General features: G+C 59.6%; 58 protein-coding genes. 36 read left to right on the forward strand and 22 right to left on the reverse strand.

The genetic code is table 11. The annotated features are described in order from the left end of the window. The 3 genes from AC2FEE_RS14900 to AC2FEE_RS14910 form a co-directional block, all read right to left on the reverse strand. A partial coding sequence (locus AC2FEE_RS14900) for a hypothetical protein (RefSeq protein WP_496866116.1) occupies positions 1-249 on the reverse strand: 249 nt, incomplete at its 3' end. A 40-nt stretch (positions 250-289) separates the two neighbouring features. Further along, complete coding sequence (tyrS, locus tag AC2FEE_RS14905; RefSeq protein ID WP_496866117.1) at positions 290-1,543, reverse strand: tyrosine--tRNA ligase; 1,254 nt, start codon at positions 1,541-1,543, stop codon at positions 290-292. Between the two features lie 92 nt (positions 1,544-1,635). Further along, the gene (locus tag AC2FEE_RS14910; protein ID WP_496866118.1) at positions 1,636-2,901 is read right to left on the reverse strand and encodes an MFS transporter; all 1,266 of its coding nucleotides are present in this window, start codon (positions 2,899-2,901) and stop codon (positions 1,636-1,638) included. Positions 2,902-3,160: 259 nt separating this feature from the next. Here AC2FEE_RS14910 and AC2FEE_RS14915 point away from each other — a divergent pair, with 259 nt between their 5' ends. Then, on the forward strand, positions 3,161-4,216 hold the full coding sequence (locus tag AC2FEE_RS14915) for an anhydro-N-acetylmuramic acid kinase (protein WP_496866229.1): 1,056 nt from the start codon (positions 3,161-3,163) through the stop codon (positions 4,214-4,216). A gap of 9 nt (positions 4,217-4,225) precedes the next feature. Further along, positions 4,226-4,648, forward strand: a complete 423-nt coding sequence (locus AC2FEE_RS14920) for a GIY-YIG nuclease family protein (RefSeq protein WP_496866119.1) — start codon at positions 4,226-4,228, stop codon at positions 4,646-4,648. A gap of 65 nt (positions 4,649-4,713) precedes the next feature. On the opposite strand, the gene AC2FEE_RS14925 is transcribed toward AC2FEE_RS14920, so the two are convergent. Both AC2FEE_RS14925 and AC2FEE_RS14930 read right to left on the reverse strand, forming a co-directional pair. Continuing rightward, the gene (locus tag AC2FEE_RS14925) at positions 4,714-5,601 is read right to left on the reverse strand and encodes a fatty acid desaturase (protein ID WP_496866120.1); all 888 of its coding nucleotides are present in this window, start codon (positions 5,599-5,601) and stop codon (positions 4,714-4,716) included. A gap of 3 nt (positions 5,602-5,604) precedes the next feature. After that, positions 5,605-6,024, reverse strand: a complete 420-nt coding sequence (locus AC2FEE_RS14930; protein WP_496866121.1) for a cupin domain-containing protein — start codon at positions 6,022-6,024, stop codon at positions 5,605-5,607. Positions 6,025-6,111: 87 nt separating this feature from the next. Between AC2FEE_RS14930 and AC2FEE_RS14935 the strand changes: the two genes are divergently transcribed. From AC2FEE_RS14935 to AC2FEE_RS14975, 9 genes are all read left to right on the forward strand, one after another. After that, entirely contained in the window at positions 6,112-7,530 is a 1,419-nt protein-coding gene (locus AC2FEE_RS14935) for a protein adenylyltransferase SelO (protein WP_496866230.1), read from the forward strand. A 79-nt stretch (positions 7,531-7,609) separates the two neighbouring features. Further along, the gene (locus tag AC2FEE_RS14940) at positions 7,610-8,449 is read left to right on the forward strand and encodes an isocitrate lyase/PEP mutase family protein (protein ID WP_496866122.1); all 840 of its coding nucleotides are present in this window, start codon (positions 7,610-7,612) and stop codon (positions 8,447-8,449) included. Between the two features lie 192 nt (positions 8,450-8,641). After that, positions 8,642-9,004: a cupin domain-containing protein gene (locus AC2FEE_RS14945; protein ID WP_496866123.1), complete on the forward strand. Its 363-nt coding sequence runs from the start codon at positions 8,642-8,644 to the stop codon at positions 9,002-9,004. A gap of 48 nt (positions 9,005-9,052) precedes the next feature. After that, on the forward strand, positions 9,053-9,775 hold the full coding sequence (locus tag AC2FEE_RS14950; protein WP_496866124.1) for an endonuclease/exonuclease/phosphatase family protein: 723 nt from the start codon (positions 9,053-9,055) through the stop codon (positions 9,773-9,775). A 55-nt stretch (positions 9,776-9,830) separates the two neighbouring features. Next, positions 9,831-10,244 carry a Fur family transcriptional regulator gene (locus tag AC2FEE_RS14955; protein ID WP_496866125.1) on the forward strand — a complete coding sequence of 138 codons (414 nt, stop codon included), beginning with the start codon at positions 9,831-9,833 and terminating at the stop codon, positions 10,242-10,244. Between the two features lie 137 nt (positions 10,245-10,381). Beyond that, on the forward strand, positions 10,382-11,263 hold the full coding sequence (locus tag AC2FEE_RS14960; protein WP_496866126.1) for a DMT family transporter: 882 nt from the start codon (positions 10,382-10,384) through the stop codon (positions 11,261-11,263). Positions 11,264-11,408: 145 nt separating this feature from the next. Beyond that, a complete protein-coding gene (eno, locus tag AC2FEE_RS14965) occupies positions 11,409-12,686 on the forward strand; it encodes a phosphopyruvate hydratase (protein ID WP_496866127.1) in 1,278 nt (425 codons plus the stop codon). Positions 12,687-12,745: 59 nt separating this feature from the next. Continuing rightward, positions 12,746-13,423, forward strand: a complete 678-nt coding sequence (locus AC2FEE_RS14970) for a haloacid dehalogenase type II (protein ID WP_496866128.1) — start codon at positions 12,746-12,748, stop codon at positions 13,421-13,423. 177 nt (positions 13,424-13,600) lie between these two features. After that, entirely contained in the window at positions 13,601-13,768 is a 168-nt protein-coding gene (locus tag AC2FEE_RS14975) for a hypothetical protein (RefSeq protein WP_480589448.1), read from the forward strand. Positions 13,769-13,817: 49 nt separating this feature from the next. Here the strand turns inward: AC2FEE_RS14975 and AC2FEE_RS14980 are convergent, their stop codons facing one another. The 3 genes from AC2FEE_RS14980 to mazG all read right to left on the reverse strand — a co-directional run bounded on the left by AC2FEE_RS14980 (position 13,818) and on the right by mazG (position 16,126). Beyond that, the gene (locus AC2FEE_RS14980) at positions 13,818-14,267 is read right to left on the reverse strand and encodes a GNAT family N-acetyltransferase (RefSeq protein ID WP_496866129.1); all 450 of its coding nucleotides are present in this window, start codon (positions 14,265-14,267) and stop codon (positions 13,818-13,820) included. Beyond that, positions 14,264-15,205 carry a nucleoside hydrolase gene (locus AC2FEE_RS14985; protein WP_496866130.1) on the reverse strand — a complete coding sequence of 314 codons (942 nt, stop codon included), beginning with the start codon at positions 15,203-15,205 and terminating at the stop codon, positions 14,264-14,266. The genes AC2FEE_RS14980 and AC2FEE_RS14985 overlap by 4 nt, the downstream gene beginning before the upstream one ends. 63 nt (positions 15,206-15,268) lie before the next feature. Next, on the reverse strand, positions 15,269-16,126 hold the full coding sequence (gene mazG / locus AC2FEE_RS14990) for a nucleoside triphosphate pyrophosphohydrolase (protein WP_496866131.1): 858 nt from the start codon (positions 16,124-16,126) through the stop codon (positions 15,269-15,271). 66 nt (positions 16,127-16,192) lie between these two features. Here mazG and AC2FEE_RS14995 point away from each other — a divergent pair, with 66 nt between their 5' ends. The 4 genes from AC2FEE_RS14995 to AC2FEE_RS15010 all read left to right on the forward strand — a co-directional run bounded on the left by AC2FEE_RS14995 (position 16,193) and on the right by AC2FEE_RS15010 (position 19,816). Further along, a complete protein-coding gene (locus AC2FEE_RS14995) occupies positions 16,193-17,356 on the forward strand; it encodes a M20 aminoacylase family protein (RefSeq protein ID WP_496866132.1) in 1,164 nt (387 codons plus the stop codon). A gap of 12 nt (positions 17,357-17,368) precedes the next feature. Continuing rightward, the gene (gene speB / locus AC2FEE_RS15000) at positions 17,369-18,334 is read left to right on the forward strand and encodes an agmatinase (RefSeq protein WP_496866133.1); all 966 of its coding nucleotides are present in this window, start codon (positions 17,369-17,371) and stop codon (positions 18,332-18,334) included. 63 nt (positions 18,335-18,397) lie between these two features. Next, positions 18,398-19,345, forward strand: a complete 948-nt coding sequence (speB, locus tag AC2FEE_RS15005) for an agmatinase (RefSeq protein WP_496866134.1) — start codon at positions 18,398-18,400, stop codon at positions 19,343-19,345. A 63-nt stretch (positions 19,346-19,408) separates the two neighbouring features. Further along, positions 19,409-19,816, forward strand: coding sequence for a DUF1499 domain-containing protein (locus AC2FEE_RS15010; protein WP_496866135.1), 408 nt, complete (start codon positions 19,409-19,411; stop codon positions 19,814-19,816). On the opposite strand, the gene AC2FEE_RS15015 is transcribed toward AC2FEE_RS15010, so the two are convergent. Beyond that, the gene (locus tag AC2FEE_RS15015) at positions 19,757-20,044 is read right to left on the reverse strand and encodes a hypothetical protein (RefSeq protein ID WP_496866136.1); all 288 of its coding nucleotides are present in this window, start codon (positions 20,042-20,044) and stop codon (positions 19,757-19,759) included. The two genes, AC2FEE_RS15010 and AC2FEE_RS15015, sit on opposite strands and share 60 nt — an antisense overlap. 63 nt (positions 20,045-20,107) lie before the next feature. Between AC2FEE_RS15015 and prfA the strand changes: the two genes are divergently transcribed. The 3 genes from prfA (at position 20,108) to AC2FEE_RS15030 (ending at position 22,824) form a co-directional block, all read left to right on the forward strand. Next, a complete protein-coding gene (gene prfA, locus AC2FEE_RS15020; protein WP_496866137.1) occupies positions 20,108-21,163 on the forward strand; it encodes a peptide chain release factor 1 in 1,056 nt (351 codons plus the stop codon). Next, positions 21,160-22,002 (forward strand): peptide chain release factor N(5)-glutamine methyltransferase, encoded by an 843-nt coding sequence (prmC, locus tag AC2FEE_RS15025; protein WP_496866138.1) that lies wholly within the window; start codon positions 21,160-21,162, stop codon positions 22,000-22,002. Before prfA ends, prmC begins: the two co-directional genes overlap by 4 nt. Positions 22,003-22,245: 243 nt before the next feature. Beyond that, the gene (locus AC2FEE_RS15030) at positions 22,246-22,824 is read left to right on the forward strand and encodes a DUF4167 domain-containing protein (RefSeq protein WP_496866139.1); all 579 of its coding nucleotides are present in this window, start codon (positions 22,246-22,248) and stop codon (positions 22,822-22,824) included. A 56-nt stretch (positions 22,825-22,880) separates the two neighbouring features. Here AC2FEE_RS15030 and rsmA read toward each other — a convergent pair whose 3' ends face one another. The 5 genes from rsmA to lptG form a co-directional block, all read right to left on the reverse strand. After that, on the reverse strand, positions 22,881-23,723 hold the full coding sequence (rsmA, locus tag AC2FEE_RS15035) for a 16S rRNA (adenine(1518)-N(6)/adenine(1519)-N(6))-dimethyltransferase RsmA (RefSeq protein WP_496866140.1): 843 nt from the start codon (positions 23,721-23,723) through the stop codon (positions 22,881-22,883). Between the two features lie 73 nt (positions 23,724-23,796). After that, the gene (pdxA, locus tag AC2FEE_RS15040) at positions 23,797-24,762 is read right to left on the reverse strand and encodes a 4-hydroxythreonine-4-phosphate dehydrogenase PdxA (RefSeq protein WP_496866141.1); all 966 of its coding nucleotides are present in this window, start codon (positions 24,760-24,762) and stop codon (positions 23,797-23,799) included. Further along, a complete protein-coding gene (locus tag AC2FEE_RS15045) occupies positions 24,759-26,012 on the reverse strand; it encodes a peptidylprolyl isomerase (protein ID WP_496866142.1) in 1,254 nt (417 codons plus the stop codon). Before AC2FEE_RS15045 ends, pdxA begins: the two co-directional genes overlap by 4 nt. Further along, complete coding sequence (locus AC2FEE_RS15050; protein ID WP_496866143.1) at positions 26,003-28,165, reverse strand: LPS-assembly protein LptD; 2,163 nt, start codon at positions 28,163-28,165, stop codon at positions 26,003-26,005. The genes AC2FEE_RS15045 and AC2FEE_RS15050 overlap by 10 nt, the downstream gene beginning before the upstream one ends. After that, positions 28,165-29,265, reverse strand: a complete 1,101-nt coding sequence (gene lptG / locus AC2FEE_RS15055; protein ID WP_496866144.1) for an LPS export ABC transporter permease LptG — start codon at positions 29,263-29,265, stop codon at positions 28,165-28,167. The genes AC2FEE_RS15050 and lptG overlap by 1 nt, the downstream gene beginning before the upstream one ends. 240 nt (positions 29,266-29,505) lie before the next feature. Between lptG and AC2FEE_RS15060 the strand changes: the two genes are divergently transcribed. The 3 genes from AC2FEE_RS15060 to AC2FEE_RS15070 are packed head-to-tail and all read left to right on the forward strand — an operon-like array spanning position 29,506 to position 32,519. Next, positions 29,506-30,972, forward strand: a complete 1,467-nt coding sequence (locus tag AC2FEE_RS15060; protein WP_496866145.1) for a leucyl aminopeptidase — start codon at positions 29,506-29,508, stop codon at positions 30,970-30,972. 4 nt (positions 30,973-30,976) lie between these two features. Continuing rightward, positions 30,977-31,435 carry a DNA polymerase III subunit chi gene (locus AC2FEE_RS15065; protein WP_496866146.1) on the forward strand — a complete coding sequence of 153 codons (459 nt, stop codon included), beginning with the start codon at positions 30,977-30,979 and terminating at the stop codon, positions 31,433-31,435. Positions 31,436-31,472: 37 nt separating this feature from the next. Then, positions 31,473-32,519, forward strand: coding sequence for an aldo/keto reductase (locus tag AC2FEE_RS15070; RefSeq protein ID WP_496866147.1), 1,047 nt, complete (start codon positions 31,473-31,475; stop codon positions 32,517-32,519). Positions 32,520-32,586: 67 nt separating this feature from the next. On the opposite strand, the gene AC2FEE_RS15075 is transcribed toward AC2FEE_RS15070, so the two are convergent. Further along, on the reverse strand, positions 32,587-33,573 hold the full coding sequence (locus AC2FEE_RS15075) for a GlxA family transcriptional regulator (RefSeq protein WP_496866148.1): 987 nt from the start codon (positions 33,571-33,573) through the stop codon (positions 32,587-32,589). A 131-nt stretch (positions 33,574-33,704) separates the two neighbouring features. On the opposite strand from AC2FEE_RS15075, the gene bcoG reads away from it, so the two are divergent. From bcoG to AC2FEE_RS15090, 3 genes are all read left to right on the forward strand, one after another. Beyond that, the gene (gene bcoG / locus AC2FEE_RS15080) at positions 33,705-34,622 is read left to right on the forward strand and encodes a 3-dehydrocarnitine:acetyl-CoA trimethylamine transferase BcoG (RefSeq protein ID WP_496866149.1); all 918 of its coding nucleotides are present in this window, start codon (positions 33,705-33,707) and stop codon (positions 34,620-34,622) included. Positions 34,623-34,739: 117 nt separating this feature from the next. Continuing rightward, positions 34,740-36,203: a carnitine 3-dehydrogenase gene (locus tag AC2FEE_RS15085; RefSeq protein WP_496866150.1), complete on the forward strand. Its 1,464-nt coding sequence runs from the start codon at positions 34,740-34,742 to the stop codon at positions 36,201-36,203. Continuing rightward, the gene (locus AC2FEE_RS15090; protein ID WP_496866151.1) at positions 36,200-36,961 is read left to right on the forward strand and encodes an SDR family oxidoreductase; all 762 of its coding nucleotides are present in this window, start codon (positions 36,200-36,202) and stop codon (positions 36,959-36,961) included. Before AC2FEE_RS15085 ends, AC2FEE_RS15090 begins: the two co-directional genes overlap by 4 nt. A gap of 6 nt (positions 36,962-36,967) precedes the next feature. Here AC2FEE_RS15090 and AC2FEE_RS15095 read toward each other — a convergent pair whose 3' ends face one another. Both AC2FEE_RS15095 and AC2FEE_RS15100 read right to left on the reverse strand, forming a co-directional pair. After that, positions 36,968-37,150 carry a hypothetical protein gene (locus tag AC2FEE_RS15095; RefSeq protein WP_480589400.1) on the reverse strand — a complete coding sequence of 61 codons (183 nt, stop codon included), beginning with the start codon at positions 37,148-37,150 and terminating at the stop codon, positions 36,968-36,970. Between the two features lie 83 nt (positions 37,151-37,233). Continuing rightward, a complete protein-coding gene (locus tag AC2FEE_RS15100; RefSeq protein ID WP_496866152.1) occupies positions 37,234-38,109 on the reverse strand; it encodes a helix-turn-helix domain-containing protein in 876 nt (291 codons plus the stop codon). Positions 38,110-38,216: 107 nt separating this feature from the next. On the opposite strand from AC2FEE_RS15100, the gene AC2FEE_RS15105 reads away from it, so the two are divergent. Genes AC2FEE_RS15105 through AC2FEE_RS15115 form a run of 3 tightly spaced genes read left to right on the forward strand, consistent with a single transcriptional unit; the run spans position 38,217 to position 40,209 of the window. Then, positions 38,217-38,420 (forward strand): DUF2061 domain-containing protein, encoded by a 204-nt coding sequence (locus AC2FEE_RS15105; RefSeq protein WP_496866153.1) that lies wholly within the window; start codon positions 38,217-38,219, stop codon positions 38,418-38,420. After that, positions 38,413-39,285, forward strand: coding sequence for a fatty acid desaturase (locus AC2FEE_RS15110; protein WP_496866154.1), 873 nt, complete (start codon positions 38,413-38,415; stop codon positions 39,283-39,285). The genes AC2FEE_RS15105 and AC2FEE_RS15110 overlap by 8 nt, the downstream gene beginning before the upstream one ends. 21 nt (positions 39,286-39,306) lie before the next feature. After that, the gene (locus AC2FEE_RS15115) at positions 39,307-40,209 is read left to right on the forward strand and encodes an EamA family transporter (RefSeq protein ID WP_496866155.1); all 903 of its coding nucleotides are present in this window, start codon (positions 39,307-39,309) and stop codon (positions 40,207-40,209) included. Between the two features lie 97 nt (positions 40,210-40,306). Here the strand turns inward: AC2FEE_RS15115 and AC2FEE_RS15120 are convergent, their stop codons facing one another. The 3 genes from AC2FEE_RS15120 to AC2FEE_RS15130 all read right to left on the reverse strand — a co-directional run bounded on the left by AC2FEE_RS15120 (position 40,307) and on the right by AC2FEE_RS15130 (position 44,411). Next, positions 40,307-41,665 (reverse strand): DEAD/DEAH box helicase, encoded by a 1,359-nt coding sequence (locus AC2FEE_RS15120; protein WP_496866156.1) that lies wholly within the window; start codon positions 41,663-41,665, stop codon positions 40,307-40,309. Positions 41,666-41,849: 184 nt separating this feature from the next. Then, positions 41,850-42,788 (reverse strand): glycosyltransferase family 2 protein, encoded by a 939-nt coding sequence (locus AC2FEE_RS15125; RefSeq protein WP_496866157.1) that lies wholly within the window; start codon positions 42,786-42,788, stop codon positions 41,850-41,852. An 18-nt stretch (positions 42,789-42,806) separates the two neighbouring features. Further along, on the reverse strand, positions 42,807-44,411 hold the full coding sequence (locus AC2FEE_RS15130; protein WP_496866158.1) for a peptide chain release factor 3: 1,605 nt from the start codon (positions 44,409-44,411) through the stop codon (positions 42,807-42,809). Positions 44,412-44,520: 109 nt separating this feature from the next. On the opposite strand from AC2FEE_RS15130, the gene AC2FEE_RS15135 reads away from it, so the two are divergent. From AC2FEE_RS15135 to AC2FEE_RS15175, 9 genes are all read left to right on the forward strand, one after another. Next, positions 44,521-44,883, forward strand: coding sequence for a SnoaL-like domain-containing protein (locus tag AC2FEE_RS15135; protein ID WP_496866159.1), 363 nt, complete (start codon positions 44,521-44,523; stop codon positions 44,881-44,883). Between the two features lie 65 nt (positions 44,884-44,948). Then, positions 44,949-45,164 (forward strand): hypothetical protein, encoded by a 216-nt coding sequence (locus AC2FEE_RS15140; protein ID WP_496866160.1) that lies wholly within the window; start codon positions 44,949-44,951, stop codon positions 45,162-45,164. Positions 45,165-45,504: 340 nt separating this feature from the next. After that, positions 45,505-46,284 (forward strand): SDR family oxidoreductase, encoded by a 780-nt coding sequence (locus AC2FEE_RS15145; protein WP_496866161.1) that lies wholly within the window; start codon positions 45,505-45,507, stop codon positions 46,282-46,284. A 2-nt stretch (positions 46,285-46,286) separates the two neighbouring features. After that, positions 46,287-47,399 carry a YhaZ family DNA alkylation repair protein gene (locus tag AC2FEE_RS15150; protein WP_496866162.1) on the forward strand — a complete coding sequence of 371 codons (1,113 nt, stop codon included), beginning with the start codon at positions 46,287-46,289 and terminating at the stop codon, positions 47,397-47,399. A gap of 102 nt (positions 47,400-47,501) precedes the next feature. Then, the gene (locus AC2FEE_RS15155) at positions 47,502-48,548 is read left to right on the forward strand and encodes a methyltransferase domain-containing protein (RefSeq protein WP_496866163.1); all 1,047 of its coding nucleotides are present in this window, start codon (positions 47,502-47,504) and stop codon (positions 48,546-48,548) included. A gap of 46 nt (positions 48,549-48,594) precedes the next feature. Further along, entirely contained in the window at positions 48,595-49,716 is a 1,122-nt protein-coding gene (locus AC2FEE_RS15160; protein ID WP_496866164.1) for an ABC transporter ATP-binding protein, read from the forward strand. 121 nt (positions 49,717-49,837) lie between these two features. Beyond that, on the forward strand, positions 49,838-50,620 hold the full coding sequence (surE, locus tag AC2FEE_RS15165; RefSeq protein ID WP_496866165.1) for a 5'/3'-nucleotidase SurE: 783 nt from the start codon (positions 49,838-49,840) through the stop codon (positions 50,618-50,620). Then, the gene (locus AC2FEE_RS15170) at positions 50,617-51,267 is read left to right on the forward strand and encodes a protein-L-isoaspartate(D-aspartate) O-methyltransferase (RefSeq protein WP_496866166.1); all 651 of its coding nucleotides are present in this window, start codon (positions 50,617-50,619) and stop codon (positions 51,265-51,267) included. The genes surE and AC2FEE_RS15170 overlap by 4 nt, the downstream gene beginning before the upstream one ends. Positions 51,268-51,329: 62 nt before the next feature. Beyond that, positions 51,330-52,496 (forward strand): peptidoglycan DD-metalloendopeptidase family protein, encoded by a 1,167-nt coding sequence (locus AC2FEE_RS15175; protein ID WP_496866167.1) that lies wholly within the window; start codon positions 51,330-51,332, stop codon positions 52,494-52,496. Positions 52,497-52,559: 63 nt separating this feature from the next. On the opposite strand, the gene AC2FEE_RS15180 is transcribed toward AC2FEE_RS15175, so the two are convergent. Beyond that, a complete protein-coding gene (locus tag AC2FEE_RS15180; RefSeq protein ID WP_496866168.1) occupies positions 52,560-53,231 on the reverse strand; it encodes a helix-turn-helix transcriptional regulator in 672 nt (223 codons plus the stop codon). A gap of 21 nt (positions 53,232-53,252) precedes the next feature. Then, complete coding sequence (locus AC2FEE_RS15185; RefSeq protein ID WP_496866169.1) at positions 53,253-53,558, reverse strand: hypothetical protein; 306 nt, start codon at positions 53,556-53,558, stop codon at positions 53,253-53,255. Positions 53,559-53,649 lie beyond the last annotated feature (91 nt).

Raw genomic sequence — 53,649 nt, forward strand, 5'->3', positions numbered from 1 at the left:
GGAAAAGGTGGCGGCCATGGCGGCGGCAAAGGCGGCGATGGAAAAGGTGGCGGCCATGGCGGCGGCAAAGGCGGCGATGGAAAAGGTGGCGGCCATGGCGGCGGCAAAGGCGGCGACGGAAAAGGTGGCGGCAAAGGCGGCGGAAAAGGCGGTGACGGCAAAGGTAACGGTGGCGGCAAAGGCGGCGGTAAGCGCTAACCTCGCCCGGGACACCACACCCGCTTTATAAACGGCAATGAAAACGGCCACCCGATTAGGTGGCCGTTAGTTCCTTTAGCGGCGACCTGTATCAGCCCAGTTGCACCAGCGCGTGACGCTTTTTGCCGGCACTCAGCTTGATCGGAGACGACAAGGCGCCCGCGTCAATCATAAGTCCTGCATCGGTCAGCGGGGCGTCATCCAGCTTGGCGCCGTTCTCGGCGATCAGGCGCTTTGCCTCTTTCCCCGACTTCGCCAGACCCGACTTAACGATGATCTGCACGATGGACATGCCGTCGCCCAGCTCAGCAGGGCTGAGGGTCAGGGTGGGAAGATCGCCCCCAACACCGCCTTTTTCGAACACTTCGCGCGCGGTCGCTTCGGCGGTCGCGGCGGCTGTGGCACCGTGGGCCAGAGTGGTCACTTCGTTGGCAAGACGGATTTTGGCCTCGTTGATCTCGGACCCCTGCAGTGCACCCAGGCGATCGCACTCATCCACCGGCATTTCGGTGTAGAGTTTCAGGAACCGCCCGACGTCCGCGTCGGTGGTGTTGCGCCAGAACTGCCAGAACTCATAGGGCGAACGCATGTCGGCGTTCAGCCAGACCGCTCCGTCCTGAGATTTGCCCATCTTCTTGCCGTCGCTGGTGGTCAGGAGCGGCGAAGTCAGACCGTAAATCTCGTGATCCAGCACGCGGCGGGTCAGGTCGATGCCGTTTACGATATTGCCCCACTGATCTGAGCCGCCCATTTGCAGAACACAGCCGTAGCGACGGTTCAGCTCGAGGAAGTCATAGGCCTGTAGGATCATGTAGTTGAACTCGAGGAAGCTCAGCGACTGCTCGCGGTCCAGCCGCGATTTCACGGATTCAAAGCTCAGCATCCGGTTGACCGAGAAATGTCTCCCGATATCGCGCAGAAAATCGAGGTAGTTTAGGTCGTCCAGCCACTCGGCGTTATTCAGCATCAGCGCCTTGTTTTCGGCGTCGCTGTCATAGTCGATATAGGCCGAGAACACCTTTTTAATGCCCGCGATGTTTTCGTCGATCTGTTCGGGGCCCAGCAGGGGGCGCTCATCGGCGCGGAAGGACGGGTCACCCACCTTGGTGGTGCCGCCACCCATCAGAGTGATCGGCTGGTGGCCGGTCTTCTGGAACCAGCGCAGCATCATAATCTGGATCAGGCTGCCCACATGCAACGACTTGGCCGTTGCATCAAAGCCGATATAGGCTGGCTTGCATCCACTGATCAGCGCTTCGTCAAGGCCCTGATAATCGGTGCAGTCGGCAAGAAAGCCGCGCTCGATCATCGTGGCGATGAAATCCGATTTGGGATGGTAGGTCATAGCGTGCCCTTTGGGTTGAAGTTGCGGGGCACTGTATAGGCGGCGCTTTGGGTAAGGAAAAGGCACCTTTTCCAACAATACGCGGGCATGTGTCAGCTTTTGGTCGGAGGCAGGCGAAAGGCGTATAACATCGCGATCAGGTTCAGCACCGCTAGCGCAATGATCGGCGTCACCGGGTCATGTAGATGCGCCACTGCACCAAGGATCGCGGCAAAGACCATCCCGATCAGCCCTGCGCTCACGTCACCGAGGGCTACCAGATACGGACGCTCTTTCTCCGAGGTCATTTCGATGATGTAGAGGTAGCGCCCGTAGATCACCCCGTTCCCGCCCAGTGATAGCAGCAGGATGACCAGCGCATAGATCCAGACATTCTGCGCATAGCCCATGAAGGTGAAGGCCAGCGCCATGATGGCCGAAACCGCCGAGATCAGGCAGCCGAGCCACATCACCGGCTTGACCGAGATTCGTCCGCTGAGCCAGCCCCAGATGATGGAGCCGAGCACCATCCCCAGACTGGCCGCCATGACGAAGTAACTCAGCGAGTGTTTGGTCCCTACATGGAACGTCGCCGCATGGATCGTGTAAAAGGGCATAGCCAGTTCCACCGAGACAAAGATCAGTCGGGCCGTCAGAAACTTGCGATACCACCCATAGGCCATGCCGGTTTTGAACCCGGTCACAAGCTCGGCCAGTGGTTTTGGTTTTGCCTTCGGAGCTGGCGCGTGGGCCTGTTCCTGTTCCAGCAGGCGGACACCGGCAAAGCTGACCCCGGCGGCGAACATCGCAATGACCCCACACCACAGAACGACGATATGGCGCTGCATCGGTTGGTCCGAGGCCAGAAGGTCTCGGGTCACCCAGACAACAAGGATGGCCAGAATCCCCGAGATCGTAGCCTGCGCGAATACCATCCGGTTGCGTTTTTCATTGGGGACGGAAATGCCGTAAATCTGACTGGTGCCCAGGCTGGTGATGCCCTGACACAAACCCATGACCAAAGCGGTCGTGAGGAACAGCAGTACTATCATTAAATTGGGCAGATTGGTCGCGAACAGGGCCACGATGGCCAGAATCCCGGCGGTCAGGATGTTGGGCACGTAAACAGCCAATTTCGCGCGGGTCACCCGATTGATGAATGGAGACATAAAAATCTCGGCGATCAGCCGCGACCCGGTCACGAAAGGCAACAGCAATCCGGCGAAAAACGTCGGTGCGCCCAGGGCCAGATAAAGGAACGGCAGCACCAGATTGGGGTTCACCAACTGTCCGCCAATCGTCGCCAATGATCCGGACCAAAAGATCAACTGGTAATTGCGCCCCTCGGCGGGTTGCTTAGGTGTCTGTGTGTCCGTCATGGCTGTCCGTTTGAGATACAGATAGCCTCAATGGTTACTCAGCCCGTGCTTTCGTGCAACTGTCCCGATGGGTGCGATGTGGTTGCAGGCGCGCAGGTTGCGTCAAAAATACACGCGAAAGGTGCATTCTGGCTTGCCTTGGACTGCCTGAAACGTGCAGGTTTGGCGCGCCGCGTCGAGCAGACGACGCCAATAAACACAAGAGGTGAGCGTGAACCGGGCCATCAGGAATAGCGGGCCGATCAAGGCCCTGGGTGCGATGTCTGGAACGTCGCTGGACGGTGTGGATACGGCAGTGGTCGAAACCGACGGATACCGGATCATCGGTTTTGGCCCCAGCGGCTATCGCGCCTATTCCGATGCCGAGCGCGCCGATCTGCGCGCCGCCCTTGGCCAATGGCACGGCCCAGCGGTGGACCGGGCGGCCGAATTGGTGACCATTGCCCATGCCGAGGCGCTGTCGGAGTTCGAAGACGTCGACTTGATCGGTTTCCACGGCCAGACCCTCGCGCATGAACCAAGCGGACAGGGGACGTTGCAGGTGGGTGATGGCAAAGGTCTGGCGCAAGCGCTGGGCGTGCCAGTGGTCTGGGATTTCCGCAGCGATGACGTGGCGATGGGGGGCGAGGGCGCTCCGCTGGCACCCTTCTTCCACTTTGCTTGTGCCAAGTGGATCGGAGCGGCCGAGCCGCTTTGTTTTCTGAACCTCGGTGGGGTCGGGAACCTGACCTATGTAGACCCCAGCTTTGACGGGCCCGAAAAGCCGGGTGCGCTGCTGGCGTTCGATACTGGCCCCGCAAATGCGCCTGTGGACGACCTGATGCAGGCCCGGCTTGGCCTGCCGATGGACCGCGACGGCGCAGTCGCGCGGGGCGGGACGGTTGAAACCGGGGCGCTGGAGCTGTTTCTGGCCGAGCCGTTCTTTACCCGGATGCCGCCAAAGTCGCTGGACCGCAACGATTTTGCCGAGATGATCGGACTGGTGCAGGAGCTTTCTGACGCCGATGCAGTGGCCACCCTGACGGGCATGTGTGCAGCCGGCGTGGTGCAGGGGATGGAGCACTGTCCGAAATCGCCCTCACGCGTGCTGGTGACCGGAGGCGGACGCCACAACCCGGTGCTGATGGAGATGCTGCGGGTGTCGCTCGAGTGTCCGGTTGAACCGGTTGAGGCCGTGGGTCTGGACGGCGACATGCTCGAGGCGCAGGCATTTGCCTATCTGGCCGTGCGCGTGGCGCGTGGTCTGCCAACCTCGTGCCCGGGTACGACTGGGGTCAAGGCGCTGGTTGGGGGCGGAGTGTTGAGTGCGGTTTGAGGTTGAGAGATGAATTTCGACAGTGAACAGAGCATTGTCGCAGACCTGAACCTCAGACCGCAGGACCGTTTCTCGAACCCAAAAGGTTATGCCATTGGGGCAGAGTATGATGTGCCCTATTGCTCGTTCATGATCAATGCACCGAAAACCTCGGGGATATACTGGATCTTGGCTAATGACGTGGTTGTTTACATCGGCAGGGCGAAGAACCTGCACAACCGCCTCAGCACTCAATACGGTACGGTTTCCCCACGGCATCCGTTTAAGGGCGGGCAACTGCAAAAGTGCCGAACCAACGCCAAGATCAATTCCATCTTGTCCGAAGGTGGTCATGTTTCTTTCAGATGGCGGACTTGCAAGGACTATGTTGAACAGGAGCATGCGTTGTTGAAGTCACCTGAAGCCAGACCGGCCTGGAACCTGCGAGCGTAACAATGGGCACGGTCGTTGCATGATACTGTCTTTTGGGGAGTGAAAGGGCATCCAAAGTTGAAAAATCATCTGAGAGACCGTGCATACTCACCTGCAAATTTCGAATACCCATTCGAGGTCGATTTCAAATGAGACAGAGTCCATTTGTGTAAGGTAGGCAGCTGATGGAAAGGCACATTCGGAAAAGCGTGGTGTTCCGCGTGATACGGCATGTTCCAGGCCAGAAATCGGACGATACGGTTGGTGAAAGTCGTGCGCGAGTTTTCCAGCATGTTGGCAACCGGGGGGCATAACCCATGCTCGGCCAACAGGTAGAGGCGCAGAAAAGGTTGCCCGATCAGGACCGGACAGAGCCACAACCAGAACAAAAGCGGCGTGTAGAACAGGCTGAGAAATGCGAAGGTGTAGAGAGCTAACAACAACCGAGCCTCGGCCCGCATAGCACGGTGTTGGGAGGCGGGCAGGTAGGGCGCATCGATCTGGCCAAAGGCGTTTTGCAGCAGAGTCTGTGCCATTCCGGTCCAATAGGGCCAACCACTGAGATAGACCAATAGCTCGGGCCAGTTGTTTGGCCGCGGTTTGCCCGCAAGCTCGGGGTCTTTTTCGGGGTGGTTGGTCCATTTGTGATGCGCCAGGTGGAAATATCGAAACCATTTGAAAGGCAGGGCTATAGGGATCGAGACCAGATGCCCGATGATGTCGTTCAGCCATCCGTTGCGAAACGGTGTCTTGTGGGTGCATTCATGGCTGAGCGTAAAGAGGAAGACCAACAGCACCCCTTGGAGCACCAAGAACGCAGACCAATACGGAATCTTGAGCGCGATACAGGTGGTCGTAACCGCCAGCACAGCGACGTAAAGCGCAAGATGCCGTAGCCCGGCTGTGTTCGAGCGACGCTGCAAGTTGTCTTTCGCCTCGGGCGGGATCGACGATATGAGTTCGCGGTGATCCATGCCTTAGCCGCGAGGAATATCAAAGTCCGGCGCGGCCAGAACAAACCCGTCGAACTCGAACCCGGGTGAGACGGTGCAACTGACCAGAGTGTAATCTCCGGTGGTCTGCGCTGATTGCCAGTGGTTCTTGGGCACGATGACCTGCGGTGCACCCTTGGTCAGGTCCGGGGTCAGCAGATGGTCGGTCGCGGGGCCCTCATCCGTGGGGCTGAGCGACAGGGTCAGTGGGGCACCGGCATGGTACAGCCAGATCTCAGTCGCATCTACGCGGTGCCAGTGGCTGCGCTCACCTTTTGGCAGCAGGAAATAGATGCATGTGCCAGTGGCGCGGCCTTCGTTATCCGCGCGCCACGTTTCGCGGAACCAGCCCCCCTCGGGGTGGCGGGACAGGTTCAGGTGATCGATGATTTCTTGCGCGGTCATTGGGGCCTCATTGTCATTTGCGGTGATTATGCACGCGCAGGTGCGATCCGCTATGGTATTCGTGTGGTTCAGCAATATGTTTGCGACATGACCCTGACGATCCCGTTTGACAACAGTTACGCCCGCCTTCCCAACAGCTTCTATGCGCGGCAAGCGCCAATACCGGTGCGCGCGCCGCGTCTGGTGGCGTTCAACGAGGAATTGGCGCGCATTCTGCGTGTCACCCCTGGTGACGTGCACGAGTTGGCCGAGACATTCGCTGGAAACACGCTACCCGAGGGGGCTGAGCCGATTGCGCAGCTTTACTCGGGACATCAGTTTGGCAGCTATAACCCTCAGCTTGGCGACGGGCGCGCGGTTCTGCTGGGTGAGACGGTCGGAACGGATGGCATCCGGCGGGACATCCAGCTGAAGGGTTCTGGCCCTACACCGTTCAGCCGCAGAGGGGATGGCCGGGCCTGGTTGGGGCCAGTGCTGCGCGAATACGTGGTGTCCGAGGCGATGCACGCGCTGGGCATTCCGACCACCCGCGCCCTTGCGGCAGTTGAGACCGGAGAGATCGTTTTCCGCGAAGGCCCGATGCCTGGCGCGGTGCTGACCCGCGTGGCGCTAAGCCATCTGCGTGTGGGGACGTTTCAGGTCTTCGCCGGACGCCGGCAGACCGACAACCTGCGGAAACTGACCGATTACGCCATTGCCCGGCACTATCCGGGTGTCGAGGGACCAATGGGTCTGCTGCGCGCAGTGCGGGATGCGCAGGCACGGTTGATCGCACAGTGGATGAGCGTGGGGTTCATCCACGGAGTGATGAATACCGACAATTGCTCGATTGCCGGGGAAACCATCGACTATGGACCCTGCGCTTTCATGGACAGCTATCATCCGAATACGGTCTACAGTTCGATCGACCAGATGGGGCGCTATGCCTATTCCAACCAGCCGGACATTGCGGTGTGGAATCTGGCGCAACTGGCCACCGCCCTGATCCAACAGGTCAATGACCCCGAAGCCGCTGTCGAAGAGGCCACCGAGATCGTGCACGCCATGCCTGGTCTGATCCATCAGGAATGGCTGCGGCGGTTCCGGGCCAAGATTGGGCTGACCACCGAAGAGGAGGGCGACGAAGCTCTGATCACCGATCTGCTGGCCCGTATGGCCGAAAGTCGCGCCGATTTCACCAACACGTTCCGGGCGCTGGGAGGTGATAAGGCCCGCGATCAGTTCCTGAAGCCCGAGGCCTATGAAGCGTGGACTGTTGGCTGGCAAACACGACTGGAACGGGAACAGGACCCACAGGCGGTGATGAACGACGCCAACCCGGCATTCATCCCGCGCAACCACCGTGTCGAGCAGATGATACAGACCGCCGTTCAGGGGGATTATGCCCCGTTCCATCGTCTGACCAAGGTTCTTTCCAGGCCCTACACCGATCAGCCCGAGGCGGTCGATCTGACCTATCCTCCGACCGAAAAGGAAGTGGTCCACGCGACGTTCTGCGGGACGTGAGTTGGGCTTCAAACGGTTGAGAAAACGGTTCTCAGCTTGTTCCGGATAGTTATACTTCCCGCTGCCGAGAGGATGCGACGTGAACCAGGATACAAAATTCAAACGTTTCAAAGCGCTCCACGAAAAGGATGAAGCGTTTGTTATGCCAAACCCTTGGGATGCGGGCTCTGCGCGATTGCTGGCCAGCATGGGGTTTGATGCGTTGGCAACCACAAGTGCCGGATACGCCTTTTCCAATGGTAAGCGGGATTCATTTGCCAGCCTTGGGCGAGAGGAAATTCTGTTGAATGCGGCCGAAATTGTACAGGCAACGGATTTGCCGGTCACTGCCGATTTGGAAGACGGGTTTGGCGCTGCTCCCGAAACCTGCGCTGAGACGATCACGCAGGCAATCGAGGTCGGCTTGGTCGGTGGGTCCATCGAAGATGCGACAGGTGATGAAAGTGATCCGATCTACGCGCTATCCATTGCGGTCGACCGCATTCGCGCGGCTGCGGATTCTGTTCGGGGAAAACCTTTTTTGTTGACCGCCCGGGCCGAGAGTTTCCTGTGGGGTCGAAATGACCTGTCTGGCACAATCAAGCGCCTGCAGGCGTTCTCGGATGCTGGGGCTGATGTTTTATACGCGCCCGGTCTTCCGGATATCGACGCTATTCGAACCGTATGCAGCGCTTTGGATAAACCCGTGAATGTTGTCATGGGGCTGCAGGCTCCGTCTTATACCGTCGGGGAATTGTCAGAGGCCGGGGTGAGGCGGATCAGCGTAGGAGGGTCATTCGCCCGCGCTGCGTTCGGGGCGTTACAGCGTGCCGCGCGTGAAGTCAGGGTCAAGGGAACCTTTACTTATGCCCGTGATGCGATGTCCGGAGATGAAATCAGCGCGGTGATGTCGCAACGCAAGTTATCGGATCGTCGATGACTTACTTTTGATACGCAACTGCAGAGAAGTCGAAATGTGGGAATGAATGAGAGTTCCCATGCCGTACCATGTGAACAGGGGAAGAACTGGAAGAAACGCCAGATCCAACCGCCCTCCGCCTTACCCTCAAAGAAGAATGCTGCATAATGGGTGTTTCAGGGGAAAACTCTAATTTAGTTTAAGGAGCATATCATGCGCTACTCCTTGTTGTTGGAAGACGCAGAGGGCGTTTCGTATTTTGAAGACCGGGACATTGATCTGGAACTCAAGACCTTTGCCCCGCCCGCCGCGCCTTTCCACGCGTCGAACGCGTTTGACGCCTCGCGCTTTGTCTTCCTAACATTGCCTGCAGGCTGGAAAGGGATACAGCACCGCTCTCCCAAGCGGCAGCTTGCGACGGTGCTGTCGGGTACATTTCGCGTTCAGGCGGGGTCGGGTGAGGTCCGCGACTTTACGGCTGGTGATCTGTTCTGGGCTGAGGATATCACCGGAACGGGTCATGCCTCGTCCGCCGAAGGGGGCGAGCCCGTCAATTTGATGGTTACGCAGTTTTGAGAGAAACCGGGTTGCCGCGCACTGTTATATGCCAATCACAGGACATCCATGACCCAATCCTCAACCCTGCGCATCGCCAGCTATAACATCCAGAAATGCGTTGGTCTGGATTTTCGGCGGCAGCCGCAACGCATCATGCAGGTTATCGAAAGCATGAAAGCCGACATCGTGGTGCTGCAAGAGGCCGACAAACGATTGCCACCGCGTCCAGCCGCCTTGCCGCATTTCATGCTGGATGAGGCCGGGTGGCAGATTGTCGATCTGGGCGGCGCGGGCAGTTTGGGGTGGCACGGTAACGCCGTTATCTGGCGCGGCGACGCGATCCGGGTACGGCACACCGGTCATCACGACCTGCCGGGGCTGGAACCGCGGGGCGCGGTACGGGTGGAGTTCGACACGCAAATTGGACCGTTGCGGGTGATGGGAATGCATCTGGGGTTGTTGCCTGCGTCCCGGCGCCAGCAGATCACCCATATCCGTCGTTTTGATGACGATCTGGACCATATGCCCACCGTCTGGGCCGGCGATTTCAACGAATGGTCGCGACAGCCGGTGCTGGATCATCTGGCCCCTGATATGCGCTTTTTGCCGCCCGTTCCCAGCTTCCCGGCCGCGCAGCCCTTGGGGGCGTTGGACCGGATCGCGCTGGGCGTGGGGCTTGAGGCCGTGGTGCATGGCGTCCACGACGCGCGACCTGCACATATCGCCTCCGACCACCTGCCGATCTGGGCCGACTTGCGGGCGGCGCGGGAAACAGCAATTCCCCGGTAGCGCCAGCCGCCCAGACGTATTAAGACAGAAACCCGAACTACTCTGGGGATCACATATGTCCGACACGATCATCGCCCGATGCGAAGCCAAAGGCCTGCGCATGACCGGCCAGCGCCGCACGATCGCGCAGGTTTTGCAACAAAGCGAAGATCATCCGGACGTCGAGGAGCTCTATTCCCGCGCCTCCAAGGTGGATTCGGGAATTTCCATCGCCACCGTCTATCGCACCGTGAAACTATTCGAAGAAGCCGGAATTCTGGAACGTCTGGAATTCGGTGATGGGCGCGCACGATATGAAGATGCCGAGCGCGACCACCACGACCACCTGATCGATATGCAATCGGGCGAGGTGATCGAATTCGTCGACGCCGAGATCGAAGCGCTGCAGGAAAAAATCGCGGCTAAGCTGGGCTATAAGCTGAAAGGCCACCGGCTGGAACTGTATGGCGTGCCGCTGGATCAGGACTGATCCATCACCAAACGCGAACGGCAGGCCAACGGGAAATCATGATTTCCCCTCGGATAATGCTTGCTTGAACAGGTGTCTTGCGTATTGGGTGACGTAAGGGGCGGCGAATAGGGCCGCAAAGTTTTACGGAAATGACCATGAACAACGTAAACGGCATTTTGCTGGTCGTCGGTGCTATGGCGGCTTTTGCGCTTGAGGATATGTTCATCAAGCTGCTGTCGGTCACCGTGCCGACCGGTCAGATCATGGTTGTTCTGGGCGTGGTCTGTGGTCTGCTTTTCGGATTGTTGGCTGCGGTGACCCGCAAGCGCATCCTTGATCCCGTGGCCTGGCAACCCTTGCCGCTGGCCCGCGCTGCGACCGAGATGGTTGGGGCGCTGACCTTTGTCACCGCTCTGTCGCTGGTGGATCTGTCCACCGTGGCGGCCGTGTTTCAGGCGATGCCGCTGGCTGTCACCATGGGCGCGGCGCTGTTTCTGGGGGAGCAAGTCGGTTGGCGTCGGTGGAGTGCGATCGGGCTGGGTTTCATCGGTGTTCTGATGATCATACGACCGGGTTTCGACGGGTTTCAGCCTGACTCTCTGTTTGTTGTCGCCACCGTGTTCGCCATCGCCGCGCGAGACCTGATCACCCGCAAGCTTGATCCGCGGGTCGCGTCATCGGTTGTGGCTTTGCAGGCCTATCTTGCGGTGGCCGTATCGGGTGTGGCGCTGATGGTGTTTTCGGCGCAGCCCGTCATTCCGCTGCAATCGGCGCAAATTGGCCCATATCTGGGCGCTGTCGGATTTGGCGTATTGGGATATTACGGCATCGTCACCGCCATGCGGATCGGCGAGGCCTCGGCCCTGACGCCCTTCCGCTATACACGGCTGATCTTCTCTATCATGGCGGGGATGCTGATGTTCGGCGAACGCCCTGATTTCATGACCATGGCCGGGGCAGCGTTGATCATGGGGTCGGGTATGTACACCTTTATCCGAGAGCGTAAGCTGGCGCGCGAGATGGCGCTCGCGGCCTGACGGATCGTCGCACGTTGGCGCAAACAGGATACTGTTAGCCCTAAAGGTTCGAATATGCGGGTGTTAGCGATAACGTGAACGGTTTACTTTTTACCCGGTGATGCTATGAGGCATGCAACTTATTGCAGCCACAGGGACGGGCCTCATGAGCACCATCATCGACATTCACGCACGCGAAATTCTGGACAGCCGGGGCAACCCGACGGTCGAAGTGGACGTGATCCTGGAAGACGGCACCATGGGCCGCGCCGCTGTGCCCTCGGGGGCGTCTACCGGTGCCTATGAGGCGGTGGAAAAGCGTGACGGAGACAAGGGCCGCTACATGGGCAAGGGCGTGCTGGAAGCCGTTGCTGCCGTAAACGGCGAGATCGCCGAAGAGCTATTGGGTTTCGACGCAACCGAACAGGTTGCCATTGACGGCGCAATGATTGAACTGGACGGCACCGAGAACAAGGGCCGCCTGGGCGCAAACGCCATTCTGGGTGTCTCGCTGGCCACCGCCAAGGCGGCGGCGGATTTCACCACGCAGCCTTTGTATCGCTATGTTGGCGGCACCTCGGCGCGGGTCCTGCCGGTGCCGATGATGAACATCATCAACGGCGGTGAGCATGCGGACAACCCGATCGACATTCAGGAATTCATGATCATGCCGACCTCGGCCGCGAATATCCGCGAGGCAGTGCGCATGGGGTCCGAAGTCTTCCATACTCTGAAAAAAGAACTCTCGGCTGCTGGTCTGGTCACCGGTGTTGGCGATGAGGGCGGCTTTGCCCCGAACATCGCCTCAACCCGCGAGGCGCTGGATTTCATCCTGAAGTCCATCGAAAAGGCGGGTTACAAGCCGGGTGAGGAAATCCATCTGGCGTTGGATTGCGCCGCGACCGAATACTATAAGGACGGCAAGTATGTTCTGGCAGGTGAGGGCATCTCGCTGACGTCCGAAGAAAACGCGGCCTATCTGGCGGCGCTGGTCAACGATTACCCGATTATCTCGATCGAAGACGGCATGTCCGAGGATGACTGGGACGGCTGGAAGGCCCTGACCGACGCAATCGGGGGCGAAGTGCAGCTGGTGGGGGACGACCTGTTTGTGACCAACCCCGAGCGTCTGGCCGAAGGGATTGAGCGCGGTTGTGCCAACTCGATGCTGGTCAAGGTAAACCAGATCGGCTCGCTGACCGAAACCCTGCGCGCCGTCGATATGGCCCACCGCGCGCGCTATACCAACGTGATGTCGCACCGTTCAGGCGAGACCGAGGATGCCACCATTGCAGATCTGGCGGTGGCGACGAATTGCGGTCAGATCAAAACCGGCTCGCTGGCGCGGTCGGACCGGTTGGCGAAATACAACCAGCTGATCCGCATCGAAGAATCGCTGGGCGAGGTTGCCGAATACGCCGGAGCCTCGATCCTGAAGCGGTAATCCGGCGAAAACAGCCCTGCCTGAATCCGGGCAGGGCTTGTCAGGACGGGGACCAGATCATGGTAGAAGCGTTGATCTTTGACGTGTTTGGCACTTGCGTTGACTGGCGCGGTGCCATCGCGCGCGAAGTGGCTGCGGTTCTGCCGGATCTGGACGCTCTGGAATTCGCTGACGCGTGGCGCGCAGAGTATGACCCGTCCATGGCAACCATCCGTGAAGGGGGCAGGGGCTATGTGCCTTTGGACGACCTGCATCGTGAAAACCTGGAAGTCGTCGCCACCCGATTTGGTGTTACCGTGCCGAACCCCGCCGATCTGACGGCGGCATGGGAAAGACTGGATCCTTGGCCCGATGTGGTTGCCGGTCTGCAAGTGCTGAAACGGCAGCGGATCATCGCACCCTGTTCCAATGGCTCCATTGCGTTGATGACCAGACTTGCGAAGTATGGCGGTCTGCCGTGGGACTGTATTCTTGGGGCCGAGATTGCGCGTGATTACAAACCCAAGCCTCAGGTATATCAGGCGAGTTGTACAGCGCTGCGTCTGAGCCCCGATCAGGTCATGATGGTCGCAGCGCATAATAATGACCTGTACGCGGCCCGGCAGGCCGGTTTGAAAACCGCATTTGTGGCACGCCCGACCGAGCACGGACCTTCCCAATCCCATGATCTGCAGGCTGAAGGGAATTGGGATATTGTCGCCGAAAATTTTGCAGATTTGGCCGGCAGGCTTGGTTAGAGCTGTTCAGGTCCGGAAAAACATAAAGTTTTTTGATTGCGTAACGTCCTAAAAAGGCAGTTACTTTTTCTATAAACGGACTTTTGGTCAGCATAAATCAGGTTATGTGTGAACTTTTTCCTATTTGTATCAAATTGAGCTGACATATTCTGCCGACAGTACAGAAAGGAGAACACCATGACTGGTTCTAAATTCCTTCTCGTAGCCTCAGTGATCGGCACTGTATTCTTGGCGGCTTGCGCAGGGCCGGACACTTACCCGATCACCGGCGATCCGGTTTCTGCAAATGATCCGGTACAGAAAATGGACACGCCCACGTATATCTTCCGCGGCGAGTCCCGCTAGGGGCTTTTGAGCCAATCATGGATCTTTGCGATCGTGATGGGGGCGTTCGTCAGAGCTTTCTGGTCATCAGTATGTAACGCTCACGTGGTCTGAAGCCGGTGCGCAGATACAGGTTTTGGGTAGCTTCGTTGGTACGGTCGACTTCCAGATGCAGCGCGGTCAGGCCAGCCCCGGCCAAGGCTTTGGGCAGGTCCAGAAGAACTTCGGTCGCGATCCCGCGTCCGCGAACGGCTGGGCGGATGTAAATCTCGTCCACAAACCCGTCCATGCCGCCGAACTCGACCGACCAACCGAAGGTCAGGACGATATAGCCCAACGGTGCACGGCCGGGTCCGATCAGGTAGATGCAGCCGTGTGGGATACCCTCAAGCAGCGGGGCCAGCGCCTCGCGACGTTGATCAGCGTCCTGCTCAATTCCGGCCTCGGCGTGAAAGGCCGTAACCAGCGCCATCAGGCGATCCAGATCATCGGGACGGGCGAGTTTCAGCGCGGCGCTCATAAGCGGGCTAGCCTTTCTGTTAGCAGGTCAAAGAATCCATCGGCGTCGACTTCTCCCATGAACATGGCGTTGGGCGGATGTTCCGTCACGTTCCACCAGTCGGCGACAGTCATTCCAAGAGTCAGGTCGGACTGGGTTTCAATCTGCACGTTGATGTGACGGCCCGAGAATAGTTCGGGTCGGATCAGATAGGCGGTCACGCAGGGATCGTGCAGCGGCGCGCCCTCAGAGCCATATTTCTCTTTGTCGAACCGTTCGAAGAATTCCGTCATTTCGGCAACAGCGTGGCCGACTTTTGAATCCAGCGCACGAAACGCATCGTTGCGATGTTTCGTGACCAGTGCGTCATGTGTGACGTCCAGTGGCATCACAACGATATGAGCTCCGGATTTAAACACAATTTCAGCAGCTTCCGGGTCAACGTAAATGTTGAATTCGGCGGTGGGGGTGATGTTTCCGACCTCGAAATACGCCCCACCCATCAACACGATTTCCTGCACCCGATCGATGATGTCGGGCGCTTTCTGGAAAGCGGTGGCAATGTTGGTCAGCGGCCCAAGCGGACAGAGCGTTACCGTTCCCGTCTCGTGTGCGCGCAGGGTGTCGATGATGAAGTCAACCGCGTGCCCATCGGTCAGTGGCATCTCGGGGTCCGGCAGCACAGGGCCGTCCAGCCCGGTCTTGCCGTGCACATGTTCGGCTGTGACCAGAGGTCGATTCAGGGGGCGATCACACCCAGCGTAAACAGGGATATCGGTGCGCCTGGCCAATTCACAGACGATCCGCGCGTTCTTTGCGGTCAGTTCCAGCGGCACGTTTCCGGCCACGGCCGTGATGCCCAGAACATCAATCTCTTCCGGGCTGGCCAGCGCCAACAGAATGGCGACGGCGTCGTCTTGTCCGGGGTCGGTGTCGATGATAATTTTGCGGGCTGCCATGCTCTGCCTCCGGGGTATTGAAGCGCGGACACTCGCAAGTGTCACCGCACTTGTCCAGCGGTTTCAGGCGTCAGTCGCAGCGTCTACAGGCGGGAGTTTGCCATTGGCGCGATGCTCCTCGGTTTTCACCTCGTCCCAGAGTGCGTCCATCTCAGCTAAATCGCTTTGCGACGGTGTTTTTCCGCGCGCAGCCAACCTGGCTTCGACCTGCTCAAACCGACGCGTGAACTTGGCATTGGTGCGGCGCAGGGCTGCCTCGGGTTCGATACCCAGATGGCGGCCCAAATTGACCATCACAAAGAGAAGATCGCCGAATTCGTCTTCCAACGCGTCCGCATCCATGCTGTTGCGGGCTTCTTCCAACTCGGCGGCCTCTTCGGTGATCTTGGCCAGCACGTGGCTGGCATCGGGCCAGTCGAATCCGACACGGGCGGCACGTTTCTGCAGTTTGTGGGCGCGCAACAGGGCAGGCAGGTTTGCGGCCACTCCATCCAGTGCGCCTTTCTGCTCTTTGCCTGCGCGCTCGGAAGCCTTGATGGTTTCCCAATCCACGGTCTGTTGTTCGGCCGATTTATCACGGGATTCGTCGCCGAAGACGTGCGGGTGACGGGCAACCATCTTGTCCGACATCGTGCGTACCACATCCTGAAAGCTGAAATGCCCTGCTTCTTCAGCCATTTGCGCGTGGAAGACGGACTGGAACAGCAGGTCGCCCAACTCTCCCTTCAACTCGTCATAGGCCTTTCGTTCGATGGCGTCTGCGACCTCATAAGCCTCTTCGATCGTATAGGGGGCAATGGACGAAAAATCCTGTTCGACATCCCACGGGCAGCCGGTTTTTGGGTCGCGCAGGCGGCGCATGATTTCCAGCAAACGCTCGATACCCGCATCGCTGTCATGGATCAGAGGATTTTCGGCCATTGCGAACCCTTTCTTTCCGGTGTCAGATGCATCCATTCCGCAGTCAGGATCAGGAGTCCACCCCAGATGCCCGTCGTCAACCGAATTGCTGATTTCTCTGCCGATATGGCCGCGTGGAGGCAGCACCTGCATTCAATCCCCGAGCTGGAGTTTGAATGCCATGAGACGGCAGCCTTTGTCGCCGAGCGCCTGCGTGAATTTGGCGTGGATGAGCTGCACGAAGGGATAGCCAAAACCGGGATCGTCGCAATCATCAACGGGCAGGGCGAAGGCCCGACTATAGGCTTGCGTGCCGATATGGATGCGCTGCCGATCCCCGAAGAGACCGGTGTCGAATACGCCTCGAGGAACCCCGGCAAGATGCACGCATGTGGCCATGACGGGCACACCGCGATGCTGTTGGGGGCCGCGCGTTATCTCGCAGAGACACGGAATTTTGCAGGCCGCGTAGCGCTGATCTTTCAACCGGCCGAAGAAAGTGGCGGAGGGGCCGGTGTGATGGTCGAAGAGGGGATCATGGACCGGTTCGACATCTCTCAGGTCTATGCCTTGCACAACGCACCCAACGTCCCTGTGGGTGCCTTTCACACCACGCCCGGGGCGATCATGGCGGCGGTGGACACGTTCCACGTCTATATTCAGGGCGTCGGCGGCCATGGCGCCATGCCGCACGATGCCCGTGACCCCGTAATGGCGGCCTGCGGGACTGCGCAGGCGCTTCAGACCATTGTAAGCCGCAACCACCATGCGTTGGACGATCTGGTGGTTTCGGTCACGCAAATCCACACTGGCACGGTGGACAACGTGATCCCGGACACCGCCTATATCAACGGTACGGTACGCACCTTTGATCCCACTGTGCAAAAAATGGTGATGGAGCGGATGGAGCAGATCGTACAGGGGCAGGCGGCCTCATACGGGGTTGAGGCGCGGCTGGACTACGAAGTGCACTATCCCGCCACGATTAACACTGCCGGAAACACGAATTTCGCGGCAAGTGTCGCGCGGGATATCTCGGGGTCTGATCACGTCGTTGATGATATCACCCGCAACATGGGGGCTGAGGACTTCGCCTATATGCTGAACGCCCGCCCTGGAGCTTATCTGTTCCTGGGGCAGGGTGAGGGCGCCGGGTGGCACCATCCGAAATACAACTTCAACGACGAGATCGCGCCAGTGGGGGCTTCGTTCTTTGCGCGGATCGTAGAAAAGGCGCAGCCGCTGGGCTGATAGGGGAAAGACATGGCACTGGAAGACGCAAAAAATCAGGTGGATGAGGCGTTCACCAACCCGGACCTCAAAGGGTTGTCATTCGAGAACACCTTTGGCGGTGCAACCTCGTTCCTGCGGCGGCTTTACACCAAGGACCTGAAGGGTGTTGATATTGCCGTGACCGGTGTGCCGTTCGATCAGGCGGTGACCAACCGCCCCGGCACCCGGCTGGGGCCCCGCGCAATCCGCGAGGCTAGCGCATTGCAATCACCGGATGCGCCCTATGGCTGGCCGTTTGATGCGCTTAGCGAGTTGGCAATCGTGGACTATGGGGATGTGGCCTATGACTACGCCAATATCCCGGCTTTTCCCGACACGCTGACCGATCATATCCGAGCCATTCTGGAGGCCGATGTGGCCTCGGTTTCACTGGGCGGGGATCACTATATCAGCTTTCCGATCCTGAAAGCCTATGCCGAGAAATATGGGCCGATGTCCTTGCTTCAGTTCGATGCGCATACGGATACCTGGGCCGATGACGACATGACCCGCGTGGATCACGGGACCATGTTCTACAAGGCGGTGAAGTCGGGGATCGTCGACCCCAAACGCTCGGTTCAGGTCGGTATCCGCACCACAAATGAGGATACGCTGGGCGTCAACATCATCGATGCACGCGAGGTCTACGAGTCCGGCCCCGCTGCCGTGGCACAAAAGATAAAAGGCATTCTGGGCGACAGCCCGGTCTACCTGAGCTTTGACATCGACGGTCTGGACCCGGCCTTTGCCCCCGGCACCGGCACGCCGGTCTGGGGCGGGCTTAGTTCTATTCAGGCGCAAATCATCCTGCGCGACATTGCCGGGATCAACATCAAGGGCGGGGACGTGGTCGAGGTGTCTCCACCCTATGACACCTCCGGGGCGACGGCGATTGCCGGGGCACATGTGGCGACACAGATCATTTGCCTGCTGGGGTGGAACAAGCTGGTGCCTTAACCATTGGTTAGCCATCTTTCCGGTATCAGGTTAACCAAAAGGCCGGACGGGAGACATACGGGCATGACAGAGTTTAACCAACCCATCAGCGGCAACGATCTGGCGCGGTTTTCCGGGCCGAACACGTTCATGCGGTTGCCGCAGACAGACTCGCTGGCGGGTCTGGATGTGGCCGTGTTGGGTATCCCGATGGATATCGGCACCTCATGGCGGTCGGGAACGCGGTTCGGACCCAAGCAGATCCGCAGTGAAAGCGCGATGATCCGGCCCTATAACATGGCCAATTCCGCAGCTCCGTTCGACAGCTTGCAAATTGCGGATATCGGCGATCTGGCGATCAATACGTTCTCGCTGGCCGATAGTCTGACGATCATCAAGGAAAGCTATGACGCCATTTTGGCGCAAGGTGTGATCCCGGTTGCCATGGGCGGCGATCACTCGATCACTCTCCCGATTCTGCGGGCGATAGCAGCTAAACGGGGGCCGGTAGCCTTGGTCCACGTGGATGCCCATGCCGACGTGAATGACGAGATGTTTGGCGAGAAGGAGACCCACGGAACCGTCTTCCGCCGCGCCTATGAAGAGGGGTTGATCGCCCCCGACAAGACCTTCCAGATCGGCATTCGTGGCTCGGGCTATGCAGCGTCGGATTTCACCGAGGCCAGGGGCTGGGGCTTTCGCCAGTTTCCGGCGTGGGAGCTATGGCAGCAGAACCTGACCGAGATCGGGTCGCAAATTCGAAAGACTGTCGGGGATCATCCGACCTATATCTCCTACGACATCGACAGCCTCGATCCATCCTTCGCCCCCGGTACCGGAACGCCCGAGATCGGGGGTCTGACAACACCACAGGCGCTGCAACTGATCCACGCGCTGGCCGGGATGAACGTAGTGGGTTGTGATCTGGTCGAAGTCTCTCCGCCCTATGACCCCACGGGTAACACGGCGCTGACGGCCGCAAACCTGTTGTTCGAGATGCTGTGCATCTTGCCCGGCGTGACGTCACGGTAAGAGGATCGGCATCTTGCCCAACGCGTCTGTCCGCATATTTTTTGCGAAAAGAACTGGTTAGGGATGAAGATAACGGTGTTTTGGCTGTTCGTCGGTCTGGTGGTGCTTTTGGGTGCCTATATTCGTTTGGCCCCGTCCGATCCCGGGATATGGCATGTTGTACCCGTGGGTGACAGTGACCTCGACATGCGAGGCGGCGTCATTCGGGTGATTGAAACCGGGCCGGACGGCTTGGCTCGGCTGGACGCCATTGCAAGGGGTACGCCGCGTACCACCGTGCTGGCCGGATCATTGGAGGAAGGGATGATCACTTATGTCACCCGGACCAAGGTGATAGGTTTTCCCGACTACACAACAGTTCAGCAGGATGTGGATAACTTGCGCATCCACGCCCGCCTGCGTTTTGGGCGGTCAGATTTTGGGGTTAACCGAAACCGCATTGATGGCTGGTTGGCTGCTCTGCGACCTTGACGACAAACACCCTTCCTGCACTTCGCGCCACATCGGCACGTTCAGCGACATCTGGCACTGGGCGGTGAACATGCGTCCATCCACCTGCAGGCAGATCATCTCTCCCAGTTCGATGCGCGATCCCGATTTATCGGTGCAATAACAGTCCTGAACCTTGCCTTTGGGGCCGACAACATCAGCCATGGCAGGGGTCGCGCACAGCAGGAAAACAAGCGCCAAACGTGTCATACGCGGCAGCTTAGCACAGGGACGGCCCTTGACCAAAGCCTCGGATTAAGAGACACCGCGCGGATGATCCCCGAAGAACGCCTTGAACAGATAACCCAGCGATTCCAGTACCTCGAAGCGGCTATGGCAGATGGCGCCTCGGGCGGGGATATTGCGGCTTTGGCCAAAGAGTATTCTGATCTCAAGCCAGTGGTCGATCAGATCATGGCCTGGCGGCAGCTAGTTGCTGATCTGGCCGAGGCCGAAGTGATGCTGACCGACCCTGACATGAAAGAACTGGCCGAAGAGGAAATCCCCGACCTTCGGGCCCGTATCCCTGAGGCGGAACATGCTTTACAACTGGCGCTGTTGCCCCGGGATGAGGCCGATGCGCGGCCTGCGATGCTGGAAATCCGTCCAGGCACTGGCGGCGACGAGGCGGCGCTGTTCGCGGGTGACCTGCTGCGCATGTATCAGCGCTATGCCGAAGGACGCGGATGGCAGTTCGAGATTATCGAGGAACAAGCGTCGGATTTGGGCGGGATCAAAGAAGTGGTGGCCCATATAAAGGGCGATAATGTCTTTGCCCGGATGAAATACGAATCCGGAGTACACCGGGTGCAGCGTGTCCCGGAAACCGAAAGCGGCGGGCGAATCCATACATCGGCCGCCACCGTGGCGGTTCTGCCCGAGGCCGTGGATGTGGACATCCAGATTGACGCCAATGACATTCGCATCGACACCATGCGCAGTTCCGGCGCGGGCGGGCAGCACGTGAACACCACCGACTCGGCTGTTCGGATCACGCACATGCCGACCGGTTTGGTGGTGACCAGTTCCGAGAAGTCCCAGCATCGCAACCGCGAGATCGCGATGCAGGTGCTGAAAACGCGCTTGTATGATCTGGAACGGCAACGGATCGACAGCGAACGCTCGGCGGATCGCGCCAGTCAGGTGGGTTCGGGCGACCGGTCGGAACGGATCAGGACGTATAATTTCCCGCAGGGCCGCATGACGGATCACCGCATTAATCTGACTTTGTATAAGCTGGATCAGGTCATGCAGGGCGATCTGGACGAGGTGATCGACGCGTTGACCGCCGACGATCAGGCGCGTTTGCTGGCGGAGATGGCGCTATGATCGCGGCTTTGACAGCAGCGCAGGCAATGGTCGCCGCCACCGCGCGCCTGCGTGCCGCAGGGGTGGCCGATCCGGCGCGGGATGCGCGGGTGTTGCTGGCCCATGCCGCGCGGATCGAGGCCAGCCGTGTCACGCTGATCGCACCCGAGGAACTCTCGCCCGAAATTGCCGAACGCTATGACCAGCTGATCTCGCTGCGGGCCATTCGGGTGCCGGTGTCGCATTTGCTGGGTGAGCGTGAATTCTATGGTCGCCAGTTCCGAGTAAGCCGTGACGTGCTGGACCCGCGGCCCGAAACCGAAACCCTGATCGAGGCGGCGCTGAGTGAACCGTTCGATCATGTGTTGGATCTGGGCACTGGCTCAGGCTGCATCCTGATCACGCTGCTGGCCGAGCGCACCAGCGCCACTGGCATCGGCGCGGATCTGAGCGAATCCGCCTGCCTGCAAGCCAGCGCCAACGCGGTGCAGCATCAAGTACAGGGACGCGTCGAGATTTTGCACTCGGACTGGTTTGAGAACATAGAAGGGGAATTCGACCTTATTGTTTCCAATCCGCCCTATATCTCGCTGTCCGAAATGAACGACCTGTCCCCGGAAGTGCGCGAGCACGAGCCCCGCATGGCCTTGACGGATGAAGGCGACGGGCTTGGAGCGTACCGCCGTATCGCGGCCGCAGCGCCGGATTACCTGATGCCGGGCGGGCGGATTCTGGTCGAAATCGGTCCTACGCAGGGTCAAAGCGTCGCACCTTTGTTTCAGGCAGCGGGATTGGCCGAAACGCGGATCATCCCGGATCTGGACGGCCGTGATCGTGTAGTTCTGGCCAGAATGCCGTAAACACGGCGTCAGGTGAGGCCGAAAAGCGCCGATTAATGTAAAAAAGCTGCGATTTTTTAGACAAACCTCTTGTCTGCGCGCGCTGGACATGCTTACTCAGAGATAGTCGGAGAGGTTGACGCTGTTTCAGCGGGCCCCTGACGCCAAGCCCAAAAAAGTCGACATCGCGTGACGGCTAAAGCCATTGAGCAGTGCAGGACGCGACTTCATCGGCACCGAATGACAAGGCTGACGTAAAGTAAGATGAGATCTTCCAAATCCCGCTCGCGGGCCAAGAATAACCGCAATCGTCCTTCTGGCGGCAACGTTGTTAACCGGGTTTTTGATAGCTCGGGTCCTGAAGGCAAGGTGCGCGGTACGCCCCAGCAAATCATTGATAAATACAATCAGTTGGCGCGCGACGCCCAGCTGTCGAATGACCGTGTGGCCGCCGAGAACTTTCAGCAGCACGCCGAACACTACCTGCGCCTTCTGAGCGAAGCGCAGCGCGAGATGGAAGCGCGTCGCGAGGAGCAGGAGCGCCAGAATCGCGAACGGCAGGCCGAGCGTGACCGTGAACGCGCCGAACGTCAGGAACGTGAAGCGGCCCGCCAGGCCGACCCGGCCGATGCGCCGCAGCCCGACGTGATGGATTTCGGTGCACGCGAGGCCGCGCCCGAAAGCGGTTTGGTCGAGACGCCGGAAAACAAAGGGGCCGAGCCGGCCCCGGCGCCGGAGAAAAAGGAAAAACCTGCCCGTAAGCCACGGGCACGCAAACCCAAGGCAGCACCTGCCGAGGATGCGCCCAAGACGGATGGGGATGCGCCGGAAGCGGCCGAGTAAGCGCTGGTACAGAAATTGCAAAAGCCCCGGGATTTCCGGGGCTTTTTCTTTTGCATTCAGCCTTTTTTCACTTCGCGGGTCAGCGCGCAGAATGCCTCAAGCGGCACTTGCTCGGCCCGTTCGGTGGGCTGGATGCCTGCCGCCAGCAGGCGATCTTCGATATCTGGCGCAACACCTTTCAGTGAGGCGCGCAACATTTTACGGCGCTGGTTGAAGGCGGCAGCCACAACGCGCGACAGCGTCGCGGCGTCCGCGGGATAGCGGGGCTCGGGTAAGGCGGTCAGATGGACCACTGCGCTGGACACCTTGGGCGGCGGCGTGAAGGCACCGGGGGGCAGGGACATGGCGATACGCGCCTCGGCCCGCCATTGAGCGAGGATGGCGAGGCGGCCATAGGCCTTGCTGCCGGGCTGGGCGACGATACGCTCGGCGACCTCGCGCTGGAACATCAGGGTGAGGCTCTGCCAGAAGGGCGGCCATTCGGGCGGGGTCAGCCAGCGGACCAGCAACTCGGTGCCCACGTTGTAGGGCAGGTTGGCCGCAATTCGGATCGGCGGCGTCAGGTGCGCCAACGGGTCGATTTCCAAAGCGTCGCCATTGATCACCTCAAGCCGACCGGGATAGGCGGCGGCGATGTCGTTCAGGGCGGAGATGCAACGGGTGTCTTTTTCGACCGCCACGACCTTGCGTGCGCCTTCGGATAGCAGCCCGCGGGTCAAACCTCCGGGACCGGGGCCGATTTCCAGCACGTCGCAACTCGTCAGGTTTCCGGCCTGACGCGCGATCTTGGCCGTCAGGTTCAGGTCCAGCAGGAAGTTCTGGCCCAGCGATTTGCGGGCCGAGAGCTGGTGTGCCGCGATGACCTCGCGCAGAGGGGGGAGGTTGTCTATTGCGCTCATGATCCGGTTACCGTGGCGCGGGGTGCGCCGATGATTTTGCCTTTGGCTGAGGTATTTTCAGCCAAGAGACGGGTCAAGCGCTTTGTGCCATGCGTTGCGCCAGTTTCAGGGCCTCGATCAGGCTGGTGGGGGTGGCGACGCCTTTTCCCGCGATATCCAGCGCGGTGCCGTGGTCGGGTGACGTGCGAATGAAGGGCAGGCCCAGCGTCACGTTCACGCCGCGATCAAAATCCAGCGTCTTGATCGGGATCAGCGCCTGATCGTGATACATCGCAATCGCCGCGTCATAAGTCGCGCGAGCGGCGGCGTGGAACATCGTGTCCGCCGGGTGCGGACCAGTGACCGTACAGTCGTCGGTGGTCAGATCTTCGATCAGCGGGGTGATCCAGTCCAGCTCTTCCCGCCCCATCTTGCCGCCTTCACCAGCATGAGGGTTCAGTCCCGCAATGGCGATGCGGGGATGTGAGATACCGAACTCGCGGCGCAGGCCTTCGGCAGTGATGGAGATGGTTTCGCGCAGCAGGTCGGGTGTTAGGGCCACCGGCACCTGCGAAAGGGGGATGTGGATGGTTGCGGGCACCACGCGCAATTGGTCGCTAGCCAACATCATCACTACCCGTTTGCGATCCGCGAGGGCGGCCAGAAACTCTGTATGGCCGGGATAGCCAAACCCGGCCCCGTCGATCAGGGCCTTTTTGTGGATGGGCGCAGTGCACAGCGCCGAGGCCGCGCCGGATTGTACCAGCGAGACACCTTGTTCAATGGCGTCGATGACGTAGGGCGCGTTGGCCGGGTCCGGCTGACCCGGTGTGTTGGGGGCCGGAAAATCCAGATGCAGAACCGGCAGGGCGTTGGCGCAGGTATTCGCGACTTCGGAAGGGTGCGAGATGCGCGCAACTGGTGTGTCGGGCGGCAAATGGGTGGCGTCACCGATATAGAAAAACGGGCAGGTGTCGCGCAGTTCCGACCACGCCTTGGCTGCGATTTCCGGCCCTATACCGGCCGGGTCTCCGCAGCTGAGCGCGATCGGGGTTGTCATTGTTCGACGATGGTTGCTTCGGCGCGCAGCTGCGCCAACAGGCTGCTCGCAAAGGCCTCCAGCCGTTGTTGGGTAAGCGCGTTTGCCACGTCTGTGCGCGTCGTCTCTTCGCCCAGATCACGGGTGCGGGTGCAGAGCATCAGGAACATCAAGGTCTGGCCGTTGTTTCGGGTCAGCGTTGTGGAGACTTCGTTCAGATCCAGCTTGGCAAGCTCCAGCGCCACGTCGCGGGGAATCTCGCCAGGGCTGGCCTGAATACGCTGCAGCACTTCGGCGGGCTGATCCTTGGCTATGCCGTAGAGGTCATCGCAATTGTCGATCTCTTCCCTCAGCCGGGCCGCCTTGGCCAATGTGTCGGCGCTGCGGCCACCGGGCATGTTGTAGATCGCATAGTCGATTTCGGAATAGCGGGTGGTGCCTGTCGCAACCTCGCGCAGGCCGCGCATCTGGAACAGAGCGATGGCGTTGGGCAGGGTCAGCGGTTGGGTGATGTCGCCGTTTTTCAGCCCGATGATCACCGGTTGCAGCGCCGGTGGCAGGCTCGAGAGGTTCAGCCAGTCCAACCGTCCGCCATTGTCGCGCGTGGCAGCGGCCGAATACTGAGTCGCTGCAGCTGAAAAAGCATCAAAGCCTTCCAACTGGGAAATCTCATCGGCCAGAAGCTCGGCTTGGGCCACGGTCTGCTGGTTCACCGGGATGATGATTTCTGACAACAGGACCTGCAGGCCGCCGCTGTCGGTTTGCCCCAGCGCGCGGTTGATCTCGTCATCGGTTGGGCGCGCCTGCGACAGGAAACGCGCGCTGACATAGTCGCGCCAGGTAATTTGGTCGGCGACGAAATCACGAACTGTTTCACGATCGACGCCCTGATCGGCCAGCAATTGCAGGAACTGATCGGTCGACAACTGTCCTCGTGCGGCAAATTCGTCGATTCCGACTTGAATGTCTTCGGGCGCGGCCTGAACTCCGGCGTCGCGCATGACCTGTTTGCGCAGCCGTTCGTCTATCAAAGTATTGCGCACTGCGTCCTCGGACGCGCCGGGTGCACCCAGAGCGGTCAGGAACTGTTGCCGCTGGTCCAGCTCGTACCACGTGATGATATCCTGATTGACCTTGATCGCCGGCGAAAACAGGCTTTGCGCATCGGCCTGAGGCGACGTCAAAGCCAGCATTGCCCCGACCAGCACAGGGGTGACCGGTTTTAGCCAACCGGAGCGAAGGAAACTGGTGAAACCTGAAATCAACTGCATCTTCTCTTGTACTGTTGGCCGCCACTGTTAACGGAATAACCCGTCAGGGCTACGGTAAAGCCGAATTCTGTCGAAGGCTCAATACTTGATGACGAGGTATAGCGCCTGCTGACGTTCATGTTAACCTGAACACATTCATTCTGATACGTGACCCCCAACCCATAGCGGATCGGTTCGGACTCGCTTAGGTCATAGCGTGCCAGGGCGGTAGTGTTCCAGTTCTGATCCACACGGTAACGTCCGGTCAACCAGACCTCGGAAATCTCGTCATCCACGTTTTCCGCCGGATCTGGCTCTTGCCAGACATAACTGCCGATGACGCCCATTGTCGGCTGCTGCCATGCGGCGCGGAGTTCGGCCTTGGCAAAGCTGAAATCCCCGTTCAAAAGGCCGCGCCCGGCCAGAGACCAGCCATTTGCGGTCTGAATCTGACCGGCCAACAGCAGATCCGAGCTCGTGCCCTGCAAACCGGAGGTCAGGTTGAAATTTGGGTCGGCATCGGCGCGAAACACCTGGCCGATCGTGGCCAAAGCCCGCCAGTTGCCTGCGGAATAGCGCGACCAGTTGACGCCAATGACGCCGGTCAGGCCGTCTTCGCGCTGGTCCGGTGCCGGAAACCGGGACAACGACAACAGATTACCCTGATCGAATTCCTGAAAGGTGCTTTCGTCGTCGGGGACATCGTCGTCGGTCACATGGGTCCAGCCGACCTGGGCAATCGGTTCAAGAATCTGGGTCGCTCCGGACGTTTCCCGTTTTCGCATCGGATAGCGCAGCGTCAGCGCCGCACGGGGGGTGGCCCGGGTCACCTGATCCGGGAAATTACTGTCGTGGCGTATGTTGAACGTATCAACCGACGTACCCACACGCGCCTCGGCCCGCAGACCTGACGCGTAGGTCCAGTTGCGCAGCCATTCCGCATCAAAGGTGGCGCGAGCGATATCGCGACCGAGGACGTCTTCGTCGCTGGTACGCTCATGCGCGTGCGTGACGAAACTCAGCCGGACCTCGCCACCCAGGGTCGTGGGGAACATGCGTTTCTGATAGTACAGGTCGAAGACCCGGGACGGGATTTCATCCTGATCTTCGCTGTCGCGCAGGGTTTTATAGTGGATAAAACTGGTGCGGAACGCGGTGTCGCGCTTGATCCGCTCAAGGGCGACCTCGCTGCGCAGCCGGTCGAGATCAGGCAGGCCGTAGTCAGCCAGATAGGCGTCGTCGGACGTGGTTCTGATGTTGAACAGGAACCTGTATCCGTCGTTCAGGTTGAACCAGCCATTGGCGAACAGGTATCCCCGATCCTCGCCTTGTTGCAGGTCGTCGCGGGTATAGGCGCCCTCAAGCTGGATGCGGCCGTTCTTGAACGCCTGCCGAAAGCGCAGCCCAAGCGTTTTGGTCTTGGACGAGACATAGGGGGTTAGCGTCAGGTCCTTGTGATCCCCCAGCTTGATGAAGTACGGCACCTGCACGCCGGTTCCCAGTTGTGATGTTGTTCGGATCGACGGCACCAGAAATCCGGTGGCGCGTTCCAGGGTCGGGTCCGGCAGCCGCAAATAGGGGAAATAGAACACAGGCACGTCCAGCACCCGCAGCTGCGCCCCTTCGAAATAGAGCTGACGCTCCAGTTGATCATGTGTGACCTTTCGGGCGCGAATCTGCCAGATCGGTGGTTTGCCATTGGCGCAGACGTGGCACGAGGTGGCAGAGACCTTGCTGAACTGCGTATATCTGCCCGCTGCGCGGGTGGCCTGAACCGAGGCGATTTGAACCTGCTGGTCAAACACCATACGGGCACCGATCAGCAGACCGTTCTGAATACTGTCATCCAGTTCCGCCGAATCCGCCAGGATCGTCGTCGCTCCGGCCTCATCGATCCGGATCGGCCCCTCCAGTGTCAGTGCGCCGGTCTCGCGGTCATAGGTGATGCGGTCGGCAGTGATTTTGACATCGCCCTGAAAGGCCTCGACATTGCCTTCGGCCACCAAAACGCGTTCGGGCGTGATGAAAATCTCGTCCGCTACCAGCAGGGCGGGCTGGTCTTCCTGTTGGACATCCTGCGCCGGACCGGGAGTAGGTTGGGTTTGTCCCACGACACCGGTTGGCAGTGCCAGCGCTACGGCGCCTGACAGCAGAAGGTGGGATATGATCCGCATCAGCCGTCCTCCGCATGAAGCAGAAGGCCGAGGGACAGAAGAATGGCTGCAAAGGGCGGGGCCCAGGCCGCGACGACGATTGGCAATTGACCGTTTTCCCCAAGTATTTGGGCAAAGTTGCGAACGAAGTAGATGGCAAAGCCCAGTAGAACGGCGGACAGAACCGCTATGCCAGTACCGCCAAAGCGCACATGGCGCATGGTGAAGGCCGCGCCGATCATCACCATCGCCATCAGAAATAAGGGCCGCGCAAGCTGTACCTGCAGCCAGACCTCATATTGTTTGGTGGAAAAACCAGCCTCCCGGAGGTCGCGGATCAGTTGGGGCAGGTCGTAGACCGAGACCGAATCCTGCTGGCCCAGCGTGTCCAGGATGCGTTGCCGTGTCAGGGTGGTCGGGATTTCGATCTGCGCGTGCACCTCGGCTTTGGATTCGGGGTTCACGTCATCGGCCAGAGCCCAGATTTTCGCGTTGGACAGAATCCACGACCCGTTTGAAAGCCGCGCCTGATTGGCAACGATCTGCTGCGTCGGTTTGCCATCCGGTGAAAACGAGATGATTGTTACCCAGGTCAGCTCCAGCGTGTCGGCATTCGTGGTGCCGCGGGCGTGAATTACTGATTGCCCTTCTGCTGATCCCTGCCGCAACCACAGCCCTTCGCTGGTGATGGACAGGGCGGAATCGCCCTTGTTCTTATAGGTGTCGGAGAGGCGCTGAAACTCCTCGGACGTGGCGGCGGTTATCGGGTTCAGCAAAGCGACTGCAAGGGCACCGATTACCAGCGCCAGTGTCACGGGCGCCAGCAGTGCCCGGATGCCAGACCGCCCGATGGCGCGGGTCACAACCAGTTCGGAACTTCGCGCCATCCCGACAAACAGCGCGATGGTGGACAGGATAACAAGCAGCGGAAGCATTTCGCTGATCGCCGCTGGTGTATTCAGCAAGGTCAGATGCAACAGCGTGCCGAAGGACAGGTTTTCCGAGTCGAACCGACGGGCCTGTTCAACCAGGTCGATCAGAATCAGCAAGGTCAGGAAAATGCCGCCGATGACCAGAAAGCTTTGAATGAACCGGCGGGCGAAATAACGGTCGAGGATCACGAATGTGCCTCCGCCCAGCGGGCATTCTTGGGGAAACGGGTGATCATCGGGCCGGAATCACCTTCGCCTGCGCGGATGCGCACCGGCTTATGCCTGCCCTGTCTCGCCAACTCGTTCTCCCCCGATCCTGCCGGAATTTTTCGGGGACTGTAATGCAATTGGCGCGCGGGGAAAACTGCTATCTGGTCAAGCCGACCGGCGCGGGCTAGGTCTTGGGGAACAGATTTTGAGGAGTTTGCAATGAGCAGTCTTGTACCGATCCGGTTTCAGCCCTTTGACGTGGACATAATGGCACAGGCGGAAGGGCGTGTGGTTGTGATCGTATCACCCGAGGGCAAGATGAGCCCTGCGGTACGTCGCGCCAACCGTCTGACCCGCGGGGCGGTTGCTCGGCTGATTGAAAGTGCCCGCTTCGACAAGGTCAAATCGGGTGATGTGATCTCGTTGGCGTGGCCCGGCGGAATGGTGGCCGAGGCGCTGGACATCCTGATTCTGCCGCGCCGTCCCGACACGGCCGAGGCACGTAAGGCCGGTGCCGCGCTGGCCAAGCTGGCGGGTGGCAAAGCCCTGTGGGTGATGGCGGGCAATCAGGTGCGCACCGAGGACATCGCCATGGGCATCGCCCTACGCAGCTATGACTTCGACGCGCACAAGACCAAGGAGTCGGACGAGGTCGGAACTGTCACCGTAAGCCACCAGAAAGCCGATGAGGTCGAAGCCGCCTTTACCCCGCAATACGCGGTGGCCGATGGTGTGCGCATGACCCGCGATCTGACCAACGAACCGGCCAACGTTCTGACCACGACCGAATTCGCCGACCGTCTGGTCGAGATGAAAGACCTGGGCCTTGAGGTCGAGGTTCTGGAAGAGGACAAGCTGGAAGAACTGGGGATGCGCACGCTGCTGAGCGTTGGGCAGGGCTCGGTCAGCCCCTCGAAGGTTGTGGTGATGCAGTGGAACGGTGGCGATAAGGACGACGCGCCGCTGGCCTTGGTCGGCAAGGGTGTGGTGTTCGACACCGGTGGTATCTCGCTGAAGCCTGCAGGTGGCATGGAAGACATGACCATGGATATGGGCGGCGCAGGTGTCGTTGCAGGAACCATGCGCGCACTGGCCAAACGCAAGGCGAAGGCCAACGTGGTCGGTCTGGTCGGTCTGGTCGAGAACATGCCCTCGGGCAATGCCACGCGCCCCGGCGATGTGGTCAAATCGATGAAAGGCGACACGGTCGAAATCATCAACACCGATGCCGAGGGCCGTTTGGTTCTGTGCGACGTGATGTGGTACACGCAGGAGCGGTTCCAGCCGGTCGGCATGATCGATCTGGCAACGTTGACCGGTGCGGTCATCATCGGGCTGGGGCATGAGAATGCCGGCGTCTTCTCGAACAACGACACGTTCTGTGATGCCTTCCTTAAATCAGCCAAGGCCGAGGATGAGGGCGCATGGCGGATGCCGCTGGGCGAGGCCTATGACAAGAAACTGAAATCGCGCATTGCCGATATGAAGAATGTCGGCGGTCGCCCGGCGGGCTCGATAACCGCAGCGCAGTTCCTGCAACGGTTCGTCAAAGAGGACACGCCGTGGATTCACCTCGATATCGCGGGTGTGGCGTCGGTGTCGTCCGAGACCTCATACGCGCCCAAAGGGGCCACCGGTTGGGGCGTTCGCGCACTCAGCCGTCTTGTGCAGGACAATTTCGAGTAATCCTATGGGCGCCGTCTATTTCTACCACCTGACCCGCCAGCCGCTGGAACACACCTTGCCGGTTCTGTTGGATAAGGCGCGACAGGCCGGGTGGAAGATCGCCGTGCGGGGCACCGATCCCGCGCGGATGGACTGGCTGGATGAAAAGCTGTGGCTGGGACCTGACGAAGGGTTCCTGCCACATGGCCGCGAAGGTGGCGCGCATGACGCGGCGCAGCCCATTTTGCTGACAACCGGACCCGTGGCCGCCAACGAACCGGCCTGTGTCATGGCCGTGGACGGGGCACCGGTGGAACCGGATGAAGTGGCGGCGTTGGAACGGGTCTGTATTCTGTTCGACGGCAATGATGGCGAAGCTGTTCAGCACGCGCGGGGGCAATGGAAAGCCCTGACCGGCGCGGGCTGCGCGGCGCAATACTGGTCCGAGGAATCGGGCCGGTGGGAGAAAAAGGCCGAAGCATAAGCCGCGGGCTTCAAAACAAATCTCAGGAGAGCGACAGATGGAAATGAAGCCGTTGGGCCGCACCGGCATTATGGTGACCGACCTGTGTCTTGGCACGATGACCTTTGGCACGCAGACCTCTGAGGCCGATGCCCACACGCAAATGGACGTGGCGCTGGAAGCCGGAATCAATTTCGTCGATACTGCAGAGATGTACCCGGTTAACCCGATCTCGAAAGAGACCGTGGGTCGGACCGAAGAGATCTTGGGCAATTGGAACGCCGCCAACCCGTCGCGGCGGGGCGACTATGTTCTGGCGACCAAGCATTCGGGCGCTGGGTTCGCTCATGCCCGCGATGGTGCGTGGATCTCGGGTGAAACCATTCCCGAGGCGATTGAAGGCTCGCTGCGGCGCTTGCAGACAGATTGCATTGACCTCTACCAGTTTCACTGGCCGAACCAGGGCAGTTATATGTTCCGGCAGAACTGGAACTATTCGCCATCGGGACACAACACTAACGAAGTTCTGGACAACATGCAGGATTGCCTTGCGGCGCTGCAGGCGCAGGTCGACAAGGGCAATATTCGCGCCTTTGGCCTGTCGAACGAAAGCGCCTGGGGCACCGCGCAATGGTTGCGGATTGCCGAGCAGATGGGCACGCCGCGGGTGGCTTCAGTGCAGAACGAATACTCGCTGCTTTGCCGCCATTTCGATACGGATATGGCGGAACTCAGCGTGCACGAGGATGTAGGGCTTATGGCCTTTTCGCCGCTGGGAGCGGGCTTCCTGACCGGCAAATACCAGGGTGGATCGGTTCCCGAAGGCTCGCGTATGTCGCTTAACACTGAAATGAGTGGGCGGAAATCAAATCGGGTCTTTGACGCAGTTGCAGCCTATCTTGAGATCGCCGATCGGCATGGGCTGGACCCGGTTCACATGGCGCTGGCCTGGTGTCGGACGCGTCCGTTCATGATGTCCGCCATTTTTGGAGCGACCACCGTGGCTCAGTTAGAGCATATTCTGGCCGGAAAAGACCAACGGTTGTCGGATGAGGTTGCGGCCGAGATTAGCCAGGCGCACCGCGCGTACCCAATGCCGTATTAAGGGGATTGCCCCCGCCTCGCTGTACGCGATCCGGGGGTATATTTCTGGCCTGTATAAGCGGATTCCGTCAGTGATGGGTGGGCTGCGTGCGCTCTTGCCTCAGGTCGCGGGCCGACAGGCCGTGGGCGGTGCGGAAGGCGCGGGCGAAGCTGGACTGAGAGGCGAACCCCGTGGCAAGCGCCACGTCCATCAGCGGCAAGTCGGTGTCGGTGACCAGACGGCGGGCCTCGGCCAGGCGCAATTGCAGGTAGTGATCCTGCGGCGTGGTATTCAGGCGCAGGCGGAATTGCTGTTGCAGGGTGCGGGGGCTGGTGCCTAGGGTTTCGGCAATATCAGCCAGCGGAAGCGGTTCGTCGAGGGACGATTCCATCAGCGAATTCGCCTTGGAAGTCAGCGCGGTGTGGCGATGAGGGGCTCCGGTTCGGCTTTGCGGTTTTGCGGGGTCCGGCATGCCGTCATAAAGAAACAGGCCGGACACACGTGCGGCAAAACCTGCACCGTGGCGGGCGGCGATGATGTGCAGCATCATTTCGACCGCCGGGATCGCACCACCTGACGTAAGGCGGTCACCGGACACGGTGAACCGGTCAGGGCGCACGTCCACATGGGGGAAACGGGCCGCAAAATTGTCGAGGTCCTCCCAATGGGTCGTGGCGGTGTGGCCGTCGAGCAGTCCGGCCTCGGCGAGCAGCCAAGGCCCCCCGTCAATGCCGGCCATCGTGGCGCCGGTCCCCGCGATGCGGCGCAGGCCGGCCAGCAGGCTGGGTGTGGCGTGACGCGCCAGTTGGAATCCGGCCACCACGATCATCAGATCGCAACTTTGCAACCTTGCCAAGGGGATGCCTGGCACGTTCAGCGCGCTTGTCAGCATCGCTGGCTCTGCTGTTGCGGTCACATAGTTCCAATCGAATGCCGGACGGTCAGCCAACCGGTTGGCCGCGCGCATCGGATCAACCGCCGAGGCGAAGCTGAGTGTATTGCATTCGTCCAGCACCAGCACCGCCGTTTTCAGGGCGCGATGTTCGGGTTGGAGTATGTTTTTTGCGGATTTCATCAAGTTCGATTCGCATTCTGGCAAGTGTTTCCACAAGGCTGCGTCAGAGTTGAGGGTAACGCAAATCGGAATCCGGGGAGAAGCCTGGGGAAAACCCAAGGCAAAACCGGGTATAACTTGGGGAAAACGCCATGCCTCTGGAAATGAACCGCGAAGTCTTCATCACCTGCGCCGTTACCGGCTCTGGTGGAACACAGGATCGCAGCCCGCACGTGCCGCGCTCGCCGCAGCAAATTGCCGATAGTGCCATTGCCGCGGCCAAGGCGGGGGCAGCCGTGGTGCATTGCCATGTGCGGGACCCCGAGACCGGCGTACCCAGCCGCCGTTTGGACTTGTATCGTGAGGTGACGGACCGCATTCGCGATGCCGATGTGGACGTGGTACTGAACCTGACCGCCGGGATGGGCGGCGATATCGTGTTCGGTGGCGTCGAAAACCCGTTTCCGGTGAACGAGGCGGGGACTGATATGATCGGGGCCTCGGAACGTGTGGCCCATATCGCCGAGTGCCTGCCCGAGATTTGCACCTTGGACTGCGGCACCATGAACTTTGCCGAGGCCGATTATGTCATGACCAACACCCCCGGCGCGTTGCGCGCGATGGGGCAGATGATGACTGATATGGGCGTTAAACCCGAGATTGAGGCGTTTGACACCGGTCATCTGTGGTTTGCCAAACAATTGGTGAAAGAGGGCATTCTGGAACCCAATGCTCTGGTCCAGCTGTGCATGGGGGTGCCGTGGGGTGCGCCGGACGATCTGAACACCTTCATGGCCATGGTGAACAATGTGCCGGACGATTGGACCTTTAGTGCGTTTTCATTGGGTCGTAACCAGATGGCCTATGCGGCGGCCGCGGTTCTGGCAGGCGGCAACGTGCGCGTGGGTCTCGAGGATAACCTGTGGCTTGGCAAGGGTGAACTGGCCGAGAACTGGCAGCTTGTCGAACGTGCCAACACAGTGGTGTCGAATATGGGCGCGCGAGTAATCGGGGCGCAGGAAGTACGTGAGAAGCTGGGGCTGGTGAAGCGGGCGCCGATGGCTGCTTAGGGGCACTTGTCAAGGGCGAATTGGGGGCCAACCCCCAAACCCCTAGAGTATTCGAAAAGAAATAAAGACGTGATGCCTGAGTGCGCTTTGAGAGGCTTTCAGGCTGGAGGAATGTTGATGAGAACAGCAGCTATCATCGGTGGTGGCGTGATTGGTGGCGGATGGGCCGCTAGATTTCTACTGAACGGCTGGAACGTCCGGGTGTTCGACCCGGACCCCGAGGCCGAGCGCAAGATTGGTGAGGTTCTGGACAATGCGCGGCGGTCGCTGCCGGGGCTGAGCGATGTGCCTTTGCCGCCCGAAGGTGTGCTGACCTTCCATGATGACATGGCCGAGGCGGTGCAGGGTGCCGCGTGGATTCAGGAAAGCGTGCCAGAGCGGCTGGACCTGAAACTCAAGGTCTACAAGGGTCTGCAAGAGGCGTGTGATCCAGAAACGATCATCGGGTCTTCGACCAGCGGGTTCAAGCCGTCCGAATTGCAGGATGGTGCTCTGCGCCCGGAGCAGATCGTGGTGACGCATCCGTTCAACCCCGTCTATCTGTTGCCGCTGATCGAGCTGGTGCCAACAGACAAGAACGCGCCTGAGATGGTTGAACGCGCGCAGGAGGTTCTGAAATCGGTCGGTTTCTTTCCGCTGCACGTCAAAAAGGAAATCGACGCGCATATTGCCGACCGCTTTCTTGAGGCCGTCTGGCGCGAGGCGCTTTGGTTGGTCAAGGATGGTATCGCCACCACAGAAGAGATCGACGAGGCGATCCGGATGGGTTTTGGTATCCGCTGGGCGCAGATGGGTCTGTTCGAAACCTACCGTGTGGCGGGTGGCGAGGCCGGTATGCGGCATTTCATGGCGCAGTTCGGGCCTGCGTTGCAATGGCCTTGGACCAAGCTGATGGATGTGCCCGAGTTCACGGATGAACTGGTCGATATGATTGCCGATCAGTCGGATGCGCAATCGGGGATGCATTCGATCCGCGAATTGGAACGTATCCGCGACAACAACCTCGTTGGTATGATGCGGGCGCTGAAGGCACAGAACTGGGGTGCGGGTGCGGTGCTGAACCAGCATGACGCAGCGCTGAAACCCGGCGCGCTGCCGACGATGGACCAGGCCGATCTGAGCCAGCCGATCCTGACCGTTTCGCGCGCGGTGCCGTTGGATTGGACCGACTATAACGGTCACATGAACGAGGCACGCTACCTCGAGGCCTTCGCTGACGCGACCGACCGGTTCATGGAGATCATCGGTTGTGACGCGGACTATATCGCCTCTGGTGGCAGCTATTTCACCGCTGAAAACCACATTCGATATATCGATGAGGTTCACGCTGGCGCCAAGATCGAAATCCGCACGCAAATGCTGCTGGGGCAGGGCAAGAAACTGCATGTCTTTCACGGCATGTATGAGGGCGACAAGCTGATCGCTACAGGAGAAAGCTTCCTGCTGCATGTTAGTCTTGAATCCCGTCGCCCCAGCGCTCCGTCGGCCGAAATCGAGGCCGCAATGTCCCGCATCGCCGAAGCACAGGCTGGCTTGCCGTATCCGGAAGGCGCCGGTGCCGCGATCCGGAAACCGGCATGAGCGGGCGCGTTCTGATCACGGCCGGTGCTTCCGGCGTCGGCCGGGCCATGGCCGAAGCCTTTGATGCAGCTGGCGCGCAGGTATGGGTGGCGGATGTGGACAAGGTCGCGCTGGACGGTTGTCCTGCGCATTGGCAGCACTCTGACGTAGACGTGGCGGACGAAACTGCCGTGTCTGCGCTGTTCGCAGAAATCGAGGCCGCGTGGGGCGGGTTGGATACGCTTTGTGCAAATGCAGGCGTTGCTGGGCCAACCGCTTTGGTCGAGGACGTGGCGCTGGACGATTGGCGGTTCTGCCTTGGGGTCAACCTTGAGGGGGCATTCCTGTGCTCGAAATACGCGGCACCGATCCTCAAACGGCAACGCGGCGGAGCGGTAGTGATCACGTCATCCACCGCCGGGCAATACGGATACCCCAACCGCGCGCCCTATGCGGCGGCGAAATGGGGCGTCATCGGGCTGGGCAAGACGCTGGCGATGGAGCTTGGCCCACACGGTGTGCGGTGCAACGTCATCTGTCCCGGTGCGGTTGAAGGCCCCCGGATGGAGGGCGTGCTTGCCCGCGAAGCGACTGCCAAGGGCATGACCCGCGATCAGGTTTATGACGGCTACGCTGCTGGCACCTCAATGGGGCGGTTCGTCGAAGGGCAGGATATCGCCAATATGGCCGTGTTCCTCTCCTCGGATGCGGCGCGGTTGGTGTCGGGTCAGGTGATAGCCGTAGATGGTCATACGGTGAACCCCGACCCAAAAATCTAAACCGAACTAGCCCTGATTTGGCCCGCGAAACTGGCGGATGGTCTGACGGACCGCCTGCCAGTCCTGCGCTTGCTGCATATTCCCGGCGGCTTCGCACTCGCGCATTTTCTTGGCAGCTTCCGCCTCGGCCTGATCACCATGAGCGGTATAGAGCGCTCGTGCATATTGAGCGGTTTGTAGTGCGTCCATTCCTATCGTCCTCCCGTCTGTGATCGGAATACCCGAAGGTTCGCGCCGAAGGACGATAGCACAAGAACGCCGCTGGTGCATCCTCAACTCTGGGGTGGGCCGGAAATTGCCGCGCGAAGCTGTCTGAGATGGTCAGGAAAGTCGCGCGCGGTCAGGTCGGCCTCGCGTACCAGGTGGTCGAAATGGCGTGTGAACATCTCGACCCGGTCGCGGTCGCGGAAGGCCATATAGTGGCTGCCTGCGTAGAACACGCACAGGAGAGGGCCAAAAATGGTCACCGGAGCCGAATAAAGTCTCTTTGCATCAAAAAGATAGATGCGCAGGCGGGGGTAGAGCTGTTCGCAAATCTCCAGCAGGTGGTCAATCTGTTCCAGCCGTATTTGGGGGCAGAGACCGTCGTAATAGCCCGAGGCATGGGTGAAACTGTCGATTTCATAAAGCGGCATGGCGATTTCATAATCCGACTGGGCGCTGCGCATCCATGTCAGCCGGTCCTCTGAGGCGCCGATGGCCTGATCCGCAGTTCGACCCAGATGTGGCGCGTATTCCCATTCCAGCAAGGCGCGTGTCTTTAACATATCGGGCAAAGTCGCTGGAACGTAACGGATTTTATAGCCCGCGGCCTCCTGGTGCCATTCGAAAATACGCTCATCGACCAGCGCGCGGGGGGCCTCGGTCATGGTCAGGGAGCTGGCCAGCAATTCCGCCGCACTTTCCGGCCGGTTCGACAGGCTCAGCAGCCAGTCAGCAGACACACCAAGGGCCGAGGCGCAGCTGCCCACCACATGCGCATTCGGCAGGCGCGCGCCCTCATCAGTCAAAAGCTGCGATACGGTCGAGCGATCCACACCGATATGTCGCGCTAACGCACTCTGACTGACGTGACGCTCTTCCATGGCCCGGGCGAGTCGCAGGCGGAACTGCGCTGCGCGGTCTCGTTTGTCGATTTTATCCTGCATTTGGTGGAAAATATCACAGATGATGAGTTTTGTTAATCATATTCAGAATTTTCAACGGGCGCCGCAACCCGTAATTTTAAATACATAACAATAATATGGGTGACGGAATGGAAACACGACGAAGATCAGTCGTGAAAGCGGTGCTGTGGAATGTAATGGGCCTGGTTGTGATGACGCTGGTGGGTTTGTTGGCCACCGGGTCGGCGGCGATTGGCGGTACGCTGGCGATTGTGAATACGGCCATCGGTCTGACCATGTACGTGATTTACGAACGTATCTGGGCGGGTATTTCGTGGGGCCGCAATGTTTAGGGCATCAACCCCCGAGTGGGGCACATTGGCCCTGATCGTGGCGTGTTACAGCGCGTGGCTGGCCGTGGTGTTTCTGCTGCCGCTGTGGCTGGCGATTCCGATGATGGCAGTGGTGGCAGCGCTGCATTCTTCACTTACGCATGAGGCGCTGCATGGGCACCCGTTTCGTACAAGGTGGCTGAACGAGATGCTGATGGCGCTGCCGTTGACCCTGTTCATCCCGTATCAGAGGTTCCGCGACCTGCATCTGGCGCATCACCGGGATGACACGCTGACCGATCCCTATGACGACCCCGAATCCAACTATCTGGACCCGCAGGTCTGGAGCACCTTGCCCGGTTGGCAAAGGCGGTTACTGAGTGTGAACAATACTCTGCTGGGACGGATCGTGTTGGGTCCGGCCATCGGGCAGGTCGCATTCATACGCAATGAGTTGCGTGGTGGTCGTGAGGTACTGCAGGCTTGGGCACTGCATCTGCCCGGAGTCGCGGCGGTCCTTTGGATTGTCGCGCAGTCCCCAATACCGATCTGGGCCTATGTGTTATCCGCCTATTTCGGATTGGGGTTGGTGAAAATCCGTACCTTTCTGGAACACCGCGCGCATGAGAACTCTGGTGCCCGTACGGTGATCATCGAAGATCGTGGACCACTGGCTTTTCTGTTTCTGAACAACAATCTGCACGTTGTTCATCATATGAAACCCGGAGCGCCTTGGTATCGGTTGCCCGCGCTTTACCGCGCTGACAAAGAGCAATATCAAGCCCGGAATGAGACGTATGTCTACCGTTCATACGCACAGATTTTCCGGTCATACCTCCTGCGAGCGAAAGACCCGGTGGCGCATCCTCTATGGCCAAAGGGTTGATTTAACGACACAAGGGAAGCCATGAGTTTATGGATTCCCGTTACAATCGCGGCCGCCTCGTTCCAGACCGTGCGATTCATGCTGCAAAAGTCGCTCAGCACCGTAAAGCTGACTGCGGCTGGTGCAACCTTTGCCCGGTTCGCCTATTCCTTGCCGCTGGCCCTGCTGGGTCTGGTTGTGGCGCTGCAGGCGACCGGGTTCAGCCTGCCACCTCTGACTGGGAAGTTCTGGCTGTATGCTGTGATCGGTGGAACGGCGCAGATTCTGGCAACCATCTGCGTGGTGGCCCTGTTCAAGCAACGCAACTTTGCCGTTGGGATTACCTTCAAAAAGACCGAGGTGATCCAGACCGCCATTGTCGGATTTCTGGTGCTGGGCGATCGGGTATCGGCTGGGGCGCTGGTGGCGATTCTCCTGGGCCTGATGGCGGTGTTGCTGCTGTCGAAATCACCCGGGGGCGATGGGGTGTGGTGGAAACACCTGACCAACCGCGCCTCGCGGCTGGGGCTGGGGTCGGGGGTGCTGTTCGCGTTTTCCTCGGTCAGTTATCGCGGGGCTTCGCTGGAGCTTGGCGATATCGACGCTTGGTTCCGCGCGCTGGTCACGCTGGCTGTCGTGGTGACGTTCCAGTTCCTCAGCATGGGGATCTGGTTGTTGTGGCGCGACCGCGCTGAACTTCTTGCGGTGTGGCAGACCCGCCGAACTAGCGTTTTTGTCGGCCTGACCAGCCTGTGCGGCTCGTTCTGCTGGTTCTTTGCTTTCACGCTGCAGAACGCGGCCTATGTCAAGGCGCTGGGGCAGGTAGAGCTGCTGCTCAGCCTGTTCGCTTCGCTGCTGTTTTTCCGTGAAACCATCACCCGGCGAGAGATCGCCGGGATGACGTTGCTTGGCGTGTCGATACTGGCGCTGGTGCTGGCAATTTAGGTCGTGTTTGATTTCAGGATCGCAGAACCACCGGTTTTCTGCATTCAAGCCGTTAGGCGAGAGGCAGTGAAAACCGGTGCAATGCGATCAATCCCGACTAGCCAGCGCGGCGTTCATCAAAGCTCAGCGCAATAAAGCTGGGCAGGTGATCGCCCATGCCCACGACAGCGGGACCTTTATCATCGCGGCGACCACGACCTTTGGGCTCTTTGTCCTTCTTGCGGTCGGCCATTTTGCTGTCGCTCTTTTTTTCGTCCGAAGATCTGGATCGTCTCTGAGGCTTCGGCTTTTCATCCTTCGGCTCGTCGTGGACAGGGTTGTCAAGCCGCGGGATATCTTTCTGGATCAGCTTTTCGATTGCATCCAGGGCCTTTTCGTCTCGGCCCGAGCAGATCGTGATTGCCTTGCCCTCACGCCCGGCCCGGCCAGTACGGCCGATGCGGTGGACGTAATCTTCGGCATGGCCGGGCACGTCGAAGTTGAACACGTGGCTAACTGACGGAATGTCCAACCCACGCGCGGCCACATCCGAAGCAACCAGCAGGCGCAGAGAGCCATCCCGGAACCCGTCCAGCGTTTTCATCCGCTGCGACTGTTCCAGATCACCATGGATGGCGGCGGCGTTATAGCCGTGTTTCTTTAGCGATTTGGCGCAGATATCCACGTCCGTCTTGCGGTTGCAGAAGATGATCGCGTTGGTGCACTTTTCGCCCTCGGCATCAATCAGCGCGCGCAGAACCTTGCGCTTGGCACTTGCTTCGCGGTCGCGGCGGCCGCCCTTGAACATGACCACACCCTGCTTGATTGTCTCGGATGCGGTTGCCTGACGGGCAACCTCGATCCGGGCAGGGGCCGAGAGGAAAGTGTCGGTGATCCGTTCAATCTCGGACGCCATGGTAGCCGAGAAGAACAGGGTCTGGCGCGTGAACGGTGTCAGCGAGAAGATGCGTTCGATGTCTGGGATGAAGCCCATATCCAACATCCGGTCGGCCTCATCCACCACCATGATCTGAACGCCGGTCAACAGCAGCTTGCCGCGCTCGAAATGGTCCAGCAGTCGGCCCGGAGTGGCGATCAGTACGTCGACCCCACGGTCGATCAGAGCGTCCTGTTCCTTGAAGCTGACACCGCCGATCAACAGCGCTTTGGTCAGTTTCACATTTTTTGCGTATGTGTCGAAATTCTCGGCCACCTGCGCGGCCAGTTCCCGCGTCGGGCACAGCACCAGCGAACGCGGCATCCGCGCACGGGCGCGGCCACGGGCCAGCAAGGTGATCATCGGCAGGGTAAAGCTGGCGGTTTTGCCTGTGCCGGTCTGGGCGATTCCCAGAACATCCTTGCCCTCAAGCGCAGGCGGAATTGCACCAGCCTGGATTGGGGTGGGGGTTTCGTATCCGGCTTCCTCAATGGCTTTGAGGACCTTCGGGTTCAGGTTCAGTTCGTTAAACTTTGTCATGTATGTCCGGTTTTTGCGGACACTTACCTGGCCCGCGCGTCAGAGGTTTGCCGGGCCCGGATGGCCATACGCGTCATTGCGCAAATTCGACTTGAGGGGGACATAACAAAATCGTTGGTCAGGGTCAAATGAAGACACCTTTAGGGTTTTCGGCGTTCTGGTGTTGCGGATTTTTCGCAACAATTCAGGCACTTCCGGGAAAGTGTTTCCCGAGTTTTTCTTCCAGATCCAGCGGCCGGTGAAGGATCATGCCGTGGGCTTCCAGCCGGGCCCGCCCTTCGGGGGCCGCGCAACTCATTTCATTGAAAAACGCACGCAGTCCGTCCTGGCCTTCTTCTGCCTCGATCCAAGTGAGCAATTCGTTCATGTTCATGCCGCCACGCTCGCGCGAAACGTTGGGCGACATACCGGGTTGATACGAGCCGCGTTCCAGCCTGAACCGGTAGTGGGCCAGCCAATGGTCCCAATCGGGGGCATGACGGTGACACAGGCCCATACCGGGCAGTTCTGTCCTGCAAGGCATCCTCTCGCCATTCTGAAACAGGCTGTGGATGCGAAAGTTGATCCGTGGCAGTCCTGTGCGCGCGAACACTTTGCCTTGCAGATGGCTCAGAAAGCCTCCCTTCACGAAAGCTCCATAATTTGGATACAGCGCCTGCACGATATCCACGCGCTCCGGACCGGACGGGATGTAGGCTTTGTACAGGTCTTCTCCACCGGCCACGGCCTCGTCGGGGCGCACGCGGACAACGGGGATGTCGTCTGAAACTTCGGCCAGCAATCGGGCAATTGGACGGTCCGGCCACAGGAACTCGTCCAGATCGATGTGAACAAGCCAGTCCTCAACGGCCTTGCGATAGGTAAAGGTTGCGTTGGCGGTCTGGCGTATCTGGTGCTTGTCTGGACGATCGCGTTGTCGGTTGGCCCAAAACCCGTCGTCGCAATTGCGGACTTCGACCTTCGGATGGCGGTTCAGCGCGTTGAACGCCTTGGGATTGGGTTCGTCCAGATAGATATACATCCGGTCGACCTCGAGATCGAGGTGATAGGCCACGAAGCGCAGAATGTCCGGGGCCGAGCCCCGGACCGTCGAAACGATACCCCAGGTCGGGTTATCCGCCATATGCGGCTTGCGGGCAGATCACGTCATCATCTCTTTGGTCGCCGTCAGGTTCAGCGCCGGATAGTCGCGCACGACCCGGTCGATGTCCCACTGCAGGCGGGTCAGGTAAACGATGTCACCGTCGTGGTCGTGGGCAATGTGCTGCTTGTTGGCGTTGACGAATTTCTCGACCTCGGCCTTTTCGCCGCTGACCCAGCGGGCCGAGGTGAACTGAGACGCCTCGAACCGCACGGGCAGGCCGTACTCCATCTCGATCCGGCTGGCGAGCACTTCGAATTGCAGCGCGCCGACGACACCGACGATAAAGCCGGAACCAATCGAAGGTTTGAACACTTTTGCAGCACCTTCTTCGGCAAACTGCATCAGCGCCTTTTCCAGATGCTTGGCCTTCATCGGATCGCCGGGACGCACGGTTTGCAGCAATTCTGGCGCAAACGAAGGGATGCCGGTTACACGCAGCGCCTCGCCCTCAGTCAGCGTATCACCGATGCGCAATTGGCCGTGGTTGGGGATACCGATTATATCACCGGCCCAGGCCTCTTCGGCCAATTCGCGGTCGGACGCCAGAAACAGCACCGGGTTCGAAATCGCCATAGGTTTTTTCGAACGCACATGGGTCAGCTTCATGCCGCGCTTGAAATGGCCCGAGGCCATGCGGACAAAGGCCACCCGGTCGCGGTGCTTGGGGTCCATGTTGGCCTGCACCTTGAAGACAAATCCGGCGACCTTTTTCTCTTCCGGTGCAATCTGGCGGGGCTCAGCTGATTGAACCTGCGGCTGCGGGCCATAAGCGCCGATACCCTCCATCAGCTCCTTCACACCGAACGAGTTGATGGCCGAGCCGAACCAGATCGGGGTCATATGCCCCTCAAGCACCGCCTGCGGGTCGAGCTTGGGCAATAACTCGCGCGCCATCTCGACCTCTTCCAATAGTTTATCTAGCAGATGCTCGGGCACATGTTCCGCCAGTTTGGGATCGTCCAGCCCGTTAATCTGAATGCTCTCAGCCACTTTGTTGCGGTCGGCGCGGTCCATCAGTTCCAGGCGGTCGCGCAGCATGTCATAGCAGCCGATGAAATCGCGGCCCACGCCAATCGGCCACGCGGCGGGGGTGACGTCGATGGCCAGCATCTCCTGGATTTCGTCGATGATCTCGAACGTATCGCGGCTTTCGCGGTCCATCTTGTTACAGAAGGTCAGGATCGGCAGATCACGCAGGCGGCAGACCTCGAACAGTTTCTGCGTCTGGCTTTCCACGCCCTTGGCGCCGTCGATTACCATCACCGCCGCATCCACCGCGGTCAGGGTGCGATAGGTATCTTCCGAGAAATCGCTGTGGCCAGGGGTGTCCACCAGATTGAACCGGAAGTTGCCGTAATCGAACGACATCGCCGAGGCGGAAACTGAGATGCCCCGATCTTTCTCCATTTGCATGAAGTCCGACCGCGTTCGCCGCGCCTCACCTTTGGCGCGCACCTGACCGGCCATCTGGATCGCGCCCCCGTACAACAGGAACTTTTCCGTCAACGTCGTCTTGCCCGCATCCGGGTGCGAGATGATGGCGAATGTCCGGCGCCGGGCGATCTCGGGCGGCAGGGTGGGTTGGTTCGAGGTATCAAGCATGACCGCGCGTATAGGCGGGGAATCCTGCCGAGGCAAGACAAAGGGGCTGGTTCGAATCGTAAGGCTGTGGCAATTAGAACATATAGTGAACAAATAATGGAGAGTATCAATGAATTTGAAAGAAATCGCAGACGAATTGGTCGCCGGTTGTCGCGAGGACCGCGCCAAAGAGAACTTGCCGAAACTCTACGCAGCGGATGCCGTTTCGGTAGAAGCCCAGGACATGGACGGCATGGGGCGCGAAACCCACGGTGTCGACGGTATCCGTGGCAAGCACGAATGGTGGGAAGGCGCCCACGAAGTCGCAGGAGCGACGGTCAGCGACCCGTACCTGCATGGCGAAGACCGCTTTGCCGTGATCTTCGAGGTTCAGGGCAAGGTTCAGGAAACTGGTGAGAGTTTCGATATGAAAGAGGTTGGTGTCTATCACGTCGCCAATGGCAAGATCGTACGCGAAGAGTTCTTTTACTGATCGACGTTGCAATCTGGTCTTCTCCGTCTGGCCGATGCTGGTAACAACAGATGGGGAGGATCAGATTGAAGCCGTACATATTTGTTATTACGCTTTTTTCTTTTTTTGGTGCGCCAGTGACAGTGCAGAACGCGGATGAAGAGAATGCGAGTAAAACTTCTTCGGGCGGTGTACGCCTGATCCCGCTTATGGGGTACACTCAGGATCCTGACATTCTGGAACTGTCTAAGCAAATCGAAATAGATATTCTGGCGCATGCGCCAGACCATGCAAAGACGTGAGACCTTGCATAGCGCTCAATGCATGTATTGGGCCGGATTTGGTATCGGATGGTCAGTTTTTCCCCCGGACGAGCGGTGCAGGGTTAAACGATTGAATTCCGAGGTCGAGCAAGAATTCGGAGTGTTAATTGTTGACACTTCCGAAGACCTACCACCGACCTATTTGGAGTATTTCCTGTTGGTTGCGACAGCAAATGCTCTTGGAAAGGACTTTCACAAGCAACCTTTGACGGCAGTCGCGGAAATGCGCGAGCCTTTGCGCCAACATATAAATAATGACATGTAAATGCGGGTGGTTGTAGAAGCACTCGGTGCTTGTAGAAGAATTGGGGAGGACTGAATGGATCTGGGAATACAGGGAAAACGCGCCCTAGTCTGTGCCAGCAGCAAAGGCCTGGGTCTGGGCTGCGCCGAGGCTTTGGCGCAGGCGGGCGTTGATCTGGTGATGAATGCGCGCGGGGCCGAAGTGCTGGAGGTCGAAGCTGCTCGCTTGCGGTCCGAACACGGCGTGGATGTGCAGACGGTGGCCTGTGATGTGACCTCGGCCGAGGGACAGGCGCAAGTGATCGACGCAGCTCAGGACGTTGATATTCTTGTGACAAATGCAGGTGGCCCGCCGCCGGGCCTGTGGTCGGACTGGGAGCGTGACGATTTCTTAAAAGCGCTGGACGCCAACATGCTGACGCCGATTGCGTTCATGAAGGCACTGTTGCCGGGGATGATGGGCAAGGGCTGGGGCCGGGTGGTGAACATCACGTCGCAATCCGTCCGTGCGCCGATTGCGGTGCTGGGCCTGTCGAATGCGGCACGCACCGGGCTGACCGGTTATGTGGCCGGGACATCGCGACAGGTGGCGCCGCATGGTGTGACAATCAACAACCTGCTGCCCGGTATTCACGCCACTGATCGCGCGGATTCGCTGGATAGCGGTGTCGCGGCGCAGCAGGGCATTTCAATTGACGAAGCCCGCGCGAACCGCGCGGCGACGGTTCCGGTACGGCGATATGGGTCGCGGCAGGAATTTGGTGCAACCTGTGCGTTCCTGTGTTCGCAGCATGCTGGCTTCATCGTAGGCCAGAACATCCTGTTGGACGGTGGGGCGACCAATTTGACGATGTGACGATGGCCGAGAACTTTTCGCTTAAAGATCAGTTATTCAATGCCGAAAAAACCCGCTATCTGGCGGGGCTCTTTGCCGGGGTTGTTCCGTCCTTTGATGCTGAGGCATTCCAGGCGCGCGTTATGTCTCGCCTGGTGGAGCTTGAACTGAAAGAACGCATGTCCTGGATCGCTGAATGCCTGCAACAGGCCGTGCCCGGTGACTTGCCTGACATCGCGCCGACCCTGCTGCGCGCGCTGCCATCACCGCTGGACCCGACCAAGACGGATGATGATTTCGGCGATTTCATCTTTGCACCTTTGGGAGATTGGGTGGTCAGTGTTGGGTTGGATCATCCCGATCTGGCACTGGATGTACTCGAAGAGCTGACGCAGCGGTTCTCGATGGAATGGGCCATCCGCCCCTTCCTCAACCGTCACCCGGATCAGGTGCTGGCACGGATGGAGCTCTGGTGTGCTCATGACAGCTATCACGTGCGCCGATTGGTCAGTGAAGGCACACGACCGCGACTGCCGTGGGGGCAGGCGGTTGGGCTGAACATGACCGACCCGCTGCCTTTGCTGGACAGATTGCATGGCGACCCGACGCGATTTGTCACGCGGTCGGTGGCGAACCACCTGAACGACATCTCCAAGAAAGACCCTGATCTGGTGCTGTCCCAATTGCAGAGCTGGGCCTCGGCAAAGCAACAGGGCAAAGATGAATTGCGCTGGATGACCTCTCATACCCTGCGGGGGTTGGTGAAATCTGGCCACCCGGGCGCCATGAAAATGTTGGGCTATGATCCGGACGCCAAAGTCACGGCGGACGTACAGGTGACCGGTGACGCCAGGATCGGTGAGGCGCTGGAATTCGAAGTGACCTTAAACGGAGCCGGGAACCAGCCGGTTTTAGTGGATTATATCGTTCACTTTCAAAGGCCTGGGGGTAAAACCTCAGCGAAAGTGCATAAGCTGAAGCAGGCTGCGTTGCGGGATGGCACACTGAAGCTGAGCAAGAAGCACAAGTTGAAGGGGAACGCGACCACGTTCAAGCTCGTCCCTGGTGCGCACAGGCTTGAGATTCAGGTGAACGGGAAGGTGCGCACAGGTGTCGATTTCGACCTGCTGGAATAGCCCGGTCGTCTCACGCTTTTGTCAGATTTGATGGGTGCGGATTGCACGTGAGCCAACGCTGTATTAGCTGCGGTGAAGCCAGTAAGGAAAGGGATAGCCGCGATGAAGCATGAATCGGTGCAGAACTACTATGGCGAGGTGCTGCAAGGCAGTGCAGATTTGCAAACCAATGCGTGCTGCACGCCCGACGACATGCCGGATCATGTGAAAAAGATCCTCTCGAAAATCCATGACGATGTGCTGACCCGTTACTACGGCTGCGGGCTGATCGCGCCTTTGGATCTGGAAGGTATGAGCATCCTCGATCTGGGCTGCGGTGCGGGCCGTGACGTCTATGCCCTGTCGGCGATGGTGGGCGAAAACGGCCGTGTCGTCGGTGTCGATATGACGCCCGAGCAATTGGACGTTGCCCGCACGCATCAGGATTATCACGCGCAGGCCTTTGGCCACGCGACCAGCAATGTGGAATTCCACCACGGCTATATCGAAAAGCTTGACGAATTGGACTTGGAGCCCGGATCCTTGGACATCATCGTTTCGAATTGCGTGATCAATCTGGCCACCGATAAAGAGGCCGTCCTGCGGGGCGCACACCGCCTGTTGAAAGAGGGCGGCGAGATGTATTTCTCGGACGTCTATGCCGACCGCCGCATCCCGCCCGCTATGGCCGAGGATGAGGTGCTGTATGGCGAGTGCCTGTCTGGCGCACTGTATTGGAACGATTTCCTGTCGCTATCACGCAGTGCAGGTTTTGGCGATCCGCGCCGTGTGACGCACCGCCCGTTGACCATCGAAAACCCGGTGTTGGAAGAGCGTATCGCGCCGCTGAAATTCCTGTCGGCCACGTATCGGCTGTTTAAACTGCCCGAACTGGAACCAGCGTGTGAAGATTATGGTCAGGCGGTGATCTACAAAGGCACCATTACCAACGCGCCGCACCTTTTTGAGCTGGACGATCACCACGCGATTGAGACAGGCAAGGTGTTTCCGGTCTGCGGCAACACCTGGATGATGCTGAAAGACACGCGATTTGCCCGGCATTTCGAGTTTATCGGCGATTTCTCAACCCACTATGGCATCTTCGAGGGCTGTGGCGGTGAAAGCCCGTTCGAAGCTGCGGGTGAGGCCCCCTCGGGCGGGTGCTGCTGATCCCTTGCGCCTGACGGGCGGGGTTGCTATCCCCGCCTAAAGCCCGATGAAATTGATCGGGAAAAGGCAATGGGGTCCATCGGTGACAGTTGACGTAACTCCTCCTCGTCTGGAAATCCGCAATCTGATCGCCCGGTACGAGGGGCGCGTCGTTGTGGACGATGTCTCTCTGACCGTTGAGGCGGGAAAGGTGACCTGTCTGCTGGGGCCGTCGGGTTGCGGCAAGTCGACCACTCTGCGCATGATCGCTGGGGTCGAGATGCAGGAGTCGGGTGAGATTTATGTGGACGGAAAGCTGATTTGCGACACAGTTTTTCGCGTACCCCCCGAGCGCCGCGAAATCGGATTGATGTTTCAGGACTTCGCACTGTTCCCACATCTGAATGTTGCCGACAACGTAGCTTTTGGTCTGACAGGGCGCAAAGAGGAAAAGCGCGTCCGCGTCGAGGAACTGCTGCGCAAGGTCGACCTGATCCATTTCATTGACAAGTTCCCGCACCACCTTTCAGGGGGCGAGCAGCAACGGGTGGCTTTGGCGCGCGCGCTGGCACCGCGCCCGCGTATCATGTTGATGGACGAGCCGTTCTCGGGTCTCGATAACCGTTTGCGCGACGGTATCCGCGATGAGACGCTGGCGATTCTCAAGGAAGAGGATGCCGCTGTCGTACTGGTGACCCACGAGCCCGAAGAGGCGATGCGCATGGCTGATGAGATCGCCCTGATGCGGCGCGGTAAGATCGTACAGCAAGGTGCGCCGTACAACGTTTACACCCGTCCTGTCGACAAGGCTGCGGTGGCATTTTTCAGTGATGTCAATGTGTTGCGCGGTCGGGTTGAAGGTGCCCTGACGAAAACTCCATTCGGTCAGTTCCTGGCGCCGGGCGTACCCGACGGCACGGATGTCGAGATTGTTTTTCGGCCTCAGCACGTCAGGCTGGATTTCGACCGCAACGGCAAGGGACCTTTGCCCACGGTGACCGACGGCGTCGCTGCCCGTGGCGTGGTCGAGCGGGCGCGGTTTCTGGGCAATGAAAGCCTGGTGGAGTTTCGGATGGATCATGACGGCTCGATCCTGAGGGCCACCGTGCCGAATGTCTTTGTGCCTAATCCGGGGCGGGCCATGTGGCTGACCGTTCGCCGGGATCGGTGCTTTGTTTTCTCGGATTAGGGTCTGAAATCACAGTTTAAGCTCAAGTGGTGCGCGAAAGCCGCAGATTGCGGGTTCGCTTTGCTTGCCGCCGCGCGGGGGCGGGTCTATCAAGGTCAAAACGCAGCGGTGGATGGGGCATATGCGTATTCTTTTGACCAATGATGACGGCATCAACGCTCCGGGCCTGATTGCATTGGAGGCGATTGCAGCCGATCTGGCTGGACCGGAGGGAGAGGTGTGGGTTGTCGCGCCTGCTTTCGAGCAATCGGGTGTCGGCCATTGCATCAGCTATACCCACCCGATGATGGTTGCCAAGCTGGGCGAGCGTCGCTTTGCCGCCGAAGGCTCGCCTGCCGATTGCGTGTTGGCCGGGCTGCATGACGTGATGAAGGACGCACGGCCTGATCTGGTGTTGTCAGGGGTGAACCGAGGCAACAACTCGGCGGAAAACACGCTCTATTCCGGCACCGTCGGTGGCGCGATGGAGGCCGCATTGCAGGGCATCCCGGCCATCGCACTGTCGCAGTATTTCGGTCCGCGCAACCTGGGATTGGATGATCCATTCGAGGCCGCGACCCGATTTGGCGCCGATCTGGTGCGGAATATCCTGGAAGCGACTCCGACAGATCAGGGCGACTACCGCCTGTTTTATAACGTGAATTTCCCACCGGTGCCTGCGGATGAAGTGTTGGGCACGCGTGTGGCCCCACAAGGCTATCGCCGCGACACCCATTTCTCGGTTGAACCGCACAGCTCGCCTTCGGGGCGGCGATTCCTGTGGATCAAGGGTGGCTACCAACACAACCCGACCGCGCCAGGTACGGATGCAGCGGTCAATCTGGCGGGCTATATCTCGGTCACGCCGATGCGAGCCGATCTGACGGCGCATGATGCGCTTGAGGCACTGAAGACAATCGAATGACCGGACTGGATCCCGAAACGAAAATGCAGTTCCTGTTCGCCCTGCGGTCGCGGGGCGTGACGGATGCGCGCGTGCTGGCTGCGATGGAGCAGATTGACCGGGGCCAGTTCGTCAAAGGCCTGTTTGCCGAACGCGCCTATGAGGACACGCCGTTGCCGATTGCCTGCGGGCAGACGATCAGCCAGCCCTCGGTTGTGGGGTTGATGACGCAGGCGCTTGAGGTCAGCCCGCGGGATACGGTGCTAGAGGTTGGAACCGGCTCGGGCTATCAGGCTGCGATCCTGTCCAAGCTGGCACGCCGGGTCTATACGGTGGAGCGTCACAAGCGTCTGGTGCGCGAAACCGGGCAGTTGTTTCGCGATTTGGGGCTGACCAATGTCACCGCAATGCTGTCGGACGGCTCCTTCGGTTTGTCTGAGCAGGCACCGTTTGATCGGATCATTGTGACCGCTGCAGCGGAAGACCCGCCCGGGCCGCTCTTGGCGCAGCTCAAAATCGGCGGTATCATGGTGTTGCCGGTGGGACAGTCGGATGCGGTTCAGACCCTGATCCGGGTCCGGCGTACCGAAACCGGTCTGGACTATGACGAATTGTTGCCCGTTCGTTTCGTGCCCCTGTTAGAGGGGCTTGGCAGGGACGGGGCGTAAGTAAATATTCTGCAAATGCGCCGGAACCCCGGAGAACAGGGGCAGGCGTTGAGGACAGTAAAATGAGAGCAGTTTCCAAATCAGCGATGCTTCGCTGCGCGACAGGGGTTGCGGTTGTGGCGTTCCTTGCCGGATGCGAGGGCCCATTTGACTATGATCTGCGCGGGGAGGTTGGTGGATTTTCTACCGCCGACGCAGCGAGAGGCGTGACCGCTAATCGCCCAACGCCCGACGCGCGCGGAGTGATCACCTATCCGAACTATCAGGTGGCAGTCGCGCGCCGGGGCGACACGGTCAGTGATGTGGCCGCGCGTATCGGTCTGCCGGCGGGCGAGCTGGCCCGATTCAACGGGTTGCAACCGGCGGACCAATTGCGTGACGGCGAAGTGATTGCTCTGCCGCGTACCGTCAGTGCGGCCAGCACGGTGGATATAGCCACTATTGCCGGAACAGCGATTGACGAGGCTCCGGCGGATGGTTCGGTCCGGACATCAACACTGGAGCCCGCGCAACCCGCCGCGGCGCCGGCGTCGGCGCAACCTGCCGCTTCGGGGCCAGAGCCGGTTCGCCACAAGGTCAAACGTGGCGAGACGGCCTATACCATTGCGCGGCTCTATGATGTGCCGATTGATGCATTGGCAGAATGGAACGGGTTGGGACCGGACTTTACGGTACGGGAAGACCAATTCCTGCTGATCCCGGTCAAGAACCAACCTGCGCCCCAACAGGCCGCTGTGCCGGCCACCAATGTAACGCAGCCGGGGCAGGGATCGCCCACGCCGACACCGCCAAGCGCGACACAACCTCTGCCGGAAGAGCAGATTTCCCCGGCCGTACCTGTGCCCGACGTGACCGCAGAAGCGCCGACCAGTCAGAGCAACTCGGCCCTTGGCCTGCCGGTAACAGGGACGATCATACGGACCTATGCCAAAGGCAAGAATGAGGGGATCGATATTGCGGGTTCACCTGGCTCTGCCGTAAAGGCGGCCGAGGCCGGAACCGTTGCGGCCATCACCGCGGATGCCGATCAGGTGCCGATCATCGTGATCAAGCACAACAGCGACCTTCTGACCGTTTATGCAAATGTCGATAAAGCTACTGTCAAGAAAGGCGACCGCGTGCGCCGAGGACAGCAGATCGCATCCTTGCGGGGTGGGGACAATTCCTATGTCCATTTCGAGGTGCGCAAGGGGTTCGAATCGGTTGATCCTGAGCCTTACCTGAAGTGACGGAAGGGACCCGTTCCGGGCCATGTCCCGGGCGGGTTTATTATTAGCCAGATGAAGAAGGGATCAGGCGTGTGGGTCGAAGTCGTCCAGGCGTTTACCGGGTTCGTCGGCGAAAACTTCCGGCAGGGGTTCGACCGCCTCGATCAGGTCGATGCGGAACACGCGGAACCCTTCGCGCAACTCGCACCAGGCGGTCAGGGTCCAGACACGGCCCCAGTATTCCATGTGCAGGGGTCGAATGGTGCGTTCCGTCAGAACACCGTCGATGCGGCGGTAGGACAGGCGCAGTTTCTGGTGGGATTTGATGGCGGCCCGGATTGGGGCCATATGAGCCAGCCCCCGCGCGGCGTCGGCAAAGGGGTAGACGGCGAATTTCCACGTGTCGGCCTCGGCCACGACCTGAGTAGGCAGCACCGCATCAATCTTGTCGGCCAGTGACTCGGCTGCTGCTTTCAGGTCCGGGTCGGCGGCTTCGGCGACGATTGCCATGCCGAGATTCAGAGCCTCCAGTTCCGCCGGGGTCAGGTTCAGTGGGGGCAGGGTGATCTGTTCGCGGACCATGTAGCCAACACCGCGCTCGCCCTCGACCGGGACGCCCGAGGCGACCAGCGTATCCATGTCGCGATAGATCGTGCGGACCGACACCTCGAGCCGGTCCGCGATATCCCGCGCGCGGTGCAGTTTGCCGTCGCGCAGGATCTGGATGATATCGAACAGGCGGTCAGTGCGGCGCATGACACACCGCTAGGGCCGTGTTCAGGCGGTCATGTTCCATAGTACGTTCTCATGGCGCATCTGGATGCTTTCAGGGTTGATGGCGTCCATCAAACCCGCGCAGAAGTCCTGCTGTGGGAATTGCGCGGCGGCGTCTTTTGCAGCCTTCATATCGGTCCAGACGACATAGTCGGTCCAGCGGCCATCCTCGCCCTGGCTCAACTGCCGATGGGCAAAGCCCGGCGCGGACCGGACAAACGCTTCGGACGCTTGGCTGAGCTTCACGAACTCTTCCGGCGTGGTGCCATTGGCGAGGGTAAAGGTGACGATTTCTGCAACATGGGTCATTTCAATCTCCGTTGATCATGTTTCGATGCCCTCTACCTAGCCACATACAACTGACATAAACCTGTCAGTTGGAAAAGGCGAGTCCGCAAAA

Source organism: Ruegeria sp. YTSC199 (assembly GCF_059609725.1).

Excerpts from the sequence above, each read along its gene's own strand:
- tyrS (WP_496866117.1), bottom strand. The coding sequence starts at position 1,543 with ATGACCTACCATCCCAAATCGGATTTCATCGCCACGATGATCGAGCGC.
- AC2FEE_RS14910 (WP_496866118.1), bottom strand. The coding sequence starts at position 2,901 with ATGACGGACACACAGACACCTAAGCAACCCGCCGAGGGGCGCAATTAC.
- AC2FEE_RS14915 (WP_496866229.1), top strand. The coding sequence starts at position 3,161 with ATGTCTGGAACGTCGCTGGACGGTGTGGATACGGCAGTGGTCGAAACC.
- AC2FEE_RS14920 (WP_496866119.1), top strand. The coding sequence starts at position 4,226 with ATGAATTTCGACAGTGAACAGAGCATTGTCGCAGACCTGAACCTCAGA.
- AC2FEE_RS14925 (WP_496866120.1), bottom strand. The coding sequence starts at position 5,601 with ATGGATCACCGCGAACTCATATCGTCGATCCCGCCCGAGGCGAAAGAC.
- AC2FEE_RS14930 (WP_496866121.1), bottom strand. The coding sequence starts at position 6,024 with ATGACCGCGCAAGAAATCATCGATCACCTGAACCTGTCCCGCCACCCC.
- AC2FEE_RS14935 (WP_496866230.1), top strand. The coding sequence starts at position 6,112 with ATGACCCTGACGATCCCGTTTGACAACAGTTACGCCCGCCTTCCCAAC.
- AC2FEE_RS14945 (WP_496866123.1), top strand. The coding sequence starts at position 8,642 with ATGCGCTACTCCTTGTTGTTGGAAGACGCAGAGGGCGTTTCGTATTTT.
- AC2FEE_RS14950 (WP_496866124.1), top strand. The coding sequence starts at position 9,053 with ATGACCCAATCCTCAACCCTGCGCATCGCCAGCTATAACATCCAGAAA.
- AC2FEE_RS14955 (WP_496866125.1), top strand. The coding sequence starts at position 9,831 with ATGTCCGACACGATCATCGCCCGATGCGAAGCCAAAGGCCTGCGCATG.
- AC2FEE_RS14960 (WP_496866126.1), top strand. The coding sequence starts at position 10,382 with ATGAACAACGTAAACGGCATTTTGCTGGTCGTCGGTGCTATGGCGGCT.
- eno (WP_496866127.1), top strand. The coding sequence starts at position 11,409 with ATGAGCACCATCATCGACATTCACGCACGCGAAATTCTGGACAGCCGG.
- AC2FEE_RS14970 (WP_496866128.1), top strand. The coding sequence starts at position 12,746 with ATGGTAGAAGCGTTGATCTTTGACGTGTTTGGCACTTGCGTTGACTGG.
- AC2FEE_RS14975 (WP_480589448.1), top strand. The coding sequence starts at position 13,601 with ATGACTGGTTCTAAATTCCTTCTCGTAGCCTCAGTGATCGGCACTGTA.
- AC2FEE_RS14980 (WP_496866129.1), bottom strand. The coding sequence starts at position 14,267 with ATGAGCGCCGCGCTGAAACTCGCCCGTCCCGATGATCTGGATCGCCTG.
- AC2FEE_RS14985 (WP_496866130.1), bottom strand. The coding sequence starts at position 15,205 with ATGGCAGCCCGCAAAATTATCATCGACACCGACCCCGGACAAGACGAC.
- mazG (WP_496866131.1), bottom strand. The coding sequence starts at position 16,126 with ATGGCCGAAAATCCTCTGATCCATGACAGCGATGCGGGTATCGAGCGT.
- AC2FEE_RS14995 (WP_496866132.1), top strand. The coding sequence starts at position 16,193 with ATGCCCGTCGTCAACCGAATTGCTGATTTCTCTGCCGATATGGCCGCG.
- speB (WP_496866133.1), top strand. The coding sequence starts at position 17,369 with ATGGCACTGGAAGACGCAAAAAATCAGGTGGATGAGGCGTTCACCAAC.
- speB (WP_496866134.1), top strand. The coding sequence starts at position 18,398 with ATGACAGAGTTTAACCAACCCATCAGCGGCAACGATCTGGCGCGGTTT.
- AC2FEE_RS15010 (WP_496866135.1), top strand. The coding sequence starts at position 19,409 with ATGAAGATAACGGTGTTTTGGCTGTTCGTCGGTCTGGTGGTGCTTTTG.
- AC2FEE_RS15015 (WP_496866136.1), bottom strand. The coding sequence starts at position 20,044 with ATGACACGTTTGGCGCTTGTTTTCCTGCTGTGCGCGACCCCTGCCATG.
- prfA (WP_496866137.1), top strand. The coding sequence starts at position 20,108 with ATGATCCCCGAAGAACGCCTTGAACAGATAACCCAGCGATTCCAGTAC.
- prmC (WP_496866138.1), top strand. The coding sequence starts at position 21,160 with ATGATCGCGGCTTTGACAGCAGCGCAGGCAATGGTCGCCGCCACCGCG.
- AC2FEE_RS15030 (WP_496866139.1), top strand. The coding sequence starts at position 22,246 with ATGAGATCTTCCAAATCCCGCTCGCGGGCCAAGAATAACCGCAATCGT.
- rsmA (WP_496866140.1), bottom strand. The coding sequence starts at position 23,723 with ATGAGCGCAATAGACAACCTCCCCCCTCTGCGCGAGGTCATCGCGGCA.
- pdxA (WP_496866141.1), bottom strand. The coding sequence starts at position 24,762 with ATGACAACCCCGATCGCGCTCAGCTGCGGAGACCCGGCCGGTATAGGG.
- AC2FEE_RS15045 (WP_496866142.1), bottom strand. The coding sequence starts at position 26,012 with ATGCAGTTGATTTCAGGTTTCACCAGTTTCCTTCGCTCCGGTTGGCTA.
- AC2FEE_RS15050 (WP_496866143.1), bottom strand. The coding sequence starts at position 28,165 with ATGCGGATCATATCCCACCTTCTGCTGTCAGGCGCCGTAGCGCTGGCA.
- AC2FEE_RS15060 (WP_496866145.1), top strand. The coding sequence starts at position 29,506 with ATGAGCAGTCTTGTACCGATCCGGTTTCAGCCCTTTGACGTGGACATA.
- AC2FEE_RS15065 (WP_496866146.1), top strand. The coding sequence starts at position 30,977 with ATGGGCGCCGTCTATTTCTACCACCTGACCCGCCAGCCGCTGGAACAC.
- AC2FEE_RS15070 (WP_496866147.1), top strand. The coding sequence starts at position 31,473 with ATGGAAATGAAGCCGTTGGGCCGCACCGGCATTATGGTGACCGACCTG.
- AC2FEE_RS15075 (WP_496866148.1), bottom strand. The coding sequence starts at position 33,573 with ATGAAATCCGCAAAAAACATACTCCAACCCGAACATCGCGCCCTGAAA.
- bcoG (WP_496866149.1), top strand. The coding sequence starts at position 33,705 with ATGCCTCTGGAAATGAACCGCGAAGTCTTCATCACCTGCGCCGTTACC.
- AC2FEE_RS15085 (WP_496866150.1), top strand. The coding sequence starts at position 34,740 with ATGAGAACAGCAGCTATCATCGGTGGTGGCGTGATTGGTGGCGGATGG.
- AC2FEE_RS15090 (WP_496866151.1), top strand. The coding sequence starts at position 36,200 with ATGAGCGGGCGCGTTCTGATCACGGCCGGTGCTTCCGGCGTCGGCCGG.
- AC2FEE_RS15095 (WP_480589400.1), bottom strand. The coding sequence starts at position 37,150 with ATGGACGCACTACAAACCGCTCAATATGCACGAGCGCTCTATACCGCT.
- AC2FEE_RS15100 (WP_496866152.1), bottom strand. The coding sequence starts at position 38,109 with ATGCAGGATAAAATCGACAAACGAGACCGCGCAGCGCAGTTCCGCCTG.
- AC2FEE_RS15105 (WP_496866153.1), top strand. The coding sequence starts at position 38,217 with ATGGAAACACGACGAAGATCAGTCGTGAAAGCGGTGCTGTGGAATGTA.
- AC2FEE_RS15110 (WP_496866154.1), top strand. The coding sequence starts at position 38,413 with ATGTTTAGGGCATCAACCCCCGAGTGGGGCACATTGGCCCTGATCGTG.
- AC2FEE_RS15115 (WP_496866155.1), top strand. The coding sequence starts at position 39,307 with ATGAGTTTATGGATTCCCGTTACAATCGCGGCCGCCTCGTTCCAGACC.
- AC2FEE_RS15120 (WP_496866156.1), bottom strand. The coding sequence starts at position 41,665 with ATGACAAAGTTTAACGAACTGAACCTGAACCCGAAGGTCCTCAAAGCC.
- AC2FEE_RS15125 (WP_496866157.1), bottom strand. The coding sequence starts at position 42,788 with ATGGCGGATAACCCGACCTGGGGTATCGTTTCGACGGTCCGGGGCTCG.
- AC2FEE_RS15130 (WP_496866158.1), bottom strand. The coding sequence starts at position 44,411 with ATGCTTGATACCTCGAACCAACCCACCCTGCCGCCCGAGATCGCCCGG.
- AC2FEE_RS15135 (WP_496866159.1), top strand. The coding sequence starts at position 44,521 with ATGAATTTGAAAGAAATCGCAGACGAATTGGTCGCCGGTTGTCGCGAG.
- AC2FEE_RS15145 (WP_496866161.1), top strand. The coding sequence starts at position 45,505 with ATGGATCTGGGAATACAGGGAAAACGCGCCCTAGTCTGTGCCAGCAGC.
- AC2FEE_RS15150 (WP_496866162.1), top strand. The coding sequence starts at position 46,287 with ATGGCCGAGAACTTTTCGCTTAAAGATCAGTTATTCAATGCCGAAAAA.
- AC2FEE_RS15155 (WP_496866163.1), top strand. The coding sequence starts at position 47,502 with ATGAAGCATGAATCGGTGCAGAACTACTATGGCGAGGTGCTGCAAGGC.
- AC2FEE_RS15160 (WP_496866164.1), top strand. The coding sequence starts at position 48,595 with ATGAAATTGATCGGGAAAAGGCAATGGGGTCCATCGGTGACAGTTGAC.
- surE (WP_496866165.1), top strand. The coding sequence starts at position 49,838 with ATGCGTATTCTTTTGACCAATGATGACGGCATCAACGCTCCGGGCCTG.
- AC2FEE_RS15170 (WP_496866166.1), top strand. The coding sequence starts at position 50,617 with ATGACCGGACTGGATCCCGAAACGAAAATGCAGTTCCTGTTCGCCCTG.
- AC2FEE_RS15175 (WP_496866167.1), top strand. The coding sequence starts at position 51,330 with ATGAGAGCAGTTTCCAAATCAGCGATGCTTCGCTGCGCGACAGGGGTT.
- AC2FEE_RS15180 (WP_496866168.1), bottom strand. The coding sequence starts at position 53,231 with ATGCGCCGCACTGACCGCCTGTTCGATATCATCCAGATCCTGCGCGAC.
- AC2FEE_RS15185 (WP_496866169.1), bottom strand. The coding sequence starts at position 53,558 with ATGACCCATGTTGCAGAAATCGTCACCTTTACCCTCGCCAATGGCACC.